Raw genomic sequence first — 55213 nt, forward strand, 5'->3', positions numbered from 1 at the left:
GCGCGAGGCCATCTACGCCGACCGCCGTCACATCCTCCAGGGCGACGACATCGCCGACCGCGTCCAGCACTTCATCGAGGATGCGATCAGCGGCGTCGTCCGCGACCACACCGGCGAGGGTCACAACGAGAGCTGGGATTTCGACGCTCTCTGGACCGAGCTCAAGACGCTCTACCCGGTCAGCGTGACCATCGACGAGGTCGTGTCGGAGGCGGCCGGACGCAAGGGCGGCATCACCGCAGACGGGCTCACCCGCGAGCTGCTGTCGGATGCGAAGATCGCCTACGAGGCGCGCGAGGAGTCCCTCGGCGAGGCCGCGACCCGCGAGCTCGAGCGTCGCGTGGTGCTGCAGGTGCTGGACCGCCGCTGGCGCGACCACCTGTACGAGATGGACTACCTCAAGGACGGCATCGGCCTGCGCGCCATGGCGCAGCGCGACCCGCTGATCGAGTACCAGCGCGAGGGCTACGCCATGTTCCAGTCGATGATGGGGCAGATCAAGGAGGAGTCGGTCGGCTACCTCTACAACCTCGAGGTCGAGGTGCGCCGGGCGGGCGACTCCGAGACCGCCGAGGTCGAGGCCAAGGGCCTCGCGGACGGGGCTGCCGAGCAGCGCCTCGAGTACTCCGCTGCGAACGACGCCGGAGAGGTCGAGGTGCGCAACGACCGAGGACAGGTGCAGCAGGCCGCCACCGATCGTCTGCGTCAGGCCGCGGCCCGGGCGCAGGCTCCGCAGCAGGAGACCCCGGCGCAGGAGGCACCGCGCGGCGCTTTCGGTCAGCGGACGGATGCCGCGGCCGCACAGCCCGCGGGCAACCGCGAGGAGCGGCGCGCGCAGGCCAAGAAGAAGAAGTAGCGCCCGGTCGAGATCGCCGTCGAGAGGAGGGCCAGTCCGTGAGGATTGGCCCTCCTCTCGTCGCTGTAGGCTTGGCCGATGACACCAACGCGCCACTTCGACCAGTCGTCGAAGCTCAAGAACGTCCTGTACGAGATCCGTGGGAACACGCTCGTCGAGGCGGCGCGGCTCGAAGCGGAGGGCCACCGGATCCTCAAGCTCAACACGGGCAACCCTGCGATCTTCGGCTTCGAAGCACCGCATCAGATCGTCCACGACATGCTCGCGGCGCTTCCCACGGCGCACGGCTACAGCGACAGTAAAGGGATCGTGTCCGCACGCCGCGCGGTCGTGAGCCGGTACGAGGAGATCGACGGTTTCCCGCGGTTCGATCCGGAGGACGTGTTCCTCGGCAACGGAGTGTCCGAGCTCATCACGATGACGATGCAGGCCCTCCTCGACGAGGGCGACGAAGTGCTGATCCCGGCGCCCGACTACCCGCTCTGGACGGCGATGACGAGCCTCGCCGGCGGCACGCCGGTGCACTACCTGTGCGACGAGAACGACGGGTGGCAGCCCGACCTCGAGGACATCCGCTCGAAGATCACGCCGCGCACCAAGGCGATGGTGATCATCAACCCGAACAACCCCACCGGCGTCGTCTACTCGCGCGAGATCCTCGAGGGAATGGCGCAGATCGCGCGCGAGAACGAGCTGCTGCTGCTCTCCGACGAGATCTACGACCGCATCCTCTTCGACGACGCGGTGCACATCCCGACCGCGACGGTCGCGCCCGATCTGCTGTGCCTGACGTTCAACGGGCTCTCCAAGACGTACCGGGTCGCCGGGTACCGTTCCGGATGGCTGGTCATCACCGGCCCGCAGGCGCACGCCAAGGGGTTCCTCGAAGGCATCAACCTGCTCGCGTCCACGCGGCTGTGCCCCAACGTGCCCGCCCAGCACGCCCTGCAGGCCGCGCTCAGCGGAGTGCAGTCGATCGATGCGCTGATCGCGCCGACGGGTCGCCTGCACGAGCAGCGCGACATCTCCTGGCAGGGACTCGAAGCCATCCCCGGAGTGTCATGCGTCAAGCCGCAGGGGGCGCTGTACGCGTTCCCCCGCCTCGATCCGAACGTGCACGAGATCCGCGACGACGCGAAGCTCGTCTACGACCTGCTCGTGGCCGAGCACATCCTGCTCGTGCAGGGGACGGGCTTCAACTGGTCCACCCCCGACCACCTGCGCATCGTCACGCTCCCGGAGCCGCGCGTCCTCGCAGAGGCCGTCGAGCGGCTCGGGAACTTCCTCGCGAGCTATCGTCAGTAGGCGGTCCTGCGAGGGGTAGGACCTCCGCGGCCAGGCGTCTGACCGCCGCGGCGAGGGCCGAACGCGGGGCGACGTCGGCGATCGGACGTGCGTGCAGGAGAGCGGTGTCCGCCGCCCGCTGGTCGAAAGGGAGGAACGTGACCTCCGTGATGCCGGCGAAGCGGTCGAGCGTCGTGCGGATCTGCCCGCGGGCATCGATCCCGAGCGGTCCGGGGCGCACTCCGTTGACGACGACATGGATCCTCGCCCTCGTCGCCAGTCGCCTCAGCTCCGCGTGATCGCGCACGAATCGGCTCATGCCGAGCGGGTCGCCCGCGGCGACCGCGACGACCACATCGGCGACGTCGAGCGCTGCGACCGTGGCGGCGTGACGTCGGGGACCCGTGACGTCGAAGGTCGCTTCGTCATCGGCATCGAAGGCCCCTGACACGTCGACCACGCTCTCCTCCGCCCAGACCCGACTCGCCACGAGCGCCGAATGCAGACGACTCGATGTCAGTTCCGCCCACCGCCCGGGCCGACTGATGCCGGCGAGCACGTCGACGGCGCCGCCGCTCGCCGGCAGAGAGGTCGCCAGCCGCGCGAGCTCCGCATCGTCGAGCGCGCCCGCCTCGGCCCGGCGACACGCCGCTGCGATTCCCGGCGACTCGTCTCCGAGGCCGAGCAGGAGCGCGATGGACGGCGCCACCGTGTCCGCATCGATGAGGGTCGTCCTTCGTCCACGGCGGACCATCTCGACGGCCAGTTCGATGGCGATGGTCGTGCGACCCGGCGCCCCCTGCGGACCCCAGACGACCGTGAGTCGATGCGACGTCGCGGCGACTCCGGAGGGCGACGCTACCGACGGCGCGTCGGTCTCGAGAGCGGCGACGACCTCCCAGCCGCTCGCCGTGCTCGGGAGCGCCGCCGCCAGACCGTAGCGGCCCAGGACGCGACCGTCACGGCCGCCGACAGGAAGAATGCGTACTCCGGCCCGATCGCACGTCGCCACGAATCCCGGCGTGAGTACTTCGCGCGCCGCCGGGACGAGCACCGCGCGGCAGCCCGCGGGCAAGGGCAGGGGAGCGTCGGATGCGGCGACGACGGCCGCGACACCCTCGAGCTTCAGTTCGGCGACGAGTTCCGACGCGCGGGGTTCGGGGATCGCGACGACGACGGACATCATCGGGCGGCGCCGATCGGGACGATCGACAGGCCGGCCCCGCGCGCGATGGCCGCGAGGACGGCGGCCACCTCTGAACGGTCGACCACGAGCTCGACGCCCGCCTCGTCTGACGCGAGCACGCTCTGCTCCTCGACGATCGACGCGACGGTCGCCGCGCCGACCAGGATGCTCGGCGCTTCCGCCTCGACGTCCTCCTCCGCCTCGAAGGACTGCCACAGCTCGACCGTGCTGCCCACCGATACCTCGCCGGGCACCGCGGTGCCCGTCCGGATCACGATCGTGGTCGTACGCCTGCTGTCGGCATCCGCGAGGGCCGACGCGGGGACGAGCTCGTCGGCGGTGAGGGTACGGGATGCCACAGAGCCGCCGCCCAGATCCTCCGGCGCGAGGTAGCGATCGCCGAGGGTGCCCAGGTTCACCTCGACCACCTGGAAGTCACCGGATCCGACCGCTTCGCCCTCGACGATCGTGCGCGTCGCTTGAAGGACCGGCCTCGTCGCACCTGCGGAGGAGACCACCATCCAGACACCGCCGATCGATGCGGCGATCATGCCGAGGCCGACGAGGAAGCGGAGGTCGCCCCAGAACGCGCGACGGGGTCGTGAAGGTGATCTCATGCGGGCCATGCTCACAGATCCGTCGGAAGCCGATGAGGAGTTATCCACAGCGACATGGTGTTCGCGGAGCACGCGCGGGGGCGGTGGAGAATGGGGGCATGCCCGACTCGACTTCTGCTTCCGCGCGCTTCCTCGCGCCGGCGCAGGTGGCCGAGCTGCTCTCGATCGAGGTGGACGAGGTGATAGAGCTCGTCTATCAGGGGCGCCTGCGCGGGTCGCGTCTCGGATCTCCGGCGCGCTGGCGCGTCGAGGAGTCGAGTCTGGCCGAGTATCTCGCCGAGCAGTCCGAGGAAGCGCGTCGCATGGCGCTGTGGCGGCAGGCGAACGAGGCGAGCTTCCCCGAGGTATGGGGCATCTCTCGTGCTCACGGCACGTGATCGCCGACGATCTGCACCGAATCCAGCGCCGCGAAGGGAACGACGCGGAACTCGCGCACGGCGGCGATGGTCCGGGCGGTGCCCGAGTCATGCAGAGCGAGATCCATGTGGTCCGCGCTCGCACGATCGATCGTGCCCTGCAGCTCGGAGCCGTCTGAGCGGAAGACGCGGACAGCGATGCGTCGTCGCGCGAGGTCGCGCAGAACGAACCCGAGCGACATGCGCTCACGGAGTGCGGCGGCGCCGGCATCCGCACCGTCGAGACTCGCGAGGAGCAGGCCGTGATCGACGCCGAGCGAGCGGATCGAGGACAACGGGATGATCCTCGTGGTGGGGGACCGCCGTACGCCCTCGGCCTCGACCATCGCGGCGGCGATCCAGTCCGCGCCGAGAGCCTGCATCCGGACGCGCACGCGAGCTCCGGAGGCGACGTCGATCACCGTCGGCGCGCCGACCCCGCACAGGACTCGCAACCGATCCCTGAGGGTGAGGCGTGAGACGCGCAAGCGTTCCGACTCGGCATCCAGTGCGGCCCGCTCGCTCTCCCATTCCGAGGCGAGCTGACCCTCGAGGTCTTCGAACAGCCGATCCCAGTGCACTCGCACTACCGTAGGCGACCCCGCCGGCCCCGTAAGAGTTATCCACATTGTTCGAGCAGGCCCCCGAAAAGCGCTCCGTGCACGTGCTCTACTGACGGCAGTTTCCCGGATGGAGAGTGCTGTCAGATGTCGCTTCACGAGTACTTCGGCCCGCAGCCGACGCCCCGCGCCGAACTGCCCGATCCCCACCCGTTGCTGCGCAGCCTCACCCGCGGCGTGCTCGAGGTGCTCGCCGGAGTGAGGGAGGCGGATCAACTCGCGCGCTGGTTCAGCGAAGAGGCATACCGCAGCCTCGTGACCAGGGCGAACCTCTCGGCTCGCGCCCGCAGCGCACGCGGCGTGCCTCCGGCCCGTCCGACGTTCGAGATCCTCTCCATCCGCACATCCGAGCCTGTCGACGGCATCGTCGAGGCCGTCATCGTCGTCGCAGGACCGGGGCGCACCCGCGCCGTGGCCGCGCGTCTCGAAGGACTGGATCGGCGCTGGCGCACGACCTCTCTGGCCATCCTCTGAGCCGGTGCGCTCTAGGCTGGGAGAGTGTCAACCCTCAGTGATCTCGCCCATGCCCAGGGGCTTCTGACCGACAACGACGTGGAGTGGCTGCATCGCCTCGCCGGCGACGGGCAGTTGCTCGCGGACCTCGCCTCCGCCGACATCGTCGTCTGGGTGCAGACCGATGACGGCTCCTTCATCGCCGTCGCCCATGCACGCCCGAGCGGTGCCGCGACCCTGTTCTACCGAGACATCGTCGGGGAACGTGTGCGCCCGCAGTGGCGGACGCAGGTGCAGGGAGCGTTCGACTCCGCGGAGATCGTCGACTCCTCATCGCCGGACTGGTTCGAGGAGACGCCCACGCGCGTGCGCGCCGTGCCCATCGTCATCGAACGCAAGGATGCCGGACGCGCGGCATCCGTCATCGGCGTCGTCACGCGGCACACGAACCTCGGTGAGGCGCGGACGCCCTCTCGGCAGCAGATCACCTTCGACGAATGCGCCAACGACCTGTTCCGCATGATCGCCGACGGCAGCTTCCCCGACCTCGCTGCGCCCACATCGCCTCGTCGCGGTGCGCCACGGGCGTCGGACGGCCTCATCCGCATCGATGTCGACGGCATCACGACGTTCGCGAGTCCCAACGCCCTCTCGGCCTTCAATCGCATGGGCTTCGACGACGAGCTGGAGGGGGAGTCGCTGGCGGAGGTCACCACTCGCCTCGTCCCGCCCTCTCGACAGGTGGACGAGTCGCTGCCGGTCGTCGTCACCGGGCGGGCGCCGTGGCGCACCGACATCGAGGCGCGCGGGGTCACGGTGTCGCTGCGCGCCATCCCGCTCAAGGACCACGGCACCCGCATCGGTGCGATCGTGCTCTGCCGTGACGTCTCGGAACTCCGCCACCAGGAGCAGGAGCTCATCACGAAGGACGCCACGATCCGCGAGATCCACCACCGGGTCAAGAACAACCTGCAGACGGTCGCGTCCCTGCTGCGCATCCAAGCACGTCGCACACACTCGGACGAGGCGCGGGACGCGCTCACGCAGGCCATGCGCCGTGTCGATGCGATCGCCGTCGTGCACGACACGCTCGCGCAGGGCCTCACGCAGAAGGTCGACTTCGACGAGGTCTTCCATCGTGTGCTCAAGCTCGTCGCCGAGGTCGCATCAGCGCCCAACACCCGGGCGCGCACGCGGTCGACCGGCCGCTTCGGCGTGCTGCCGAGCGAGTACGCGACCCCGCTCGCCCTCGCGCTCACGGAGGTCGTCACCAACGCGGTCGAGCACGGCCTCGCGGGGCAGGAGGGCATCGTCGAGATCGATGCAGCCCGCACGGAGGAGAATCTGCGCGTCACGGTGCGCGACACCGGTCACGGCCTCCCGGAGGGACGCATCGGCCAGGGCCTGGGCACGCAGATCATCCGCACCCTGATCCAGGGTGAGCTGGGAGGCTCGATCGAGTGGCGCGGGAGCGAGGGGGAGGGGACGGAAGTCGTGATCGACATTCCCCTCCGGTGGCTCACCGCCTGACCTCGACCACGAGAACGGCCCGAGACGATGTCTCGGGCCGTTTCTCATCGCGCGGGGCGCGACGCGGGATCAGGAGGCGCGGCGGGCGCGAGCCGCGCGGCGCTTGAGGGCTCGGCGCTCGTCCTCGGAGAGGCCGCCCCAGACGCCGGAGTCCTGGCTGGTCTCGAGGGCGTACTGCAGGCAGATCTCGGTGACCGTGCAGGTGGCGCAGACGGTCTTCGCCTTCTCGATCTGGTCGACGGCCGGGCCGGTGTTGCCGACCGGGAAGAAAAGCTCGGGGTCGACAGTCAGGCAGGCGGCTTTGTCGCGCCAATCCATGGGGGCTCCTCGGTGTGGGACTTGTGAGACGTCGCAGCGCGACGACTCGGATTTCGGGTCGCAGTTCGGGTTCAGCTACCCTGTTGAGATACGGACGGATGCCCGCATTCTGTGATGCGGGCACGAAGCCCGCCCCACGCCGCTGTGGGAGCACATGACGCTGTCTATTCTGTTACATGAAACCGGCGAAATCAAGGGTTTCTTCGCTTCTCATTCGATTCTCAGGAGACATCGTGCGCTCACCAGCCCTGGCTCGGGCCGCCGCCGCCGTCCTCGCTCTAGAGGGCCTGGCGCTGGTCGTCTTCGCGCTCATCGAGCTGGTCGGCCTCGGCGCCGGGGATGCCGCATCGCTGCCGACGGCGCTCGCCCTGATCGTGCTGACCCTTCTCGGCGCGGCCGCTCTCATCGCGTTCGCGGTCGGGGCGAACGCCGGACGCTCCTGGGCGCGCTCGGGCGGGATCGTGTTCCAGGTCTTGGCCGTCGCGCTCGCGCTCGCGTCGCTCGCGATCCAGCCGGTGCAGTGGCTCTTCACGCTCGCGGTCGGGGTGCCAGGGGCGCTCGGCTTCGCGCTGCTCGTCGCGAGCGCCCGCGCCGAGCACGCGCGCCCGACGGAGTGACGCTCAGGCGTCGACGCCGAGCTGCTTGCGCAGTCGAGCCACGTGTCCGGTGGCCTTGACGTTGTACTGGGCGAGTGTGATCGTGCCCTCCTCGTCGAGCACGAAGGTCGAGCGGATGACGCCTTCGACGACCTTGCCGTAGTTCATCTTCTCTCCCCACGCGCCGTAGGCCGTGTGCACGGTGTGGTCGGGGTCGCTGAGCAGCGTGAAGGTGAGGCCGTCGCGCTCGCGGAACGCCCTGAGCTTCGACGGCTCGTCACGCGAGATGCCGACGACGCGGTATCCGGCTCCCTCGAGGGAGGAGATGCTGTCGCGGAAGTCGCACGCCTGCGTGGTGCAGCCCGGGGTCATCGCCGCCGGGTAGAAGTAGAGGACGGTCTTGTGCCCGCGGAGGTCGGCGAGGGAGACCTCGTTCCCGTCCTGGTCGACGAGGGTGAAATCGGGGGCTGCGGATCCGGTGTCGAGGCGCTCAGTCACGCCTTCAGCCTAGCGGCCGGGCGCCTGCTCCGCCTTGTCGGCGAAGGTCTGCAGCAGCCGCTGCAGCGAGTCGAGACGTGCCATGCCGGTCTCGCTCAGCTCACCGCGCTCCGCCGCCTCGATCAGCGCGCAGTCCGGGGCGTCGGGCAGGTGCGTGCAGCCTCGTGGGCACTGTTCGGCGATCGTGGCCAGCTCCGTGAACGCGGCGAGGATGTTGTCGGGGTCGACGTGTCCGAGACCGAAGGAGCGGACGCCGGGGGTGTCGATGACCCAGCCCCGACCGGCAGCGCTCTCGTAGCGCAACGACACCGTCGACGAAGAGGTGTGTCGGCCACGGCCCGTCACCTGGTTCACGTGCCCTGTCGCGCGGAGAGCGCTCGGCACGAGCGCGTTCACGAGCGTCGACTTGCCCACCCCGGAGTGGCCGACGAACACGGTGGAGTGACCTACGAGGGCCTCGCCGATCTCGTCGACCGGCATCTCGTCGCGGGCGCTCGTGAAGACCCGCAGGTCCAGGCCGTCGAAGTGGGAGAGGAAGCCTGACGGATCGGCGAGATCGGTCTTGGTGACGACCAGGAGAGGGCGGATGCCGGCGTCCAGCGCGGCGACGAGGTAGCGGTCGACGAGGCGCTCCCGCGGCTCCGGGTCGGCCGCCGCGACCACGACGAGCATCTGGTCGGCGTTCGCGACGATGACGCGCTCGACCTGGTCGGTGTCGTCGGCGCTCCGCCGCAGCAGCGACGTCCGGTCGACGATGCCCACGATCCGGCCCAGCGTGCCCTCATCCCCGGAGGTGTCGCCGACGACGCGCGCGCGATCGCCGGTCACGATGGGCGTGCGCCGGAGCTCCCGTGCCCTGGCGGCTGTGATGGTCCGCTCCTCGGGTGAGTCCTCGCCGATCATCACGGTGTACCGGCCGCGGTCGACACCCAGCACCCGCCCGATCTGCGCGTCCTCGTGAGCGGGTCGGCGCTTCGTGCGGGGGCGGTTGGCCTTCGGATTGGGGCGCGTGCGGATGTCGCTCTCGTCGTACTCCTCGTACTCGTCGTCGAGGTCGTCGGAGTCGTCGAGCCAGCTCACGCGGCCGCGCCTCGCAGCATCCTGTCCCAGAGGAGGGTGAACTCCGGCAGGGTCTTGGCCGTGGTGCCGATGTCGTCGACCTCGACCCCGGAGACGCGCAGCCCGACGAGGGCTCCGGTCGTCGCCATGCGGTGGTCGTGGTGCGCCATCCACACGCCGCCGTGCAGTTCGCGGGGGATGATCCGCAGGCCGTCGGGGAGCTCCTCCGCCTCGCCGCCGAGTTGGCGCAGGTTGCGGATCAACGCGGCGATGCGGTCTGTCTCGTGCAGGCGGATGTGTCCGATGCCGCGGATCGTCGTCGGACCCGAGGCGAACGCCGCGAGGCCGACGAGGGTCGGCGTCAGCTCGCTCGCGGCGGACAGATCGAGGTCGAGCCCGCGGATCTCGGTTCCGGCCTTGACCGTCAGTGCACCCGCGTGCCGGCTGACGTGCGCGCCCATCGCCTGCAGGATCTCCGGCAGGAGGGCGCCCGGCTGCGTCGAATGCACGGGCCATCCCGTCACGGTGACGGCGCCGCCCGAGACGAGGGCTGCCGCGAGGAAGGGGGCGGCGTTGGAGAGATCGGGCTCGATCGCTATCTCCTTCGCTCGGGGCACGCCGGCCTCGACGAGCCACTCTCCGGTAGCCGGTCGCTCGATGCGGATGCCGCGGCGACTCAGCGCCTCGATCGTCATGTCGATGTGGGGGAGGCTCGGCAGGTGCTCGCCGGTGTGCACGAGGTGCAGGCCGACGTCGAAGCGCGGTGCGGCGAGTAGAAGGCCGGAGACGAACTGACTGGACGCGGAGGCGTCGATCTCGACCCGTCCGCCGCGGATGCGGCCATGACCGCGGATCGTGAAGGGCAGCGCCCAGGTGCCCTCGTCGTCGATGTCGACACCCAGGTCGCGCAGAGCGCTGATGAGACCGCCCATCGGGCGGTGCAGGGCGGTCTCGTGCGCGGTGAGATGCACGTCCCGCTCGGCCAGGCCCGCCAGCGGCGAGATGAAGCGCATGACGGTGCCGGCCTGACCGCAGTCGATCGTGGTGCCGCCGCGCAGCTTCGCCGGCGTCACCACCAGGTCGGGGCCGAACTCGCCGTCTCCGTCGACCTCCTCGATCCCGACGCCCAGGGCCCGCAGCGCGTCGACCATCCGTCGCGAGTCGTCGGAGTGCAGCGGGGCGATGAGGCGACCAGGACCGTCGGCGATCGCGGCGATGATGAGCTCGCGGTTCGTCAACGACTTGGACCCCGGGATCGTGAGCGTGGCGCGCACGGGATCGGCGGTCGTCGGCGCGGCGTAGGAGCCCTGGGCCGGGGAGGGGGAATACCTGTTGGCGCTCATCGGTTCCCACCTTAGTAACAACGAGTCCCCGCCTCACCGATCGGCGCGGACTCGCCCAGGAGGAGAGAGAATGCTCGCCACGCTCGAACGCGGTTCGGTGCGCCTCGGCGGCCTAGACTGGCCGGTGATGGATGACACCGAGACGGTAGACACGGTCGGCGACCCTCGACGCGAGTTCGAGGAGCAGGCGCTGCCCTTCATGGACCAGCTCTACGCGGCGGCCATGCGCATGACGCGCAATCCCGCGGATGCGGCGGACCTCGTGCAGGAGACGTTCGTGAAGGCGTACGGATCCTGGTCGACGTTCGCGCAGGGCACGAATCTCAAGGCCTGGCTGTACCGGATCCTCACGAACACGTACATCAACATCTACCGCAAGAAGCAGCGGGAGCCGTTCCAGGGGACCATCGACGAGCTCGAGGACTGGCAGCTGGGCGGCGCCGAGTCGACGACCGCCTCGCACAGCCGGTCGGCGGAGGCCGAGGCGATCGACCACATGCCCGCATCCGTCGTGAAGGACGCCCTGCAGGCGGTCCCCGAGGACTTCCGCCTGGCGGTGTACCTCGCGGACGTCGAGGGCTTCGCCTACCAGGAGATCGCCGACATCATGAAGACGCCCATCGGCACCGTGATGAGCCGCCTGCATCGGGGCAGGCGCATGCTTCGCGAGTTGCTGGCCGACTATGCCGCGGAGCGGGGAATCTCCGCGGCCGACACGAGGAGCAGGAAATGAGCGACTGCGGCTGCGACAAGGCCCGCCAGGATCTGGAGGAGTACCTCCGCAACGAGGTGTGCAAGACCGAGCACTCGGAGATCCGCGAGCATCTCGAGAACTGCCCGTCCTGCCGGGACGAGGCGCTCGTGGCGAAGACCCTCACCGAGGTCGTCGCCAGGGCGTGCAGGGAGACGGCGCCCGAGGAGCTGCGCGATCAGGTGTTCGCGCGTCTCCGCGAGGTACAGGCCGCTCAGCACTGAGCTCGTCGCGGTCTGGGCACCCGCCGACGTCTGTCGCCGCCCATAGGCTGGGGGCATGACGATCATCGACGCCCGCGACATCCCCGCCGACTCCGCATCCGCCGGACGCCTGTCTGCAGAAGGACTCGAGTACCGCGTGATCGACGTGAGCGATCCGGCGGCGGCCGAGGCGTTCCAGCGCGCCGTGTCGCGCGGATTCCTCGGCCCGGAGTCGACCTCCGAATCGCTCGAGTTCGGACGGTCCACGTTCGAGTCCCGCCGGAACACGGGCGTGTACGACGCCGAGGTGCCGGACGGTCGACCGGTGGCCACGATCGACTCCTGGGTCACGCCCATGACGCTCCCGGGTGGGGGCGAGCTGCCGATGTGGGCGATCAGCGGGGTCACCGTCTCCGGGACCCACCGTCGCCGCGGCATCGCCCGCGCACTCCTCGAGGGCGAGCTCCGCGCCGCTGCCGCAGCCGGGGTGCCGCTCGCGGGACTCACCGTGTCGGAGGCGACGATCTACGGCCGGTACGGTTTCGGTTCCGCCGTCCCTGTCGTGCGCTACGTGATCGACACGCGACGAGCCGGGTGGGCGGTGCCCGCCGCGCCGGGACGTCTGGAGTATGTCGACCGCGAGACCCTCGCGTCCGAGCTGGGTGCGGTCCACGAGCGCGCTCGTACCGGGCGCCCGGGCCAGATCCCCGGGTGGTCCGCTCGGTGGGGCGGGATGGCCGGACTGTCTCCGAGCGATACCGACCGCGACAAGGCGCGGGGCGTGCGCTATCGCGACGAGTCCGGCGAGGTGCGCGGCGTGATCGCCTACACGCTCGAGGAGGGGACGGACGCCGCGTGGCGCCACACGCTGAAGATCCGTCTCCTCGTGGCCGACACGGCCGACGCGACGGCGGCGCTCTGGCGTTTCGCCCTGCAACACGACCTGGTCGACCGGGTCGTGGCGGACCTGCGTCCGGTCGACGACCCTCTGCCGTGGCTCGTGCACGATCAGCGCGGCGTCACGCAGACGCTGCACGACCACGGGTGGTTGCGGATCCTGGATCTCGCCGCCTGTCTGACCGCGCGCCGCTACGCGGCTCCTCTCGACCTCGTGCTCCGCGTGCGCGACCCGCTCGGCTTCGCAGAGGGAGACTGGCGGCTCATCATCGGCGCCGACGGGGTCGCCCAGGTCGAGCCGGCGCACACGGGCGCCCCGGATGTCGAGCTCGACGTCTCGGCGCTCTCCTCGCTCTACGCGGGTGGGGTGCGTGCCTCCGCCCTGCACGGCGCAGGCCGCATCGAGGCGGATGGGGACGCCGTGGCCATGATCGACCGGGCCTTCACCAGCACTCCGGCTCCAGGCCTCGACATCTGGTATTGACACCGTCCCGCATGACGAAGGGCGCCGCGACCTCGGTCGCGGCGCCCTTCGTGCCTGTGGTCTGGCCGGTGTCGGATCAGGCGATCGTCAGCGCGTCGCGCAGCAGCTTCGCCTGCTCGGCGGCGTGCACCTTCGAGGATCCGGTCGCGGGAGACGCCGAGGCCGGACGGGAGACCGGGCGGAAGGTCCGGTCGCCTGGCACATCGGCGAACGCGAGGGCCAGGAACGGCCAGGCGCCCTGGTTCTCCGGCTCCTCCTGCACCCACACCAGCTCGGCGTTCGGGTACGAGTCGGTGACGGCCTTGAGGGCGTCGATCGGGGTCGGGTACAGCTGCTCGAGCCGGACGAGCGCGATCTCGGGATTCGGGTTCTTCTCGAGCTCCGAACGCAGATCCCAGTGCACCTTGCCCGAGTGCACGAGCACGCGCTTGACGGCGTTCCGATCGAGGTCGCGACCGTCGTCGATCACCGGCTCGAAACGCCCCTGCGTGAACGCCTCGACCGGGCTCGTCGCGCCGCGCAGACGCAGCATGGCCTTCGGGGTGAAGACGATGAGCGGCTTGCGAGGACGTGCGTAGGCCTGGCGGCGCAGCAGGTGGAAGTACGACGCGGGCGTCGACGGACGAGCGACGATCATGTTGTCCTGTGCGCAGAGCTGCAGGAAGCGCTCCATCCGCGCGGACGAGTGATCGGGCCCCTGGCCCTCGTAGCCGTGGGGGAGGAGCAGCGTGACGCTGGACTGCTGACCCCACTTCTGCTCCGCCGCGGAGATGTACTCGTCGATGACCGACTGGGCGCCGTTGACGAAGTCGCCGAACTGGGCCTCCCACAGCACCAGCGCCTCGGGTGCCTCGACCGAGTACCCGTACTCGAACCCGAGCGCCGCGTACTCGCTGAGCAGCGAGTCGTAGACGAAGAAGCGGCCCTGCGAGTCGGAGAGGTTCGACAGCGGCAGCCACTCCTGGCCGTTCGCGCGGTCATGCAGGGTCGCGTGCCGCTGCACGAAGGTGCCGCGTCGCGAGTCCTGACCGGCGAGGCGCACGGGCGTGCCCTCGACGAGCAGCGACCCGAACGCCAGCAGCTCGCCGAAGCCCCAGTCGATGTTGCCGTTGCGGCTCATGTCCAGGCGCTTCTCGAGCTGCTGCTGCAGCTTGGGGTGCACCGTGAAGCCCTCGGGCTTGTTGACGAACGCGTCGCCGATGAGCTGGATCACCTCGTTCGAGACGCCGGTCACCTCGGGCGCTCCGACCTGCTCCTCGACCGGCGCCTGCTCCGACACGATCGGGGTCGCGCCGGTCTCGGCGGCGTGGGTCTCGGCGAACGCGATCTCGAGGCGGTTCTGGAAGTCCGCCTTCGCCTGGTCGTACTCCTCCTCGGTGATGTCGCCGCGGCCGACGAGCGATTCGGTGTAGAGCTTGCGCACCGAGCGCTTGGCCTGGATGAGGTCGGTCATGAGCGGCTGGGTCATCGAGGGGTCGTCGCCCTCGTTGTGACCGCGGCGGCGGTAGCAGACGAGGTCGATCACGACGTCGCGGTGGAAGCGCTCGCGGTACTCGAAGGCGAGCTGTGCGACGTGGATGACGGCCTCGGGGTCGTCGCCGTTCACGTGCAGCACGGGGGCCTGGATCGTCTTCGCGACGTCGGTGGCGTAGACCGAGGTGCGCGAGTCGTTCGGGAGCGTCGTGAAACCGACCTGGTTGTTCACGACGACGTGGACGGTGCCTCCGGTGCGGTACCCACGGAGCTGCGACATCTGCAGCGTCTCGACCACGACGCCCTGCCCCGCGAACGCAGCGTCGCCGTGCACGAGGATAGGCAGCCAGGTGAAGGTGCCGATCGGCTTGCGGTCCTGCTTGGCACGCACGATGCCCTCGAGCACGCCGTCGACGGTCTCGAGGTGCGAGGGGTTGGCGGCGAGGTACACGGGGAGCTCGGACCCGTCGTCCGCGACGAAGGTGCCCTCGGTGCCGAGGTGGTACTTGACGTCACCCGACCCGCGCTGGTTGCCGGGGGTCTGGGTCCCCTCGAACTCCTGGAAGACCTGACCGTAGGTCTTCCCGGCGATGTTCGTCAGCACGTTGAGGCGTCCGCGGTGGGCCATGCCGATCGCGGCGCCCTCGAGGCCGGCCGTCGCCGCCCCCTGGAGGATCTCGTCGAGCAGCGGGACCAGCGACTCGCCGCCCTCGAGTGAGAAGCGCTTCTGGCCGACGAACTTCGTCTGCAGGAACGTCTCGAAGGCCTCGGCCTCGTTGAGCTTGCGCAGCACGCGCAGCTGCTCGTCGTGGCCGGGCTTCTGGTACTTGACCTCGACCTTCTCCTGGAACCACCGGCGCTGCTCCGGGTCTTGGATGTGCATGTACTCGATGCCGAGGGTCCGGCAGTACGAGTCGCGGAGGACGCCGAGGATGTCGCGGAGCTTGGCGACGCGGCGTCCGCCGAAGCCTCCGGTGACGAACTCGCGGTCGAGGTCCCAGAACGTGAGTCCGTGGCTCTCGATCTCGAGGTCGGGGTGCGAGCGCTGCACGTACTCGAGCGGGTCGATGTCGGCCATCAGGTGACCGCGCACGCGGTAGGAGTTGATGAGCTCCTGCACGCGCGACTGCTTGTCGACGCGCTCGGCGAGGTCGACGGCGATGTCGGGGTTCCAGCGGATCGGGGAGTACGGGATGCGGAGTGCGGCGAAGATGTCGTCGTAGAAGCCGCGCTGTCCGATGAGGAGCTCGTGCACCTTCTTCAGGAACTCGCCGGAGCCGGCACCCTGGATGACGCGGTGGTCGTACGTGCTGGTGAGGGTGATCGTCTTGCCGATCGCGAGCTCGTTGAGCGTCTTCGGGCTCGCGCCCTGGAACTCCGCCGGGTACTCCAGGGCGCCGGCGCCGATGATGCAGCCCTGGCCCTTCATGAGGCGCGGCACCGAGTGCACGGTGCCGATGCCGCCGGGGTTGGTGAGCGAGACCGTGGTGCCCTGGAAGTCCGCCGCGGTCAGCTTGTTGTTGCGGGCGCGGGTGACGAGGTCCTCGTAGGCGGTGAGGTACTCGGAGAAGGTCATGGTGTCGGCGCGCTTGATGCTCGGGACCATGAGGGCGCGGGTGCCGTCGGGCTTGGGCAGATCGATCGCGATGCCGAGGTTGACGTGCGCGGGCGCGACGACCGAGGGCTTGCCGTCGATCTCCGCGTAGAAGACGTTCTGGCTGCGGAACTCGTCGAGGGTGCGGATGAGCGCCCAGCCGATGAGGTGCGTGAAGCTGATCTTGCCGCCGCGCGTGCGCGCCATGTGGTTGTTGATGACGATCCGGTTGTCGATCATCAGCTTGGCGGGGATGGTGCGGACGCTGGTCGCGGTCGGGACGGTGAGAGACTCGTCCATGTTCGCGGCGAGGGTCTTCGGCAGTCCGCGGAGCGGAGTGACCTTGTCCTCTTCAGTCGCGTCCTCGGCCTCCTTGGCCGCGGGCTTCGGGGCCTGGGCGGGGATCGGCGCGGCCGCGGCGGGCTTCGCGGTCGTCCGTGCGACGGGCTGCGCTCCGATGACGGGGATGGGTGCCGTCACCGGGTGGGTCGTCGGCGCAGCCTCCGGAGTCGCCGACGCCGTGCCGGACCCGGCATCAGAGTGGTACTTCTCCAGGATCGGCCACCACTCCTTGTCGACGGAGTCGCGGTTGACCTTGAACTGCTCGTAGAGCTCTTCCACGAGCCAGGAATTGGCTCCGAACCCCCCGTCGCCGCTGACGCCGGTCACCTGGTTCGACACGCTCGATCGCCCTCTTTCATCGCTGAATTCCACGTGTGCGCGTCAGGACGTCAGGATGCGTCCGGGCCCGCACACTCTCGACCATCAAGCCTAACGTGTTTCCACGGAGGATCGTCCAGGCGACGACCCCGCGTCGGGCCGATCCGGATACCGTGGAGACATGGAGTTCTCCGGTGCATCCCCCTCAGTCGATCTGACCTACTCCGACGTCTTCCTCGTGCCGCGTCGCTCGGCCGTCACGAGCCGCCTCCAGGTCGATCTCGCGCCGCTGGACGGCACGCCGGCGACCCTGCCGCTCGTGGCGTCGAACATGAACTCGGTCACCGGTCCCCGCCTCGCCGCGGTGCTGGCGCGGCGCGGCGGTCTCGGGGTGCTCCCGCAGGACCTGCCCCTGCAGGAGCTCGACGCGGCCATCCGTGACGTCAAGGCGCAGCCGGTGCTGTGGGACACTCCGGTCGTCCTGCCCCCGGAGGCATCCGTCTCCGACGCGCTGCGCCTGTTCCCCGCCGCTCCGGGACACGGGGTCGTGGTCGCCGGAGGCGAGGCGCCGTACGACGCGGACCGGATCCTCGGCATCCTCCCCGCGGCCAGGCTCGCGAGCGCGCTGCCCGATGCGCAGCTCGGAGACCTCGTGCACGCCGGCACGCCGTCGCTCGACGCCGACGACATCGGCTCCGGTCGGCACGCCTTCGACGTCATCACCGAGGCGGGCGTCGAGATGGTCACGGTGACCAGGCACGGACACCTCGTCGGCACGCTGAGCGCCCGCAGCGCGCTGCGCTCGACGCTGTACGGCCCCGCGGTCGATTCGGACGGCCGTCTCGCGGTAGCCGCGGCCGTGGGGATCAACGGCGACGTCGCGGCCAAGGCGCGCGCGCTCGTCGCAGCGGGTGTCGACGTGCTCGTCGTCGACACCGCACACGGCCACCAGGAGGGGATGCTGCACGCGCTGCGTGCCGTGGCGGACCTCGACCTCGGCATCCCGATCGTGGCGGGCAACATCGTCTCCGCCGACGGCGTCCGCGACCTCGTCGACGCGGGCGCCTCGATCCTCAAGGTCGGCGTGGGACCAGGGGCGATGTGCACGACGCGCATGATGACGGCCGTCGGTCGCCCGCAGTTCTCGGCGGTGCTGGAGACCGCAGAGGCCGCTCGCGAGCTCGGCGCGCACGTGTGGGCGGACGGGGGAGTGCGCTACCCCCGCGACGTCGCGCTCGCGCTCGCCGCCGGCGCGGCATCCGTCATGATCGGCTCGTGGTTCGCCGGCACGATCGAGGCGCCGGGCGAACTGCAGTCGGACGCAGAGGGCCGCGTGTTCAAGGAATCGTGGGGCATGGCGTCGACCAAGGCCGTGCAGGCGCGCTTCGGGCGCCTCGACGCCTACGAGCGGGCGCGCAAGGAGCTGTTCGCCGAGGGCATCTCGTCGTCGAAGATCTACCTCGACCCGCTGCGCCCGGGCGTCGAGGATCTGCTCGACATGATCACGTCGGGAGTTCGCTCCTCCTTCACGTACGCGGGCGCGTCATCGGTGCCCGAGTTCCACGAGAGGGCGCTCGTCGGCCTGCAGTCGGCGGCCGGATACGAGGAGGGCAAGGCGCTTCCCGTCAGCTGGTGACAGCCCGTCGCCCCGCCCGATCCCGTATTATTCTGCTCACTATGGACGACCCTCCCAGTTGCAGTACCTCGCCCCACCGCCCGCCTCTCGCCTGTGAGGGGAACCTGTGATGGATTACATCCTGCTGGGCGTGGGGCTCCTGCTCACGATCGGTACCGGACTGTTCGTCGCGAGCGAGTTCGCACTGGTCAATCTCGACCGCGCGGAGCTCGAGGCTCGTCAGGCCCGCGGGGAGACCCGCCTCGCCATGACGATCGGCGCGCTGCGGCACACATCCACGCATCTGTCGGCCGCGCAGCTCGGCATCACCCTGACGACGCTGCTGACCGGTTACACCATGGAACCGGCGCTCTCGAACATGCTGCGGCCGACGCTCCTCGCCTGGAGCTTCCCCGAGGCGACGGTGGCGCCGATCGCCACGGTCGTCGCGATGCTGGTCGCCACCGCGCTGTCGATGATCCTCGGCGAGCTCGTGCCCAAGAACTTCGCCCTCGCGCTGCCGAGGCAGACGGCCAAGCTCGTCGTGCCCTTCCAGGTCGCCTTCACCACGGTCTTCAAGCCGGCGGTCGTCGTGCTCAACGGCTCGGCGAACGGCGTGCTGCGCGGCATGGGCATCGAGCCGAAGGAGGAGCTCTCGGGTGCGCGCACCGCGGAGGAGCTGTCCTCGCTCGTGCGCCGTTCGGCCAGCGCCGGCGTGCTCGAAGCCGACACGGCGACCCTGCTCGACCGCACGCTGACCTTCTCCCGCCTCACCGCGGCCGACGTGATGACGGCGCGACCGAGCATGCACGCGATCGACGCCGCTGACCCCGCTGACGAGGTGCTGCGGATGGCGCGGCGTACCGGGCATAGCCGGTTCCCCGTCTACGGCGAGGACCTCGACGACATCACCGGCGTCGTGCATCTCAAGGCGGCGATCTCGGTGCCCCGCGATCGGCGGGCCGAGGTCCCCGCAGGCGCCCTGGCGACCGAGCCTCTGCGGGTGCCGGAGACGGCGCACGTCGACGGACTCGTCGCCGAGCTCCGGGCCCGCGGCTACCAGCTGGCGGTCGTCGTCGACGAGTACGGCGGGACAGCGGGTCTCGTCACCCTGGAGGATCTCGTCGAGGAGATCGTCGGGGAGGTCTCGGACGAGCACGACCGCACGCGCGCCGGCGTCATCACCGGCCGCGACGGCATCACGTTCCCCGGCGAGCTGCGACCGGACGAGCTCCGGCGGCGCGCCGGCGTCGACGTCCCGGAGGGCGATGTGTACGACACCGTCGGCGGCTACGTGATGAGCGTGCTCGAGCGGGTGCCGGTCGTCGGAGACGAGGTCCCGCTCGACACCGGCACGCTGCACGTCGTGCGGATGGACGGTCGCCGCGTCGACCGCATCCGCTACGTGCCTGGCACGACCGACGGCGAGGGTGAGGTGACTCGATGAGCGACTGGGCAGGACTCGCCTGGCTCGTGGTGCTCCTCGTCGCCAACGCCTTCTTCGTCGGCGCGGAGTTCGCCGTGATCTCCGCCCGGCGCTCGCAGATCGAGCCGCGTGCCGAGCAGGGCTCCCGCTCCGCGAAGACCGCTCTGTACGCCATGGAGCACGCCACGCTCATGCTGGCGACCTCGCAGCTCGGCATCACGATCTGCTCGCTGCTGATCCTGAACGTGTCGGAGCCGGCGATCCACCATCTGCTCGCCGCTCCGCTGCACGCGATCGGATGGTCGGATGCCGTCGTCGACACGGTGTCGTTCGCGATCGCGCTGCTGATCGTCTCCTTCCTGCACGTCGTGTTCGGCGAGATGGTGCCGAAGAACCTCGCGTTCTCGGTTCCCGACCGCGCGGTGCTGCTGCTGGCCCCGCCGCTCGTGTGGGTGTCGAAGGCGTTCATGCCGGTGATCTGGGTGCTCAACGCCGCGGCGAACGGCGTGCTGCGTCTGTTCCGCGTAGAGCCGAAGAACGAGGCCGCGTCGACCTTCACGCTCGACGAGGTCGCGACGATCGTCGACCAGTCCCGACGCGAAGGCGTGCTCATGGACACCGCCGGTGCGGTCGCCGCGGCGGTGGAGTTCACCGACAAGAAGGCCAGGGACGTCGCGGTGCCGCTCGGCGATCTCGTGACGCTGCCGCAGACGACCACGCCGGACGACATCGAGAAGTCCGTCGCCCGCTACGGGTTCTCCCGGTACGTGATCGTCGACGAGGAGGATGCGCCGGTCGGGTACGTGCACCTGAAGGACATCCTGCGCGCGTCGGACGGTCCGGATGCCGAGGCGAAGCTGTTCGAGCCGCTTCCCGCCAAGCGGATCCACCACATGGTCCCCGTGCAGGAGGACACCGATCTCGAGGACGCGCTCGCCGTGATGCGCCGAGCCGGCCGTCACCTCGCGAAGGTGCGCGACGCCCAGGGGCGCACGACGGCCGTGCTCTTCCTCGAGGACATCCTGGAGGAGCTCGTCGGCGAGGTGCAGGACGCCACGCGGCGCGTGCGCGGGCACTGAGATGCACAGACCACGCCCCTCCGGATCGTCCGATCCGGAGGGGCGTGGTCGTGCGGGCGGTGCCTCAGCGCCAGCGCGCCCGCTCGTACTGCGGAGGCCAGGCGACATCGGCGCCGAGCTCATGCGCCGCCCGCAGACCGAAGTGCGGGTCGCGCAGCCACTCGCGTCCGGCGAAGATCGCATCGGCTGAGCCCTCGGCGAGCACCTGCTCGGCCTGCTCCGCCGCGGTGATGAGACCGACCGCCGAGACGGGGATGCGCCCGCCCTGCCGAACGGTCTCGGCGAGCGGCACCTGGTACCCGGGGTGCACGGTGATCTGCTGGTGCGCGACGAGCCCGCCGCTGGACACGTCGATGAGGTCGGCACCGTGCTCGGTCGCCCAGGCCGCGACCGTCGCGGCCTCGTCCGGCGAGAAGCCGCCGTCGGCGTGGTCCGTGGCGGAGATGCGCACGAAGAGCGGCACGCCGTCTCCCACCTCGATGCGCACAGCGTCGAGGATCCGCAGCAGCAGGCGGGCCCGGTTCTCGAGCGATCCACCGTATCCGTCGGTGCGCTGGTTCGAGAGCGGAGAGAGGAACTGGTGCAGGAGGTACCCGTGCGCGCCGTGCAGTTCGAGCACGTCGAAGCCCGCGTCGACCGCGCGACGAGCGGCGGCGACGAAGCCGTCGACGACCGCGTCTATGCCGGTCTCGTCGAGTTCGGTCGGCGCGGCGTAGCCGTCGAAGGCGATCGGCGAGGGTGCGGTCGTGACCCAGCCGCCCTCATCGACCGGCACGGAGCCGCGTTCCGCGGCCCACGGCCACCAGGTCGAGGCCTTGCGACCCGCGTGGGCGAGCTGCACGCCCGCCGCGGCGCCGCGCGTATGGATCGCGTCGACGATCGGCGCCCACGCATCGCGCTGCTCATCGGTCCAGAGTCCGGCATCCCGCGGGGAGATGCGCCCCTCGGGGACGACGGCCGTCGCCTCGGCGATGACGAGTCCCGCACCGCCGGAGGCGAACTGGGCGAGGTGCGAATGGTGCCATTCCTGCACGACGCCGTCGACGGCGCTGTACATGCACATCGGCGAGACCCAGAGGCGATTGCGGACGGTGACGGATCGGAAGACAGCGGGGGAGAAGAGGATGCTCACGCGACAACGCTACGGCGCTCGGGGGCATGCCGGGGTCGCCGCACTAACGTGGAGTCATGTCCGAAGCGCGTGAATGGTCCCGCGGCGACACCGCCCGATTCCTGCGGGTGCCCGGCCCCGACGACGACAAGTACTCGCGCGGCGTCGTCGGTCTGCGCACCGGATCCTCCGCCTATCCCGGCGCCGCAGTGCTGGGTGTCGAGGCAGCGTGGCGTGCGGGAGCCGGTTTCGTCCGCTACATCGGCGAGGGGCGAGCGGCCGATGCCGTCCTTGCCCGCAGACCCGAGACCGTGGTCAGTCCGCACGCGGTCGGCGCGCGAGTGGGAGCCTGGGTGATCGGGTCGGGCACGGATGCCGCGTCCCGCACCGTGGAGGAGGAGCACGAGCTGCGACAGATCCTCGCGGGGGAGGGCGCGGTCGTCGTCGACGCGGGTGCGCTGGATCTCGCGGCCGACGTCGCGACGGCATCCGCGACGCGTGCGCCGATGCTGCTCACGCCGCACGGTCGAGAGTTCGCCCGCCTGCAGGAGCGTCTGGGCGTCGACGAGGATGCCGACCGCGAAAGCGTCGCGACGGCCGTGGCCGAGGCCGTCGGCGCCGTCGTGCTGCTGAAGGGCGCGCGGACGCTCATCGCCCGTCCCGACGGACCCGCCGTCGCCGTCGAGGCGGGTACCGGATGGCTGTCGACGGCAGGTACGGGCGATGTCCTGGGCGGAGTCCTCGGCGCTCTCCTCGCCGCGAATCCGGAGGCCGACATCGCCGACATCGCGGCGGCCGGGGCATGGCTCCACGGCCAGGCCGCGCGGCGGGCCGCAGGAGTCCACGACGGTGCTCCGGGGCATCCCATCGTCGCACTCGACGTCGCGCACGCCCTCCCCGGCGTCATCGCGGAACTCCTGGCATGAGCCGAGGGGGGTCAGCGCACGCCGTGCTGCTCTGGACGGCGTTCCTCGCCGTGCACGTCGTCACCGCAGTGACCGGCTGGCTGTACCCGAGCCAGCCGATGGGCGACATCGTGCTCGTGTACGAGCCGTGGGCCTCGGCGGCGATCTCGGGCGGACCGATCGTCGGGGTCACCGAGACATGGGTCTATCCGCAGCTCGCGCTGCTCCCGATGCTCGCCGCGAAGGCGCTCGCGGCTCCGCTCGTCGGGGCGATGGGGACGTCGGCCGCCTACCTGGTGGCGTGGGCGATTCTCGTCACCGTGCTCGACGCGCTCGCGTTCGCGGTGCTGGTCGGACGGTCGCCCTCGCGCCCTCGCCGTCTCGGGGCGTGGTTCTGGGTCGCGGCGCTCCTGCTGCTCGGCCCGATCGCGCTGTATCGGATCGACGCGATCACGGTGCCGATCGCCGTGATCGGCGGCCTCTGGCTGTCGCGCCGCCCCGCTGTCGCCGCCGCGCTGCTCACGATCGGCGCCTGGATCAAGATCTGGCCCGGTGCGCTCCTCGCAGCGGCGATCGTCGCCGCGACCACCCGCATGCGGATGCTGCTCACCGCGGCAGCCGTCTCCGCAGCGATCGTCGGCGTGCTCCTTCTGCTGGGCGCCGATTCGGAGATCTTCGGCTTCCTCACGGAGCAGACAGGGCGCGGGCTGCAGATCGAGGCGGTGGCCGCGACGCCGTTCCTGTGGCTCGCGGTCGCCGGTGCGGCGCGCATCGAGTACAGCTTCGAGATCCTCACGTTCCAGATCGCCGCCCCGGGTGCGGATGCCGTCGGCGCGGTGCTGACGCCGCTCATGCTCGTGCTCGCAGCGGTCATCCTGCTGGTCGGATCGATCAAGGCGACGCGTGGTGCATCCCTCTCCCGCCTCCTGCCACCCCTGGGCCTGTCGCTCGTGGTGACCCTGATCGCGCTGAACAAGGTCGGCTCGCCGCAGTTCCAGACCTGGCTGATCGCCCCCGTGGTGCTCTGGCTGATCCTCGACCGTGCCAGGGCGACGGCACCCGCCGTGATCGTGCTCGCACTGTGCGCGCTCACCTGCCTCGTGTATCCGCTGAACTACGACGCCCTGTTGCGCGCCGAACTGCTGCCCGTGCTCGTGCTCACCCTGCGCAACGCGCTGCTCATCGTCCTGCTCGCCGTCGGCATCCGCGCCCTCGTGCGGGTACCCGCCCACCGACCGTCCACCACCAGGGAGTGAACCCATGCTGATCGCCTTCTCCGTCGCCCCGAGCGGCGACCCCGCCGACGGATCGACCCGGTCCGATGCGTCGGTGCACGACGCGGTCGCCGCCGCGGTGCGAGTCGTCCGCGACTCCGGGCTGCCCCACCGCACCACGAGCATGTTCACCGAGATAGAGGGTCCGGACTGGGACACCGTCATGGGCGTGGTCAAGCGGGCGACCGAGGCCGTCATGCCGTTCGGGTCTCGGGTCTCACTCGTGCTGAAGGCCGACATCCGACCCGGATACTCGGGCGAGCTCGACGCCAAGCTCGAGCGACTCGAGGCGGCGATCGGCGACGCCGAGGACTGATCGGCGACCCGTCGTCAGTCGTGGAGTCGCGCGCCCTTCGTGATGCGGTCCACGGCGTTGCGCGGACCGCGCAGGGCGATGCCGACCAGATCGAGCTCGTCGGACCCGACCGCGGCCACCGCAGCTCGGTTCGCGGCGTCGTGGCCGGTGTCGAACAGCTGACGGGTGTAGACCGCGACGGCCATATCGTCGCGTGACGAGGCCTTGGCCCTCGCGGCGCTCAGGAGGGCGCTCGACGCCGTCATGACCACCACGGGCTGCCGCAGCATCGGGAGGTACTCGACGCCATCTGCGTCCCGATACGGCTCGCCCGTGAGGTCACGAGCGCTCACGGTGATGCCCGAGGTCAGGAAGGCGGTCACGTTCAGCTCCTGCCATGCGGTGAGCCGGTCGTCGAGCAGCACCACGATCTTGGTGTCGAAGCGGACGGCGGCATCGTGATCGACGGAGGTCGCGGGGGAATCGGTCATGCCTCCAGCATCCCGAGTCCGTCGCCGCGCCGTCTTGTACGTTTGTTGCGTGGCAGACGACGTCCGAGCCTGGCACCCGGCGGTCCCGGGCGTTCGAGAGGTGTATCACGCGACGTTCCAGCACGCCTATCCGATGCACGCGCACGACGGCTGGGCGGTGATGCTCGTCGACGAGGGAGCGGTCTCGTACGGCCTGCACCGCTCGTCGCACATCGCCGCGCCGCACGCCCTGACCCTGCTGCCGCCCGGAATCCCGCACGACGGACGCTCGGCGGTCGCCGGTCGTCCCTATCGGAAACGCGTCGTCTACCTCGACGGCGACTGGCTGCCGACCAGGGCGCAGTCGCTCTCCGTCGCGCAGCCGACTCTCGCCGATCCGGCGGTGATGGCGGCGATCCGCCGCGTCCACGGGGCCCTCGCCGCTCCGGGTGATCTTCTGGCCGCGGAGCACTGGATGCTGTCGGTGCGGGGACTCGTTCTCGCGCAACTGGGTACGCCGAGCACGGAGCGGAACGACTCCCCGCTCGCTCGAAGACTGCGTGCGGAGCTCGACGAACGCTTCGCCGAGTCGTTCACGCTCGCAGAGGTCGCGGCCGCGTTCGGAGTGCACCCGAGTCACCTCATCCGCGTGTTCTCGCAGACATACGGCCTCGCTCCGCACCAGTACGTCGTGAGCCGACGCATCGACCTCGCCCGTCGCCTCCTCGTCGACGGGGTCCCACCAGCGACAGCGGCCGCTCGTTCGGGATTCCACGATCAATCGCACCTGACCCGTCACTTCCGCCGGGTGCTCGGCACCACCCCCGGGGCCTTCGCTCCCTCCCGCAGCCGCTAAGCTGAACCGGTGAATCCCTCGACTGAATCGAGGGGTGCGGCGAAGTGGGCGCTCCTCTCCCTCGCCATCGGCAGCTTCGGCATCGGCATGACCGAGTTCGTCGTCATGGGCCTGCTCCCGAACATCGCCGCCGAACTGCTCCCGACGCTCTGGGCATCGAGCCCCGAAGACGCGCTGAGCCAGGCCGGCTGGCTGATCTCGCTCTACGCGCTGGGCGTGGTTGTGGGCGCTCCGACCATCGCCGGTTTCGTGGCGCGGTTCCCCCGGCACCGCGTCATCATCGCCCTGGCGATAGCACTGACCGTCTTCAACGCGCTCACAGTGGTTCTGCCGACCTTCGAGCTCGTGGGCGTCTCCCGGTTCCTCGCGGGGCTCCCGCACGGCGCGTACTTCGGCATCGGCGCGCTCATCGCCGCGGACGTCATGGGCCCGGGCAACCGGGCCAAGGGCGTGGCGTTCATCCTGACGGGTCTGACCGTGGCGAACGTGGTGGGAGTGCCGCTCGGCACCTTCCTCGGGCAGCAGTGGGGGTGGCGCGCGGCGTTCGGCGTCGTCGCCCTGGTCTTCGCGATCGCGACGGTCTGCATCCTGCTGTTCGTGCCGGAGCACCCCGGGACGCCCGGACGCACCATGCGCCAGGAACTCGGCGTCTTCCGCATCCCGCAGGTGTGGTTCACGCTCGGCATCGGCGCGATCGGCTTCGGCGGGTTCTTCGCCGTGTACAGCTACATCGCCCCGCTCGTGACGGACGTCGCCGGATCGCCGGAGTGGGTGGTGCCGATCGTCCTCGTGCTGATGGGCGTCGGCATGACGGTCGGCAACCTCGTCGGCGGGCACCTCGCCGACATAGATCTGCGACGGACTCTGCTGTGGGGTCTCGCGGTCATGGCGGTCGTGTTCGCGCTGCTCGCGCTGTTCTCGTTCTGGATCGTCTCGCTCGCCGCGCTCGTGCTCGTCGTCGGCCTCGTGTCGGCGGCGCTCAGTCCGACGATCCAGACGCGTCTCATGGACGTCGCGGGCGACAACCAGTCGATCGCCGCCGCGATCAACCATTCCGCGCTGAACATCGGCAACAGCCTCGGCGCCTTCCTCGGCGGCGTCGTGATCGCCGCCGGGTGGGGATTCACCGCCCCATCGTGGACGGGAGCCGTGCTCGCCCTGGCGGGGTTGGTCATCGCCTTCCTCGCCTACCGCGTCGAGGCGCGGCGCCCTGCTCTCGTCTCCTGAGCAGGTGCCCGACCCCTGAGTCGGCGTTCCTTCCCGGTCTGAGACCACGCCCGTAGAGTGACGGGATGACCGATCTCGATGACCTTCCCGTCGCGGGCACGGTCGTGCTGCTGCGACCCGGATCGCCTGCCGACGACAGCCCTGCCGGGCTCGAGGTCCTCCTCATGCGCCGCCCCGGCCGCGGATCGTTCGCCGACGCCTGGGTGTTCCCGGGTGGCAAGGTCGAGGAGCGCGACCGTCGACCCGACGATGACGAGGTCGACCGGGCGCGTCGTGCGGGCATCCGGGAGACGGAGGAGGAGGTCGGCCTCGTGGTCGACGACGCCGTCGTCCTCTCGCGGTGGCAGCCGCCGGCCGAGGCGCCCGTGCGGATCAGGACCTGGTTCTTCCTCGCCGAAGCGCCGGACGGCGAACTGCGGCTCTCCGCCGACGAGGTCGTCGACGCGCGCTGGGTGAGTCCGGCTCAGGCGCTCGCGCGTCACGCCACGGGAGAGTGGACGCTGTTCCCGCCGACGTGGATGACCCTGCATCAGCTGATCGGAGCCGAGTCCGTCGAGGCGGCATTCGCCACGACCGGCGCGGTGCGGGAGTTCTCCACGCGCGTTCTCGCGGGGGAGTGCGGTGCGGTGTTCGCCTGGGACGACCTGCGCCTCGACACGACGACGCTGCCGTGGACGCTCAGCGGAGGCTGATGGCGGCCGCGCGCGTCATGCCGCGAGCAGACGGCGCAGGTGCGCTCCCACGGCCTGCGTCTCGATGAGGAAGCCGTCGTGGCCGAAGTCGCTCACGAGGACGACGGCTTCGTCTCCGTCGAGTGTGTTCGGGATGCCGCGGGCGATCCGGTGCTGTCCGTCGACGGGGAACAGGCGGTCGCTGTCGATGCCGAGCACCAGCGTGCGCGCCGTCACGGCCGCGAGCGCCGCTTCGACGCCGCCGCGATCACGACCGACGTCGTGCGAGTTCATGGCCTCGACGAGCGTGATGTAGCTGTTCGCGTCGAACCGCCGCGTGAACTTGTTGCCGTGGAAGTCGAGATACGACTCGACGGCGAACCGGCCGCCGTGCCCCAGCGGCGAGACGTCGGACTGCCACGAGCGCTGGAACCGCTGGTTCAGCTCGATCGGGCTCCGGTAGTTCAGCAGCGCCATGCGTCGGGCGAGCGCGAGCCCCCGGTGGGGTCCGTCGCCGTCGGAGAGGTCGTAGTACTCACCGCCCAGGTAACGCGGGTCCATCCGGATCGTCTCCAGCTGGACCGTGTTCAGCGCGATCTGGTCGGCCGTGGTGACCGGGGGCGACGACAGTACGGCGAGTCGCTCCACGCGCTCGGGGTGGGTGGCGGCCCACTCCAGCGCGTGCATACCGCCCATGGAGCCGCCGATCACCGCCGCCCACGCGTCGATGCCCAGCGCGTCTGCGAGGCGCACCTGAGCGGCGACCTGGTCGCGGATCGTCAGGTACGGGAAGCGCGACGCCCACTCGATGCCGCGCGGACCGATGCTCGCGGGGCCGGTGGATCCCTGGCATCCGCCCAGCATGTTGGGGGCGATCACGAACCAGCGGTCGGTGTCGAGCGCTGCTCCGGGGCCGACGACGTCTTCCCACCACCCCGCGGTCGGGTGGCCGGCGCCGGCTTCGCCACGCACGTGGCTGTCGCCCGTCAGCGCATGCAGGACGAGGATCGCGTTGTCGCGGGCGGCGTTGAGCTCCCCCCACGACTCGAAGGCGAGACGGATGCCGGGCAGTTCGGCCCCGCTCTCGGTGCGGAACGCGCCGAAGGAGGCGAAGCGACGACCGCCGAGGGGGTCGCCGTCGCGCCAGGCGCCGGTCGCGGGCGGTCGCGCGCGGAGCAGCCGGACGTCGGCCTCCGTCACGGGTGCCGAGGGCACCGTGTCTTCAGAGGTCGTCTGCCAGTCCATGTCTCCATTCTCCCGTGACGGGTGCGGCGGCGACGGAACGTTACGTCGCCCGGGAGCGTCGTCGGTCGGACCGCGCTCGAAGGGCGCCCGTCGTCAGAGGCCGAACGTCGTGACGGTGGCGAGATGGTCGCTCTCGCCCGCCCGCATCGTGCCCGACGACACGACGTCGAGGCCGCGTGCGAACACCTGGTCGATGCGGGTGAGGGGCAGCGCGGCCGGCCAGGTGAAACCGAGGGTGCCGTCGGTCGGCCGGACCCAGTCGAGCTCTCCGCGCAGGTCGCCCAGGGCGGGATCCGCGGACGCGGCGTTGAAGTCGCCGACCGCGACGACGGAGGATGCGCTGTCTTCGGCGACCGCGTCGGCGAGATTCGCGAGCATGGTGTCGCGGCCCTGCTGCTGACCTGGGCGGACAGAGTCGGCGTGCAGCACGTACACCGCGACCTCGGCATCCGGCGTCTGCACCGTCACGCGCAGGGCGCGCTTCCAGTCGAGGCCGAGGCTGAGCGCGTCAGCGCTCGTCAGCGGGTAGCGGCTCCACACGCCGACGGTGCCGACGGCGTAGGAGTGCGGATACCGCTCGTCGAGTGCGGAGCGGGCTGATGCGAGGCTGTCGCCGTCGAGCTCCGTGAGAGCGATGACGTCGGGGGAGGAGACGGCGATCTGCTCGGCCGATGTGGCGGCGCCGCCGGAGTGAGCCCGGACGTTCTGGCTCACCACGGTGAAGGTGGGGCCGTCGACCGATGCGGCGAACCCCGGGGCCGATGGCGCGAGCGTGAGCAGCCAGACGAGCACGGGGACGAGCAGGAGCAGCAGCGTCCGGCGGGCGCGCACGAACGCGAGCACGACGAGTGACGCGAGCACGATTCCCAGCCACGGGAGGACGACGGATGCCGCGGTGCCGACGACGCCCGGAATCCACACCGCGACGGTCGCGAGCAGCGCCGCCGCCGCCGTGACGGCGATCACCCGGGCGGCTGTCCGCCGCCGAGAACGGGCGGCGGTCGGCGATGCGACGTCGGTCATGGTGCTCCTCCGGGCGGGGACCTCCATTCTCGACGTTCACGGCTGTGTGGCCGCCGAACGCAGAAGTGCCCCGGGAGAGGCCCGGGGCACTTCTGCGGAGGTCGCGAGGTCAGGCGCGAGCCGCCTCCGACACGCGGCGGGCCGCAGCCAGGGCCTGGTCGAGGTCGGCCTTGAGGTCGTCGATGTTCTCGATGCCGACCGACAGGCGCACCAGGCCCGGCGTGACGCCGGCGGTGAGCTGCTGCTCGGGCGTCAGCTGCGCGTGCGTGGTCGACGCCGGGTGGATGACGAGCGAGCGCACGTCGCCGATGTTGGCGAGGTGGCTGAACAGCGACAGGCTGTTCACGAACTCGCGACCGGCCTCGACACCGCCCTTGAGCTCGAACGACAGGACTGCTCCGACGCCCTTCGGCGCGTACCGGTTCGCCGCCGCGTACCAGGGCGACGAGGGCAGGCCGGAGTAGTTGACGCTCGCGACATCGTCGCGGCCGTCGAGCCACTCGGCGATCTCCTGAGCGTTCTGCACGTGGCGCTCGATGCGCAGCGAGAGCGTCTCGATGCCCTGGATGAGGTTCCAGGCGCTCTGCGGGGCGATCGACGAGCCGAGGTCGCGCAGCAGCTGCACGCGGGCCTTGATGATGTATGCGAGCGGGTCGCCGACCGCGGTGGTGTAGCTCGCACCGTGGTACGAGGGGTCCGGCTCGGTGAGGCCGGGGAACTTCTCGACGTTCTTCGACCACTCGAACGTGCCGCCGTCGATGATGACGCCGCCGATGGTGGTGCCGTGTCCGCCGAGGAACTTCGTGACCGAGTGCACGACGATGTCGGCGCCGTGCTCGAAGGGACGGATCAGGTACGGGGTGGCGATCGTGTTGTCGACGATCAGGGGCACGCCCGCCTCATGGGCCACGTCGGCGACCGTGCGGATGTCGAGGATGTTGATCTGCGGGTTGCCGATCGTCTCGGCGAAGAACAGCTTCGTGTTCGGCCGGACCGCGCGACGCCACTCCTCGGGGTCGTCCTGGTTCTCGACGAAGGTGACCTCGATGCCGAGCTTCGCGAGCGTGTACTTGAAGAGGTTGTACGTGCCGCCGTAGATCGAGCTGGAGGACACGATGTGGTCGCCGGCCTGGGCGATGTTCAGCACCGCGAACGTCGAGGCCGCCTGGCCGCTGGAGAGCACGAGGGCGCCGGTGCCCCCTTCGAGGGCCGCGAGGCGCTGCTCGAGGACATCCTGGGTCGGGTTCTGGATGCGGGTGTAGATGTTGCCGAACTCCGCGAGGGCGAAGAGGTTCGCCGCGTGGTCCGCGCTGTCGAACACGTACGAGGTCGTCTGGTAGATCGGCGTCGCACGGGCCTTGGTGACCGGGTCGGGCGCTGCGCCGGAGTGGATCTGCTTGGTCTCGAAACGCCAGGTCTCGGGTGCGGACATGTGTTCCCCCTGGAACGGTCGGAAGGTCGGTGCGGCTGATGCCTTGCAGCGACAGTACGGAAGATCGTTGCTTGTCAACAACGACCGGGAAATGTGACGTAACAGTGTGCGCCCGCGTTTTCCTGCGGAACATCGTACGGTGGATGGCATGGCGAACAGGCGTGCAGTGGTGACAGGGGCGAGCTCGGGAATCGGGGAGGCCACGGTGCGCGCGCTGCGGTCGCGCGGGTGGGATGTCGTCGGCGTGGCCCGCCGCGAGAATCGGCTCGCGACCCTCGTCGCCGAGACGGGTGCCTCCGCGATCGCGTGCGACCTGACGGACGGAGATGCCGTCGCCGCCCTGGTGGAGGAGCTCGACGCGACGGGACCGGTGCACGCGCTGGTTCAGGTCGCGGGCGGGGCGCGCGGCACCGACCGCGTCGAGGACGGATCCATCGCCGACTGGCAGTGGATGTTCGATGCGAACGTGCTGTCGAGCCAGCGGCTTGTCGCCGGTCTGCTGCCGCTCCTGCGCCGAGCGGCGGCTGTCGACGGACACGCCGACACGCTCTTCGTGACCTCGACCGCCGCACAGGTGGCGTATCCGGGCGGTGCGGGCTACAACGCCGCCAAGGCCGCGGAGGCGATGCTCGTGCACGCGCTGCGCCTCGAGCTCAACGGTGAGCCGATCCGCGTCTCCGAGGTCGCGCCCGGCCTCGTGCACACGGAGGAGTTCACGCTCAATCGCCTCGGCGGCGACAAGGCGGCCGCGGAGGCCGTGTATTCGGGCGTCGAGCAGCCGCTCCTCGCCGAAGACGTCGCCGACGTGATCGCCTACGCCCTCGACGCGCCCGGTCACGTCAACCTCGACCTCGTCACGATGCGGCCGGTCGCACAGTCGGCCAACCACCTGCTGGCCCGCGGGCCGCTCCGCGTGCGCGCGGTCGACGAGTCGTGACCGCCCGCAGCCTCGCCGAGCTCGCAGCCGACGGCGCGATCGATCCGGGCTGGGCGGAGGCCCTCGCGCCCGAGCAGGACACCATCGCCGCGCTGGGGCAGCGGCTGCGCGCCGAGCAGGCCGAGGGGCGCGGCTACCTCCCTGCGGGCGGTGACGTGCTGCGCGCATTCCAGCGCCCGCTCAGCGACGTGAAGGTGCTGATCACCGGGCAGGACCCGTACCCGACCCCCGGGCATCCGATCGGGCTCTCGTTCGCAGTCGAGCGGCACGTGCGCCCGCTGCCGCGGAGCCTCGGCAACATCTACCGGGAGCGCGAGAGCGACCTCGGCATTCCGCCCGCGCCGCACGGCGACCTCACGGCCTGGAGCGACCAGGGGGTGCTGCTGCTCAACAGGGTGCTCACGGTGCGTCCCGGCGAGGCGGCCTCGCACCGCGGCTGGGGCTGGGAGAAGGTCACCGAGCTCGCGATCCGCGCCCTCGTCGCGCGCGACCGGCCGCTCGTCGCGATCCTCTGGGGGAAGGATGCCGCGAACCTGCAGCCGCTCCTCGGGGACACCCCCGTCATCGCCTCCGCGCACCCGTCGCCGTTGTCGGCGAGCCGCGGCTTCTTCGGCTCCCGGCCGTTCTCCCGCGCGAATGCGCTGCTCGAAGAGCTCGGCGCCGATCCGATCGACTGGCGCGTCGAGGGGGAGCGGCCCCTAAGCTGATCGCATGCAGTTCGAGCCGGGGGACCGCCGCCGTGTCCTGCCGCGCCATCTGCGCCCGCAGCAGACGCCGGACGTCTTCTCGTACAGCATCCGTCCCGCTCGCCCGGCCGATCTGGGCCACGTGCGCGAGATCTACAACCACTTCGTGAGCAACTCCGTCGTGACGCTCGACGAGCGCCGCAGCAGCATCCCGTACTGGCGCGAGAAGTTCGCGCTCCTCGGCAAGCTCGGCCTGCCGTTCCTCGTCGCGGTGTCGCCCTCGGGCGTCGTGCTCGGATACGCGCTCGCCCAGCCGTGGGCGGGGAAGAACGCCTACCGGTACACGGTCGAGGACTCGATCTACCTCGGTCCGGGCGCGGGCGGCAAAGGGCTGGGGAAGGCGCTGCTGCAGGCTCTCATCGACGCGTGCGAGCAGCTGGGCATCCGCGAGATGGTGGCGGTCATCAGCGACAGCAAGGCTGAGGCGTCGATCCGACTGCACGAGCGGCTCGGGTTCGTCGAGGCCGGGCGCATGGGTCGCGTCGGGCACAAGTTCGGCCGAGACCTCGGCACGGTCTACATGCGGCGGGCACTGAAGCCGACGAAGCGCCGGCGGCTCTTCGGGGGAGCCGCCCGCTGACGCAGCGGCATGCCGCTTTCAGGGCTCGGCGTGCGGGATGACCGGGATCGCCGCCAGCAATGCGCGGGTGTAGTCCTGGGCGGGCCGCAGCAGCACATCGGCCGTCGAACCCCTCTCGACGACGTGTCCGTCCTTCATGACCACGACGGTGTCGCAGAGGTTCTGCACCACCCCGATGTCGTGGGAGACGAGCAGCAGCGTGAGGTCGGTCGTGCGCCGCAGCTCGATCAGCAGGTCCAGGATCTGCGCCCGCACCGTGACGTCCAGGGCCGAGAGCGGCTCGTCGCCGACGAGGATCCGCGGACGGTGCACGACCGCGCGAGCGAGCGCGATGCGCTGACGCTGACCGCCCGAGAACTCGTGCGGGTACCGCTCCGCCATCTCGGGCTCCAGGCCCACCTGCACGAGGACCTCCCGCACCCGCGCTGCGTGGTCGCCGTCGATCCCCAGGGCCCACAGCGGCTCGCGGATGATCTGCCCCGCCGTCATCCGGGGATCGAGCGAGGCGTAGGGATCCTGGAACACCAGGCCGGTCTCGCGGCGCAGCCAATGGAGCGAGCGAGCGGATGCCGTGGCGTCGACGCGCCTGCCTCCGACATCGACCGTGCCGGTCGTCGGCGTGTCCAGGCCGAGCAGCAGCCGCACGAGCGTCGATTTGCCCGAGCCCGATTCACCGATGATGCCGACCGACGACCCGGCGGCGACATCGAGGTCGGTGGGGGCCAGCGCCGTCTGCCGTCGTGCGCGCTCGAACGCGGCACGCCGGGGGACCACGAAGTCGCGGCTCAGACCGCGGGCCTCGATCAGGCTCATGGGCTTCCTCCCTCCGGGCGCCACAGGGTCGCGGTCGCATCTCGCAGCAGCCCCTGCGTGATCGGCGAGGTCGGCGCGGTGAGCAGCGTGGCGACGGGCGCCTGCTCGACGACGCGTCCGTGCTCCAGCACGACGCCGTGCGTGGCCACTTGAGCGAGCACGGCGAGATCGTGGGTGATGAACACGAGCGACATGCCCTGGTCCGCGACGAGCGACAGCAGCAGCGACAGGATCTCGGCTTGGATGGTCACGTCGAGCGCCGTCGTCGGCTCGTCCGCGATGAGCAGACGCGGCCGGCAGGCGAGCGCCATCGCGATCGCGACGCGCTGCCGCTGGCCGCCGGACAGCTGGTGCGGGTAGCGGTCGATGATCGACGCGGGGTCGGGCAGACGCACCCGTGCCGCCTCCTGCACCGCGCGCTCCCGCGCCTGCCTGCGACCGATGCCCTCGTGGATGCGGATCGACTCGGCGATCTGCCTGCCCACGGTCCGGATCGGGTTCAGCGCGGTGCGGGGCTCCTGGAACACGATGCCGATCTCATCGCCGCGCAGTCGGGCGAGCTCGCGATCCGGCATCCCGATCAGCTCCGTGCCGTTCCACCGGACGCTGCCGCTCGCGGTCGCGCCGTCGGGGAGCAGCCCGAGCACGGCGAGGGCGGTGAGGGACTTGCCCGAACCGGACTCGCCGATCAGACCGACTCGCGCGCCGTCAGGAACCGAGAACGACACGCCGTCGACCACACGGCGCCCGTCGATCTCGACGACGAGACCGTCGACCTCGAGGCTCATGCGACCACCGCCGGAGTGTGCGTCTCGGCGGCTCGATGCCGCAGGGTCGGGTCGGTGGCCTCGCGCAGCCCGTCGCCGAGGAGGTTGAGCGCGAGCACCGTGATCGTGATCGCGAGTCCGGGCCAGATCACCGAGAGGGGGTGCACTCCGATGTAGCGCTGCAGATCGGAGAGCAGCAGACCCCAGCTGGGCTCGACGACCGAGGCTCCGAAGCCCAGGTACGACAGGCCCGCCTCGGCCAGCACCGCGACGGCCATCGACCACGACAGCTGGACGATGAACACCGGGGCGACGTTCGGCAGCAGGTGGCGCACGAGGCTCTGGCCCGCGGTGAGGCCGGCGGCTCGCGCCGCGAGGATGAAGTCGCTCTGCTGCACGCGGCGCAGCTCGGGCCGCGTGACACGGGCGATGTTGACGCCGAAGCCGATGCCCACCGACCAGATGACGACCCACAGGGAGCCGCCCCAGACCGAGGAGATCATCATGGCGATGAGCAGCACGGGGAAGGCGATGAGGATGTCGACGAGCACGGCGACGGTCTCTCTCAGCCAGCGCGAGGTGAGGGCGCCGAGCGCCGCGAGGGCGATGCCGACCACGGTGGCCACCAGCCCCGCGCCGACGCTTACGAAGACCGTGGTGCGGGCTCCGGCCATGAGCAGGCTGAGGATGTCGCGACCGGTGTCGTCGGTGCCGAGCAGATGCGGCCAGCTCGGCGTCGCCCAACGCGACCGCAGATCGGAGTCCTGGGGGTCGAACGGCGTCCAGAAGAGCGAGACGAGGGCGGTCGCGGCGATGAGGGCGACCACGATCACCCCGAAGCGTCCCGTGCCGCTGCGCCAGAGCCGGGCGAACCAGTCCGACATCAGGCCTCCCTCTGCCGCGGGTCGATGGCGCGGTGGACGAGGTCGACCACGAATCCGACGACGAGCACGAATCCGGTGAGGACCAGCAGCTCGCTCTGCACCTTGATGAGGTCGCGCGTGCCGACGTCGGTGACGAGCATGCGACCGATGCCCGGGAGGGTGAACAGCTGCTCGATCACGACCGAGCCCACGATGATCCCGGCCACCTGCAGGCCGAGCACTGTCACGATCGACAGTCCGACGGCCGGGATGCCGTGCGAGACGAGCGCCCGCGTCCGGGTGAGGCCCTTCGCGGCCGCCGTGCGCACGAAGTCCTGGCCGGCGGCCTGGAGCGTGGCGCTGCGGACGAACCGCATGAGCATCGCGCCCTCCACGATGCCGATCGTCAGCGCCGGGAGCAGCAGCGACTCGAGCGCCTTGCCCGGGGTGCTCCAGCCGGTGCGCGGGAAGCCCTGCGGCGGGAGCCAGCCGAGCCACACCGAGAAGACGACGATCAGCATCATGCCCGCCCACACGACGGGTACGGCAGCCAGGGCCTGGGCCCCGACGCTGAGGGCGGTCCCGGCGCGTCGACCGCGCTGCAGAGCCGCGAGGATGCCGAAGGGCACAGCGATCAGCACGGCGATGAGCAGCGACAGGATGCCGAGCGGCACCGTCACCTGAGCCTTCTGCGCGAGCTCTTCGCCGACCGACGCGCCCGAGAGCAGGGACGTCCCGAGGTCGCCGCGGAAGAGACCGCCGATCCAGTCCGCGTACTGCGCCGGGAGCGGACGGTTGAGCCCGAGCGACTCGCGCAGCGCCTCGACCTCGGCCGGTGAGGCCTGGGTTCCGGCGATCAGCTGCGCGACGTCGCCGGGGAACACGCGGAGCGTGAGGAAGATGATGACGCTCGACACGAGGAGCCCTGCGACGAGCAGGGCTCCTCGGACGAGCGCGTAGCGGATCACGGAGTGCGCGTCGCCGTCACTTCTCGGCGGCGACGGTGACGCCGGCGAGATCGATGCGCGAGTTGATGGAGTCCTGCGGGAACCCCTTCACGAGCGGGCTGACCGCCGTGATCGTGGCGCCGTTGTAGAGCCAGTCCGCCGCGTGGTCCTCCGACACGATGCGCGCCGCCTCGGCGAGCAGCTTCGCCGACTCGTCGGGGTCGACCTCGGCGAGGGCCTTCGCGTACAGGTCCTGCACGTCGGCGTTGTCGTACCCGAAGTAGTACTCGGGGTCGGCGAAGTTGCCGAAGTCGCGCGGCTCGACGTGCAGCACGAAACTGAGGTCGTAGTCGTGGTTCGTGTACACGTCCTCCAGCCAGGTCGGGAACTCGACCGAGTCGACCTTCAGTGTGACGCCGACCTTCTGGAAGTCGGAGATCAGCACCTTGGGCACGGTCGTGCCGTAGAAGCTCGGAATCGTGAGGGTGAGCTCCAGGTCCTCCTGGCCTGCCTCCTTCAGCAGCTCCTTCGCCTTCTCGGGGTCGTAGGAGATGACGTCGGAGAGGTCTTCGTAGCCTGGGTCGAGCTCGGGGATCGGACCGTACAGGGTGGAGCCGGCGCCCACCGCCTCGACGAGACCCTCGTGGTCGATCGCCAACCGGAGCGCCTCGCGCACGCGGACGTCGTCGAGCGGCGCCTTGGCGTTGTTGAACGCCAGCGTCGCCTTGTCGGTCGTGCGACCGGTGGTGAGGGTGAAGTCGCCCGAGTCCTCGAGCTGAGGCGCGAGGTTCGGATCGACGGCGGTGAGCACCTGCACGCCGCCGTCGAGGGCGGTGTTCACACCGGCCGTGAAGTCGGGGATGTACTGGAATTCGACCTCGGCCACACCCGCAGGCTCGCCCCAGTACGCGTCGTTGCGCGCGAACGTGATGGTGCTGCCCTTGTTCCACCGCGAGAGCGTGAACGGACCGGTGCCGTTCTCTGCGGTCTTGAGGTCGGTCGTGTCTCCCGTCTGGAACACGAGGCCGGCCGGGCCGGTCAGCGAGAACAGGAAGTTCTGGTTCGGCTCGGCGAGGACGATCTGCACGGTGGTCGGATCGGGTGCCGTGATCGACGCCACGGCGGCGAACTCGGCATTCCCCTGCAGGGTCGTGTCGGTGCGCACCGCCTCGTAGGAGGAGACGACGTCGGCCGACGTGAGCGCCGTGCCGCTGTGGAAGGTGATGCCCTCGTTCAGCGTGAACGTGTAGGTCAGGCCGTCGTCGGACACCTCGTAGTCGGAGGCGAGGCGGGGAACGATCTGGTTCTCCTCGTCGCGGCTCACGAGGCCCTCGTAGATGTTGTCGATGAGGATCTGCTCGATCGCCGCTCCGCTCGTGCGGCGGATGTCGAGGTTGGTGGGCTCGAGGACGAGCCCGACCTGCAGCGTCGCGTCGGGATCGGGGTCGCCGACCGGCGCCGTGCTCTCCGGTTCGGGAGAGCCGGTGCAGGCGCTCAGGATGACGGCGCTCGCCGCGATCGCGGAGATCAGCGCGAGTCGCCTGGTACGTCGGAACATGGGTGGGATTCCTCTCGGTGCGGCAATTGCTGTGTGCCGATGGATCGAGCCTAGGGACGAGTCGGAGGGGTCGGGGTCGGTTCGGGAACGGAACGTCACAATTCGGAAGGGAGACGCTCGGCGATCAGCGCTGCGAGCTCGCGGGGCGCGGTCTCCTGGACGTTGTGCGTGGCGTCGAGCGCGATCACGGTCGCGCCGGGGAGACGGCGGGCGAAGTCGTCGGCGTCCGCCGCGGTGACGAATCCACGCTCCGCCCTCACGAGCGTGACGGGAGCGTCGGTGTGCGCGAGGTCGTCCCACCCCGCGGCGCTGAGGACGGACGGCGCCGACGCCTCGCCGGGGTCGTGGGCGGCGAGGGCCTGTGCGGCGAGGTGGGCGAAGTGGTGCTTCCACTCGACACGGCCGTCGTCGCGGACGCGCGTGTTGAGGAACACGCCGCGCTCTGTGTCGGGGCGACTGCCGCCGAAGCCGAACGCGATGGCCCTGTCGACGAGTTCGTCGCGGGTCGCGAAATCCGTGGGGCCGGCGTAGAACTCCCGCAGAGCTGCGGGCCCGGCCGAGGTGTCGATGCCCGGGGTGATGTCGACGACGACCAGTGCGGCGACGAGGTCGGGGCGGGCGGCAGCGAGAGCGGCCCCCGTGAGACCGCCGAGCGACTGTCCGACGACGAGCTGCGGTCGGTCGGTCCAGGCGTCGAGGGCGGACGCGATGTCGACGGCGAGTGTTCGCGGGGTGTAGTCGAGGTCGTCCCGCCAGGCGGAGTCGCCGTGGCCCGCGAGGTCGATCACGAGCGCGGGCTCTCCGAGGGCGAGAACCGTGGTGTCCCACGTGTGGGCGTTGAGCCCTGCGCCGTGCAGGAAGGTGATGCGCGGCGGCTCGACCCCGTAGCGGAGTCCGCTCACCCGGCGCCCGCCGGGGAGGGGGAGCACGAGTCGCTCGACCTCGGGCACCGGAACGCCCAGGGACTCGGCCTGTGCGGGAAGATAGCTGAACTCGCTGATGTCGGTCGCCACGACGTCATTCTGCTCTGTCCGGTAGGCGCCGCGGAAATGCGAGATCAAATCGCACAGCTATTCACGTGGACGGGTTCGCGAAATATTGGCTTTAGAGGCGCTCAACTTGTCGGTATGCATTCCGAGCGTCGTCTCGCTTCCAGCTACCTCCGCGCCGCTGCGGAATATCATGAAGGTATGACCGAGACGCGGGTGCACCTCTCCAAGACCGAGCCGACTGCATACCAGGCTCTGGACGCCTTCGCGAAGACCGTCGGTCAGATCTGTGCAGCGAACGGCATCGACGACCGCCTCAAGGAGATCGTCATGATCCACTGCTCGCAGCTCAACGGCTGCGCGTACTGCACCCGCGTCCATGTCGACCGCGCCACGGCCGCCGGAGTCGACGCCGACACCATGATGCAGATCGCGACCTGGCGCGAGAGCGACGTCTTCACCGATCGCGAGCAGGCGGCTCTGGAGCTCGCCGAGGCGTTCACCTTCATCTCCGAGGACGGCATCTCCGACGACGTCTACAACCGCGTCGGGGCGATCTTCACCGAGAAGGAGTATGCGGCGCTGAGCTGGGCGTGCATCTCGATCAACGCCTTCAACCGCGTCGTGATCGCCGGGCGCTATCCGGTGCCACCGCGCACGCCTCAGGCGCAGGCATGACGATCCTCGACATCGACGGCGTCACCAACGTCCGCGACGTCGGAGGGATGCCGGCCGAGGGCGGACGCATCCGCTCCGGCATCCTGTTGCGCTCCGGCCAGCTGTCAGGCGCGACGACCTCGGGAGCCGACGCGCTACGGCACCGTGTCAGCCGTATCGTGGACCTCCGCGACGGCGAGGAGGTCGCCGCCGAGCCCAGCGGGATCGAAGGACCGGAGACGACCCATCTGCCTCTGTTCCTCGGCTCGGTGCGGTCGTTCTTCGAGAGCGACACGAGCCTGGACGACCTCTACCTGCACCTGCTCGAGGAGAGCGGCGATCGTCTGGTCGCCGCCATCCGCGTCATCGCCGAGGGGGAGCCGACGCTCGTGCACTGCACCGTCGGGAAGGACCGGACGGGGGTCACGGTCGCCCTCGCCCTCTCCGCGGTCGGCGCCGATCGAGAAGCGGTGATCGACGATTACGCTCTGACCGAATCGCAGCTGCCGCCCGAGCGGTCCCGACGCATCGCGGCCTACCTGCGCACTCAGCACCCGGAGGCCGTGCACGCTGTCGCCCTCGCGACCCAGTCGCCCGCCGAGGTCATGCGCACGCTCCTCACGGTGGTCGACGAACGCTGGGGATCGGCGGCCGGCTACCTGCGGGCGAACGGGATGACGGATGCCGAGCTCGCGGCCCTTCGATCGACTCTCGTCGAACCGGTGGGGGAACCGGTGGGCGAAGTAGGTTAGGCAAGCCTTCACTTGGTGTACGATCGAAGCATCATGAGTGCTTCCCTCGACACCCGCAGCACGCGCGCCGAACGTCGCGCCGCTCGCCGTCGCGCGCACCACCTCGTGACGGCCGACGAGAACTCCCTCGCCGAGCTGGAGGCCTTCCTCGCGACTCTGCCGCTGTGCGCCTCCGGCCGCATCTTCATCGAGGTCGCTGAGGCGTCGGACATCGGCGCGATCGACGCCCCCGGGCGCATGACCGTCACTTGGCTCGCCCGTGACCGGCGCTCGGGTGCTCCCGGCACCGGTCGCTCCTGCGCACCCGGCCAGGCTCTCGCGCGCGCGACCTGCGCCTGGGCCGACGAGATGCTGTGCGACGACGAGGACGAGACGAACATCACCCTGCTCGGCGGCTACCTCGGAACCGCCGACATCGTCGAGCACCTCACGGGCACGCTCGAGGTCGACGCGCACCGAATCCACGCCCCCGAGCGATTCGGTCTGCTGCCCTCCGACCGCTGACCCATTCCCGTTTCCAGGACGCATGATCCGTCAGTGCGTGCGCCTGACGTAGTTGCCGTCTTCCAGACCGGCCTCGATCTCGAAGCGATTGCGCAGCGGGTCGCGGCCGGCGACCAGGTACAGCACGGGCATGAGGAATCCGTAGCGAAGCCACTGCGCCTTGTGCACGGCCTCGTGCCGCAGCATCGCCTCGCTCGGCCGCGAGTCGCCGGTGAGAAAGCATCCGCCCACGCACACGCCGCCGCGGTTGTACGTCCACCGCGGCATCCCGCGGAACACCCAGAGGCCTGCACGGCGCTCCACCGGACCGGTGCTCCACAGCGACCCCCAGACCCATCCGACCGCGGTGCCCCACCAGTAGCCGAGCCTGCTGAGCGGAGAACGCAGCAGGAAGGAGGGGATACGACGATCGAGGCGTCGCCCTCGCTCCAGCGCCTGCTCGGCGGCCGGCCGCCACTCGGAGGTCATGCGACCGCTCCGACGAGTCGCAGCAGCGCGCCGAGGTCGTCGACAGCGTCGGCGGGCGAGCGCGGAGCGAAACCGGCGATCGTGGCGCCCGCCAGCGGGACCCGCTCGCGCAGCGCGCGGATCGATGCGCTCAGAGTGCCCGGCGCGACACCGAAGGGCGCCGCGTCGGTGACGCCCGACATCTCGGAGGGGTCGAGCACGTCGACGTCGATGTGCACCCAGACACGCGAGGCGCCCGTCGCAGCGACGGCGTCCGCGAGCGCGTGCGGCTGATCGAGGTCGGCCACCGAGAGCCTTCGCAGACCGTCGAGCACGGGAATCTCACCGTCGTCGAGGTTGCGCATCCCGACCGCGACGACACGGTCGCGCGGTACGCCGGGGGAGAGTGCGAGCTGCGGTTCGCCCTCGCCGAGGACGGCGCGGAGCGCCATGCCCGAGAACGCCCCGGAGGGGGAGGTCTCGGGGGAGTGGAGGTCGCCGTGCGCATCGCACCACACGACGGCGATGTCGTCGGTCCCGCCGGGCAGCGCGTCGAGCGCGGCCACCGTGACGCTGCAGTCGCCGCCGATCACGACCGTGTCGGCGGTCATGCTCTCGGCGACGAGCTCGCGAGTGCGGCGCAGCGCGCTGAGACGCCGGACACCGGTGCCGAGCGCCTCGCCGGCCTCGACCGGCACATCGAGCACCGTCGTCGCTGCCCGTGGGAGGTCGCCGGCGATGGCGGACGCGCCGTCGACGAGCAGCATCGCGCGAGCCGCCGGTGACCCCTGCCACTGCGGCACCACGAGGAAACGCACCATGATTCCCTCCCGGGGAAGTGCGGATGCCCCGGACGCGGTCGTCCGGGGCATCCGCGGAGTGGGTCAGGAGCCTTCGATGGCCTGGCGCGACGCGGTGGAGCCGCCGGCCTTCAGCTCGGCGAGGCGGGCCTCGACCTCGGTGAGCTCACCGAGGTCTTCCAGGCTCTCGAACTGAGCGTCGAGGCTCGAGGCGGCGAGCTCGGCCTTGCCCTGAGCGAGCGCCTCCTGGCGGCGCACCTTGTCTTCGAAGCGGCCCAGCTCGCTGGTCGGGTCGAGGACGTTGATCGACGACACGGCGTCCTGCACCTTGGTCTGCGCCTCGGCGACCTTGGCGCGGGCGAGCAGCTCGCTGCGCTTGTTCTTCAGGTCGACGAGCTTCTCCTTCATGCCGTTGAGGCCCGACTTGAGCTTGTCGACGATCTCGGTCTGCGCGGCGATCTGCGGCTCGGCGCCGGTCGCCTCGCGCTCCGCGCTGATCTGGCGCTGCAGCGCGATCTTCGCGAGGCTGTCGAACTTGTCGGCGTCGGCGGCGTTACCGCTCGCGCGCATCTCGTCGGCCTTGCGGCTGGCGGCGAGAGCCTTGTTGCCCCACTCGGTCGCGGCCTGTACGTCTTCCTCGTGGTCGCGCTCGAGGAGGCGCAGGTTGCCGATGGTCTCGGCGATGGCCGACTCCGCGTCCGCGATGCTGTTGGTGTAGTCGCGGACGAGCTGATCGATCATCTTCTGCGGGTCCTCGGCGGAGTCGAGAAGCGAGTTGATGTTCGCCCGGACGAGGGTCGAGATACGTCCGAAGATGGACTGCTTGGTCATGCGTGTTCCTTTCAGAGGGTCGTAGTCGAGGTCTGGGTGTCTGGGTGTCTGCGGTTCAGAAGCGTCGACCTCCCGAACGGCCGCTGCGGCCACTCGATCGGCCGCCCCCGCCGAAGCCGGAGCTGCGGAAGCCGCCGCTGCCGCTGGACCGCCAGCTGCTGCGGCGCGAAGAGCCTCCGCCACCGCCGCCTCCTCCGGACAGCAGACCGCCGATGATGCCGCCGAGGATGTCGCCGCCGAGGCCGGAACCACCGCCCCTGCTGACTGCGCCTCCGCCGAAGATGCTCCCGCCCCAGTCGTCGCTCTCGTAGCGACTCGGGTTCATCGCCGCCACGTCCGCCTGCGCGGACGCCGTCGCCTGCCGTGCGAGATCGAGGGCGCGGCCCGCCTGCGAGAGCGCGGCGTCGGGGTCGGACGAGCGGAGGTCGAGCGCCTGGGTCAGCGTCGACTCGGCCTGCGAGAGACGCGTGCGCGCCGTCGACCCGACTGTGCCTCGGCGGGTCTCGATGTACTCGCGCGCGGCGCGGATCTCGGACTCGGCCTGCGCCAGGGTCTGCTCCATCATCTGCTGCGTGCGTCGGGCGCGCTCGACGGCCTGCGTGCCCTGCGCGATGGCGGCGTCGATCTGTGTGTTGGCCGCGGTGAGCGCTTCGAGCATCCGCTGCGGGTTGCGCCCAGCGCCGGTGCTGCTGGCCTGCGCCTGCTGCAGCTGCTGCGCCGTCGCGGCGGCGACGCCCGCGATCGTCCCGGTGGAGTCGGGCAGCTGCCGGGCGGCGGCGATGTCGGCCTGCAGTTCGGCCATCAGGGCCTGCGCCTGCGCCTCGATGCGTCCGAGGTCGGCGCCCAGGTCGGTGATGGCCTTGACGAGCTGCGCGGCCTGCGCGACCGACTGCTCAGCGGTGCGGATCGCGAACGCGGCCTCTCCGGTGCGGCCGTCGGCGATCGCCTGCGCGGCACCGGCGATCGAGCGGTCCGCGAGCGCCGCGCGCTCGGCGGCCTGCGCCGGGTTGTCGGTCACGGTGCCGAGCGCCTGCTGGTCGTAGGTCGCGGCGAGGTTCGCCAGCGCGGCTCCGGCCCCGGCCAGGACCGGGTCGATGGCCGCCCGCTCGCCCCGCACGCGCTCGAGCTCCCGCGGCGCGTTCTGCTCCAGCTCTCGGAGTGCGTCGAAAGCCTCGGCGTTGTCTTCGAGCACGTCGTCGATCTCGTCGCACAGCTGGATGATGCGGATGTGCCAGGCGCGACGGTCGTGGATCGTGTCCTCGATCTCGTCGTCGAGCTTCTGCTTCAGATCGAACGCCTCGGACATCTTCGCCTTCGCCGTCTCGACCGCGCCGCTGAACTCGGCCGTGGCGGCCTCGCCGAACTGCGCCACGGCGAAGCCGAGCTCCTCGCGGCTCGACGTGATCGCATCGTCGGCCCGTACGAGGGCGGCGCCGGCCTGCGTCTGCACCTGCTCGTCCGTCAGGGTCGAGAAGGGGTCGTTCGGGTCGGGTTTCTCGGGCATCGCGCCCCGGGCCCGGATCGCCGCGTTGCGGCGCGCTCGGCGCACGAGAGCGATCACGAGCCAGACGAGAAGGCCGAGTACGACGATGCCGACCACGATGAGCGTGGCACGCAGGGCACCCGCCCCGCCGTCGCCCTGGATCTCGTCGGCGGCGGTCATGATGGCGCCGCTCCAGTCCTCATCGCGCATCTGCGGGAGGATCTCGTCTTCGATCGCGTCGAGCTTGCCGCCGCTCAACGGTCCGTCCGACGCGGCGGAGATGTAGTAGTTCCGACCTTCGACCGCGACCGCGAGCAGGTACTGGTCGGATCCGAGCCCGTTGTCGTCTGCGACCGTGTCGGCCCACTGGATGCTGTCGGAGGGAGCGGTGAAGTCGTCGACGAACACGACGAAGAGCTCGACCGACGAGGCCTCGCTGAGCTGCTCGAGGCGGTCCTCGACGGCCTGCTTCTCGCTCTGGTCGAGCACGCCGGCGTCGTCGGTGACGAATCCGGGGTCGAGCGTGACGGGATCGGTCGCAAGAGCGGCGGGGGCGGAGAGCACGACGAGGGCGGACGTCACTGCGGCGGCAGCCAGCGCGAGAAACCGTGTCTTCATCGTCTTCCCTCCGACCGGCAGCCGAGCCCCATGGCACGAGTCTATGCACTGAGTCCGACACGCGACACCATCCGGGAGCGGATGGGCGTTCGCCGTCAGCGGAGACACATACGCTGGGAGGCATGGACGACAGGTACGGATCCGACGTGCTCGCGGCGGGGTGGAGAGAGCGGGGCAAGAAGCCCGTTCCGGACGTGGCCGCAGAGATCGACCTCGTCGTCGAGGTCGCCTCAGACGGCTATGTCGGCGCGGTCACGCGCGTGCAGGCGGGCAACGTCGAGCTCGAGGACCGTGTCGGGCGCAGACGCCTCTTCCCGCTCGGCGGCGGATTCCTCATCGACGGCGCGGCCGTGCGGCTGACGCCGCCTGCGGCGAAGCAGCAGGGCGCGAAGCGCACGGCATCCGGCTCCTTCGCGGTCGCCGACCAGCGCGCGCGGATCGCCCTTCCGAGCCGCATCCTCGTCGAGGGCCGCCACGATGCAGAGCTCGTCGAGAAGGTGTGGGGCGCCGACCTGCGGGTCGAGGGCGTCGTGGTCGAGTACCTGCAGGGCGTCGACCTCCTCGACGACCTGCTCGCAGAGGAGCCGCCGAGCGCCACGCGTCGCTACGGCGTGCTCGTCGATCACCTGGTCACCGGATCCAAGGAGTCGAGGATCGCCGATGCCGTCGCGCGGGGTCCGCACGGACGCCATGTGAAGATCGTCGGCCACCCGTTCGTCGACGTCTGGCAGTGCGTCACCCCGCGGGCGCTGGGAATCCGGGCGTGGCCGGAGATCCCGCGCGGAACCGACTGGAAGACGGGCATCTGCCGCGCCTTCGGGTGGCCGCACGAGACCCAGGCCGACACGGCGCGCGCATGGCAGCACATCCTGTCGAAGGTGCACAGCTACCGCGACCTCGAGCCTGCGCTGCTCGGTCGCGTCGAGGAGCTCATCGATTTCGTGACGGCACCGGCGGGCTGAGCGCGGTCGGTCGCGCCGGAAGCCGCCGACTACCCTGGAGACATGCCCGAACCCCGCACCTTCCGTGACGAACCGGTGTCGTTCGTGCGCCGCAGCGGCCGGATGTCCGACGCCCAGGAGCGCGCCTTCGAGGAGCTCGGCCCGCACTACCTGCTCGACGTCCCCCGGGACGTCGCGTGGACCTCGGTGCACCCCGAGGCACGACTCGACCCCGCGGTCGAGTACGGCCGAGACGCCGACCTGTACGTCGAGATCGGGTCCGGACAGGGGCACGCGATCGTCGCGGCCGCCGCTTCCCGTCCGGAGGACGACTTCCTCGCGGTCGAGGTGTTCCGTGCCGGCCTCGCGCGCACGATGCTCGACGCCGATCGCGAGGGCGCCAGGAACCTGCGCGTGGTCGAGGCCAACGCTCCGGAAGTCCTCGCGTCGTACCTCCCCGAGGGGGCCGCCGCCGAGGTATGGGTGTTCTTCTCCGACCCCTGGCACAAGAAGAAGCACACCAAGCGCCGCCTCATCCGACCGGGATTCGGGGCCACGGCCGCGCGCGCTCTGCGCGACGGCGGTCTGCTGCGACTCGCCACCGACTGGGAGGACTATGCCCTGCAGATGCGAGAGGTCCTCGACGCCGAGCCCGACTTCGAGCGCGCGTTCGAGGGGGAGTGGGCGGAGCGCTTCGAGGGTCGCGTCATGACCGCCTTCGAGCGGAAGGGGATCGCGAAGGGCCGCGACATCCGCGACCTCGTGTACCGCCGGAAGCCCCGCGGCGCGTGACGGAGATGAGGAGCGACGCGGCGGTGTGGCCGGGCATCGCCCCTGCGGTGTCGGTCTGCCTCGCGGCGCCCGCGTTCTTCGTGCTCGAGACGCCGTGGCTCGGCTGGGTGCTCCTCGCCCTCGGCATCCTGTCGGCGTGGCTCGTGGAGCGGAGTCGGCTCCGCGTACCCGACCGGGTCGTCAGCGTGGGTTCGCGTCGGGAATCCGCCCGCGTCATCGGCGTGCGCCGTGAGCCGTCGCTCACGCGCGACCTCTCGCTGATCGCGCTCGGGATGCTGATCGTCAGCGTCATCCCGCTCGCCGCCGAGCTCGACAACCTCGCGATGCTGCGCTTCACCCTCGCGCTGGGTGGAGCAGTGGCCGTGCCGTACCTCGTCTCGCGCTTCGTGTTCCGCGATCGCGCGATCAGCTTCCCCTGGCGCTCGAGCAGGCGCTGGGGCAGGCTGCAGTGGGGCTGGCTCGTCGCCGTGCTCGTGCTCGGCTGGCTCATCCTGCCCTTCTACTTCATCACGAGCGGCGTCTATCAGAACTGGCCCGTCGTCGACACCCCCGACCTCATCGCCCGGCTCTTCGTCGGCGTCGGAGCCGTCGGCATCTGGGACGAGCTGTTCTTCATCTGCACCGTTTTCGCGCTGCTGCGCCGACACTTCCCCGATGCGCTCGCGAACGTGCTGCAGGCGATCGTGTTCGTTTCGTTCCTGTGGGAGCTCGGGTATCGGGCCTGGGGGCCGGTGCTCACGATTCCGTTCGCCCTTCTGCAGGGCTTCATCTTCCTGCGCACGCACTCGCTCGCCTACGTGGTCACGGTGCACCTGCTGTTCGACGCGGTCGTCTTCGGGGTGCTCGTGCACGCGCACAATCCCGGCCTGCTGCCGATCTTCCTCGTCTGACAGGCGGCCGCTCGATACGATCGAGTCATGCTCATCGTCGGTCTCGTCCTGGCAGCCGCTGCCGCCGCCTTCCACGTCTTCATCTTCGCGCTCGAGTCGCTGAAGTGGACCGAGCCCGAGACCCGCAAGATCTTCGGCGTGCCGAGCGAGGCGGACGCCGTCACGATGAAGCAGCTCGCCTTCAACCAGGGCTTCTACAACCTCTTCCTCGCCCTGACGACGCTGCTCGGCATCGGTCTCGTGATCGTCGGCGCGCCGACGGTCGGACTGACGCTCGTGTTCGCAGGGACGGGCATGATGCTCGCCGCGGCGCTCGTCCTCGTGCTCTCCGACCGCACCAAGGCCCGCGCGGCGGCCATGCAGGGCACCCTGCCGCTGCTCGCGGTGATCGCGACGGCCATCGCCGTCGCGATCGGCTGACGCCCGGACCGAAGCCGTGTAAGGGGGATGACATCCCCGCCGGGTCCGGCCACACTCGTCCCATGGCCGACTGGGTGCTGCACGTGGACATGGACCAGTTCATCGCCGCCGTCGAGGTGCTGCGGCGTCCTGAGCTCGCGGGGGTGCCCGTGATCGTCGGCGGACGCGGCGATCCGACCGAGAGAGCCGTGGTGTCGACGGCGTCGTACGAGGCACGCGCCTTCGGCATCGGGTCCGGGATGCCGTTGAAGATCGCCGCGCGCAGGGCGCCGGACGATGCGGTGTTCCTGCCCGTCGACCACGAGGCCTACGAGTCGGCCTCGGCGCAGGTGATGGAGACGCTTCGCGGGCTGCCGGGTGTCGTGCTGGAGGTCCTCGGCTGGGACGAGTGCTTCCTCGGCGTCGCGACGGACGACCCGGAGCGGGTCGCGCGGGAGGCGCAGGCGGCGGTTCTCGAGGCCACGGGGCTGCACTGCTCGGTCGGCATCGGCGACAACAAGGTGCGCGCGAAGATCGCCACCGAGTTCGGCAAACCCCGCGGAATGTTCCGCCTCACGGAGGACAACTGGTTCGCCGTGATGGGGGAGCGCGGGACCCGCGAGCTGTGGGGTGTCGGGCCCAAGGTGCAGAAGCGCCTCGCCGCACTCGGCATCGAGACCGTGCGCGAGCTCGCCGACGCCGACGAGTCCGAGCTCGTCGCGGAGTTCGGACCGCGGATGGGCGTCTGGTATCACGGGCTCGGCTCGGGGATCGGACCGGCCGTGGTCGACGACACCCCGTGGGTGGCGCGCAGCCACAGCCGAGAGACCACGTTCCAGCAGAATCTCACGACGGCGGCCGAGGTCGAGACCGCGCTCGCCGAACTCGCCGGCCAGGCCTTCGACGACTGCGCCGCCGAGCGACGGCCCGTGATCAGGGTGCATCTGAAGGTCCGTTACGCGCCGTTCGAGACCAAGACCTTCGGCCGCAAATTGCCCGAGCCCACGACGCGGCGGCAGGACGTGATCGACGCCGCGCTCGCGCTGGGCGCCACCGTGGACGCCGGTCGCGAGGTGCGTCTGCTCGGCGTCCGGGCGGAGATGGCGATGCCCGAGGGCGGGGACGGCGTCGAGCGCACACCCGTCCGCGGTCGCATCTGAGGACATCGCCGCCCCGGAGGCGGACTCGGCGTCACTCCCGGATCACGGCGGCGATCGCGCTCACCTCGATGACCGCGCCGGGGACGGCGAGCCCCGCGACGAGAGCCGCGCTGACGAGCGGCGGCGCCCCGTCGCGCGCGAGCGTCGCGGCGACGGCCCCGTAGGCGGCGCGCAGGTCGGCATCCTGATGGATGTAGATCGTCCAGCTGATCACGTCGTCGAGCGAGGCGCCCTGCGAGGCGAGAGCCGTTCGGGCATTCTCGACGGCGCGGAGCGCCTGTTCTCCGGCATCGTGGGATACGACCGCGCCGGTCTCGTCGACGCCGTTCTGACCGCCGACGTAGATCGTGGTCGCGCCCGCCGGCACGACCGCGACATGACTGAAGGCGGGGCTGACGACGAGCCCCGCCGGTTGCGTGAGTGTGATCTCCATGACCCGAGTGTGCCCCGGGGGTCGGACATCGCGGTGACCGGATGCGGGGGCGGACCCACCCATGGCGGATCCGCCCCCGTCCGATCAGCCGACCTTCTTCACCGTGTAGGCGAAGACGTCGGTGCGCAGCACCTCACCCGAGGTCTTCACGATCTCGATGGTGTGCTCCTTGTCCTTCAGGTCCGACGCCGTGAACAGCTCCTGCGTCGTGAGACGTGTGGCGCTGTGCGTGTCGACCGTCTCGACCTTGGAGCCGTCGAGGTACACGTCGACCGTGCCCTGATCCGGACCCTTCGGTGCGATCCACGACACCGCCGTGCCGCGGAAGGTGAAGGACACCCTGTCGCCGTCGGTCGTCGTGGAGTGCACGTCGTCGAGGTGGTCGCCGGCGAAGGCGAAGTCGAGCACGGCCTCTCCGACCGGGAGGGTGGCGAGGTACGCCGAGGCAAGCGTCACCGTGCTCCCGTCGACCGTGTAGTCGACGTCGCGCTCGAGCGCCTCGCCGCCGACGCTGATCGAGCTCAGAGCGCTCGGGTCGCGCAGCAGATCGACCGACACGTCGGCCGGTGCCGCCTTGTTGAAGGCGCCCGACGTCGTGCTCAGCTGGCTGTCGAGCGTGACGACGAGCTTGTCGAGGAGCATGAACGAACCGGACTTCTTCACGACGCGCAGCGTGTGGCTTCCGCTCGGCAGGTCGGACACGCTGTACACGACCTGCTGCGACAGCCGACCGTCGGCCGGATCCAGATACGTGCTCACGGTGTCGACGAGCTGCCCGTCGAGGTATACCTCGACGTCGCCCTGCGACTCGTGCTTCTCGGTGACGTACTGGATGCCGGTGCCCTGGAACGTGTACTGGAACGCGGCGCCGTTCGCCTCGGCGTAGTGGACGTCGTCCCCGTGGTCGCCGAGACCGCGGTTGTTGCTGTCGCCCCACGATCCGCTGTAGGCGATACGCGAGTCGTCGTCGTTGAGCGTCACCGTGACCCCGGTCGCGGGCGGGTTCGGTGTTCCGGCTCCCGGGGTGTCGGTCACGGCGACCGTGAACGGCTGCGAGGTCGCCGGCACCTCGGCGCCGCCGTTGCGCGTCCAGTCGCCCGCGTAGGCCACCCGCAGCGCGTCGTCGTTGACCGTCAGCACGGACTGCTTGGCCGGGGTGACCTTGAGCAGTCGAGCACCGTGGATCGGCACGCTCTCGGCCGTGAAGCTGCCGTCGGCGGTGCCGAGGTTCTTCTTCGACCACAGGTCGCGGACCTTCGCCGAACCGTCGAGGCCGATGTCGGCGAAGTCGACGGTGATGTCGGCATCCGCTCGTCCGAGGTTGTAGAGCGCCACGGTGTACGTGCCGTCCGGGTTCAGCGCGTACCAGACCTGGTGCTTCGTCGCGGTGGAGACGGGACGCGCTGGCACGCCGGCCTGGTTGACGGCGATGACCTCGGGGTTCGTCACCAGTTCGAGGCCGTACTCGTCGAGGTTCGTCAGATCGTTTCCGAGGTAGAACGGTGCGGCCGCGGTGGCCCACAGCGTCGCCGCCGTACGACGCTCGTCCTTGGTCAGTCCGTCCATCTTCCCGTTGCCCACGTTGAGCGAGTCGAGGTCGTTCCAGCCGGCGGGCCCGCCGTGCCGCCACCAGTCGGACAGCCGCGGGAAGAGCCGCGCCACGTTCTCCCACGTGGTCAGCGCCTCGTCGCCGCAGTAGCACTCGACGTCCCAGTCGACGCGCCACCCGTCGGCGTACTGCTTCCAGTAGTCGGCGTAGTCGATGTCGACGGCCCACGAGAGCTCGAACCAGATGTCGTTGCGCGCGAGGGCCTGCGACCAGGCCGCGACCTCCTCGCGGGCGTCCATCGACAGGTCGCTCACTCCGGAGCCGGGGGTCACACTGTCGAACTTGATGAAGTCGACGCCCCATTCGCCGAGCAGGTCGGCGATCGAGTCGATGTACTTCGTGGTGCACGGATTGTCGAAGTCGAGGCGGTAGCCGAAGCCCCAGTAGTCGCCCTGCTGGAGGGGCTGCTTGAGCAGATTCTCGGTCGTGCAGCCGGGGGCGTTGTAGATCGGGAGCGCCTTCTGCGCGGTCTCGAGGCTCATCCCGGGGATCAGGTACAGGCCCACCTTCTGCCCGTTGTCATGGATGTGGTCGATCACGGCGTCCAGGCCGTCGGGGTAGAGCGTCGTGCTGGGGATCGGACGGCCGTACTCGTCCTGCCCGCCGTTCCATCCGGCGTCGATGTTGATGTACTCGTAGCCGAACTTCTGGAGTTTGTCGTGCATGGCGTCGGACTGCGCCATGATCTGGTCGGCCGTGATCCACTGGCCGCCCTCGTAGACCTGCATGCTGTAACTGCTCCAGCCCATGTAGGGCCCGGACGCCGAGAGCGGCGACACCCCGACGCCCTGACGCGGTGCGGCCTGCCCTGCGCTCCTGCCGGCGGATCCGTCGGCAGGCGGGGTCTCGCTCGGCGCCGTCTCGCTCGGCGCCGTCTCTCCGGGAGCCGGAGCGGCGGTGGGCGCGGGTGTGCCGTCGTCCTCTGCGGGCGGGGTCGTCGGGTCGGGCGTGGTCGGCGGCGCCGCGGTCTCCGTGGGCTCGGGCGACGGTGTCGTCGCCTCGGCCCAGGAGGCGCCGGGCGCGAGGCCGACGGCCAGCGCGGTCACGGCGATCGCCGCCGTGAGCGCGGCCGTTCGCCGGCGCGGTCGATGGGTCTTCATGGTGTTCCTCTCGTTCGACTGCTCTGTCGGGGATGGGGAAGGGAAGCGGAGGTCAGACCTCGATGCGACGGATTTCGATCAGCATCGACTGCTGCGGGTTCAGGGTCGGCAGGGGGATGCCTGCCACAGCGAGCACGCTGCCGGGAAGGCGCACGGGATGCGTCACGGCGTCGGCGACCCAGGCGGGGTCGTCGCCCTGATGGCGGCTGGCGGCGCCGAGGTCTTCGCGGATCCGGACGGTGTAGTGCGCATCGCGATCGAGACCCGGCAGACGCACCCGTCCCGACTGGCCGGCGGGAGACGTGGCGAACCTGCTCCAGGTGAAGAGCGCCGACGCGCCGTCCTGCGCCACGAACCCGGTGAGGGCCGTGGCATCGTCGGTCAGGTCGGCGTTCACGACCCGGCCCGTGTGCAGCAGCGAACGGAACTCGCGGTACATCTCGGCCCAGCGGGTGATGACGGCGAGCTCCGCCGCGTCGACGGCGGTGAGGTCCTGCTCGATGCCCGCGTGCGCGGTGAGCGCCGTGGTGAGCCGGAACGCGAGGTCGGTGGTCCGCGCGGTCGTGTGGGACCGCGCGGCACCGAGGTGCGAGCCGAGCAGCTCCGGCGGCACGATCAGGCGCGTCCAGCGCTCGATGTGCCCGCGCTCGACGGGGTCGTTGCAGTCGGAGGCCCAGACGCGGTCGGTGCGGTCGAGGATGCCGAGGTCGATGCGCCCGCCTCCTCCGGAGCAGGTCTCGATCTCCAGGGTCGGATGCCGTCGGCGCAGCTCGTCCAGCAGGCGGTAGAGGGCGACGGTCTGGCGACGGACGCTCGGACGGTCGCCGGCGTCGCCACGACTCACCGCTTCGAGCAGATCGCGGTTGTGGTCCCACTTCAGGTAGTCGATCGCGTGCTCGCGGACCAGGGCGTCGATGCGCTCGAGCAGGTACTCGAAGGCCTCGGGTCGGGCGATGTCGAGCACGTACTGCGAGCGGGATGCCGGGCCGAGGCCCTCCGCCGGACCCAGCACCCAGTCGGGATGGGAGCGGGCGAGGTCGGAGTCGAGGTTGATCATCTCGGGTTCGAACCACAGCCCGAACTGCATGCCGTGTGCGCGCACGAGGTCGACCAGCGGGCCGAGTCCCCGAGGCCAGACGCCCTCGTCGACGTACCAGTCGCCGAGTCCCGCGTCCGCCTCACGTCGCCCCCGGAACCAGCCGTCATCGAGCACGATCCGCTCGACGCCGACCTCGGACGCTCGTTCGACGAGGGCGGTGAGGCGATCGAGGTCGTGGTCGAAGTAGACGGCCTCCCACGTGTTGAGCACGAGGGGCCGGGGTGAGCGCGGGTGCGCGGCGCGCGAGCGGAGGCGGCGATGCAGGCGGTCGGCGAGCCCGTCGAGGCCGGCGTGGGACCAGAGGAAGAGAGCGGTCGGCGCGTCGTAGCGGTCGCCGTCTTCGAGGATCACCTCCCCGGAGTGCAGCTCCTCACCCGCGCCGATGACGGCGGAGAACGCGCCGGCGCCCTCGGTCAGTCGCTCGGCGAGGTAGCGCTGCTCGCCCGACCACGCGAGATGCACGGCCCATGCCTCGCCGTGCCCGAAACCGAAGCCCGGCGTGCCGGCGGCGAGGAGGAACGGGGAGTCGTGGCCCGGCTTGCCTCGATGAGCGGAACGGAGGTGGGTTCCGAACGCGAACGGCATCCGCTGCGGGGAGCGCTCACGGCACCACTTGCCCGTGAAGTCGAGGATCTCGGCCGCCCGCTCGGGGAGCGGCAGCAGCGCGACGACGCCGTCGAGCGTGTACGGCGCGTCCGCGATGCGCGGACTGAGCCCGGCATCCCGCACGATCGTGGTGTCCACCGCGAGGACGCCGTACTCGTCGAGGTGGTAGCGGAGAGTCGTGCGCAGGCCGGTCACCGAGTCCTCGAACTCGAGGGCGATCCGACCTCCGCGCATCGGGTCGCTCGTCTCGATCTCGTGGGCGACGAGGCGCGGACGCGGGGTGGTCGCGCGACCCTGCGCGTTGCCGGCGATGGCGGGTGTGCCCGACCAGCCCTCGAACTCGGTCGGGAGGGCGGAGAAGGTGCGCGGGACGTCGGGGGAGTTGTTGAGCTGAGCCGGCCCGGCGGTCAGTTCGAGCGCGGATGCCGTCGCCTGATCGATCTCGC

55 protein-coding genes (2 of these 55 only partly in view) are annotated in these 55213 nt (G+C 70.4%); 29 read left to right on the forward strand and 26 right to left on the reverse strand.

Translation table 11 applies throughout. The features are described from left to right. Positions 1-856 carry the end of a preprotein translocase subunit SecA gene (secA, locus tag RAC81_RS00485; RefSeq protein ID WP_375080478.1) on the forward strand. 1955 nt of this gene lie to the left of the window's left edge, so the window shows 856 of its 2811 coding nt (coding positions 1956-2811); its start codon lies beyond the left edge, outside the window; the stop codon is at positions 854-856. Between the two features lie 78 nt (positions 857-934). Further along, positions 935-2161 carry a pyridoxal phosphate-dependent aminotransferase gene (locus tag RAC81_RS00490; RefSeq protein ID WP_375080479.1) on the forward strand — a complete coding sequence of 409 codons (1227 nt, stop codon included), beginning with the start codon at positions 935-937 and terminating at the stop codon, positions 2159-2161. On the opposite strand, the gene RAC81_RS00495 is transcribed toward RAC81_RS00490, so the two are convergent. Further along, the gene (locus tag RAC81_RS00495; RefSeq protein ID WP_375080480.1) at positions 2085-3326 is read right to left on the reverse strand and encodes a CpaE family protein; all 1242 of its coding nucleotides are present in this window, start codon (positions 3324-3326) and stop codon (positions 2085-2087) included. The two genes, RAC81_RS00490 and RAC81_RS00495, sit on opposite strands and share 77 nt — an antisense overlap. Next, on the reverse strand, positions 3323-3943 hold the full coding sequence (locus RAC81_RS00500; RefSeq protein WP_375080481.1) for an SAF domain-containing protein: 621 nt from the start codon (positions 3941-3943) through the stop codon (positions 3323-3325). Before RAC81_RS00500 ends, RAC81_RS00495 begins: the two co-directional genes overlap by 4 nt. 98 nt (positions 3944-4041) lie before the next feature. Between RAC81_RS00500 and RAC81_RS00505 the strand changes: the two genes are divergently transcribed. After that, positions 4042-4320, forward strand: coding sequence for a helix-turn-helix domain-containing protein (locus RAC81_RS00505; RefSeq protein WP_375080482.1), 279 nt, complete (start codon positions 4042-4044; stop codon positions 4318-4320). On the opposite strand, the gene RAC81_RS00510 is transcribed toward RAC81_RS00505, so the two are convergent. Continuing rightward, positions 4308-4919 carry a hypothetical protein gene (locus RAC81_RS00510; protein ID WP_375080483.1) on the reverse strand — a complete coding sequence of 204 codons (612 nt, stop codon included), beginning with the start codon at positions 4917-4919 and terminating at the stop codon, positions 4308-4310. The genes RAC81_RS00505 and RAC81_RS00510 overlap by 13 nt on opposite strands. Before the next feature lie 126 nt (positions 4920-5045). Here RAC81_RS00510 and RAC81_RS00515 point away from each other — a divergent pair, with 126 nt between their 5' ends. Both RAC81_RS00515 and RAC81_RS00520 read left to right on the forward strand, forming a co-directional pair. Then, positions 5046-5432, forward strand: coding sequence for an Rv3235 family protein (locus tag RAC81_RS00515; RefSeq protein ID WP_375080484.1), 387 nt, complete (start codon positions 5046-5048; stop codon positions 5430-5432). 24 nt (positions 5433-5456) lie between these two features. Then, entirely contained in the window at positions 5457-6941 is a 1485-nt protein-coding gene (locus RAC81_RS00520) for a PAS domain-containing sensor histidine kinase (RefSeq protein ID WP_251585664.1), read from the forward strand. A gap of 69 nt (positions 6942-7010) precedes the next feature. Here RAC81_RS00520 and RAC81_RS00525 read toward each other — a convergent pair whose 3' ends face one another. Continuing rightward, positions 7011-7259 (reverse strand): WhiB family transcriptional regulator, encoded by a 249-nt coding sequence (locus RAC81_RS00525; RefSeq protein WP_017203224.1) that lies wholly within the window; start codon positions 7257-7259, stop codon positions 7011-7013. A 233-nt stretch (positions 7260-7492) separates the two neighbouring features. Here RAC81_RS00525 and RAC81_RS00530 point away from each other — a divergent pair, with 233 nt between their 5' ends. Further along, on the forward strand, positions 7493-7876 hold the full coding sequence (locus RAC81_RS00530) for a hypothetical protein (protein WP_375080485.1): 384 nt from the start codon (positions 7493-7495) through the stop codon (positions 7874-7876). A 3-nt stretch (positions 7877-7879) separates the two neighbouring features. Here the strand turns inward: RAC81_RS00530 and bcp are convergent, their stop codons facing one another. Genes bcp through aroA form a run of 3 tightly spaced genes read right to left on the reverse strand, consistent with a single transcriptional unit; the run spans position 7880 to position 10755 of the window. Further along, positions 7880-8353: a thioredoxin-dependent thiol peroxidase gene (bcp, locus tag RAC81_RS00535; RefSeq protein WP_375080486.1), complete on the reverse strand. Its 474-nt coding sequence runs from the start codon at positions 8351-8353 to the stop codon at positions 7880-7882. Positions 8354-8362: 9 nt separating this feature from the next. Further along, positions 8363-9433: a ribosome small subunit-dependent GTPase A gene (rsgA, locus tag RAC81_RS00540; protein ID WP_375080487.1), complete on the reverse strand. Its 1071-nt coding sequence runs from the start codon at positions 9431-9433 to the stop codon at positions 8363-8365. Beyond that, positions 9430-10755 carry a 3-phosphoshikimate 1-carboxyvinyltransferase gene (gene aroA, locus RAC81_RS00545; RefSeq protein ID WP_375080488.1) on the reverse strand — a complete coding sequence of 442 codons (1326 nt, stop codon included), beginning with the start codon at positions 10753-10755 and terminating at the stop codon, positions 9430-9432. The genes rsgA and aroA overlap by 4 nt, the downstream gene beginning before the upstream one ends. 70 nt (positions 10756-10825) lie before the next feature. Here aroA and RAC81_RS00550 point away from each other — a divergent pair, with 70 nt between their 5' ends. Genes RAC81_RS00550 through RAC81_RS00560 form a run of 3 tightly spaced genes read left to right on the forward strand, consistent with a single transcriptional unit; the run spans position 10826 to position 13090 of the window. After that, a complete protein-coding gene (locus tag RAC81_RS00550; protein ID WP_096714736.1) occupies positions 10826-11488 on the forward strand; it encodes a sigma-70 family RNA polymerase sigma factor in 663 nt (220 codons plus the stop codon). Then, entirely contained in the window at positions 11485-11730 is a 246-nt protein-coding gene (locus RAC81_RS00555) for a zf-HC2 domain-containing protein (RefSeq protein WP_096714735.1), read from the forward strand. The genes RAC81_RS00550 and RAC81_RS00555 overlap by 4 nt, the downstream gene beginning before the upstream one ends. 55 nt (positions 11731-11785) lie before the next feature. Next, positions 11786-13090, forward strand: a complete 1305-nt coding sequence (locus RAC81_RS00560) for a GNAT family N-acetyltransferase (RefSeq protein ID WP_375080489.1) — start codon at positions 11786-11788, stop codon at positions 13088-13090. Positions 13091-13166: 76 nt separating this feature from the next. On the opposite strand, the gene RAC81_RS00565 is transcribed toward RAC81_RS00560, so the two are convergent. Further along, entirely contained in the window at positions 13167-16838 is a 3672-nt protein-coding gene (locus RAC81_RS00565) for a multifunctional oxoglutarate decarboxylase/oxoglutarate dehydrogenase thiamine pyrophosphate-binding subunit/dihydrolipoyllysine-residue succinyltransferase subunit (protein WP_375080490.1), read from the reverse strand. A 160-nt stretch (positions 16839-16998) separates the two neighbouring features. Here RAC81_RS00565 and RAC81_RS00570 point away from each other — a divergent pair, with 160 nt between their 5' ends. The 3 genes from RAC81_RS00570 to RAC81_RS00580 all read left to right on the forward strand — a co-directional run bounded on the left by RAC81_RS00570 (position 16999) and on the right by RAC81_RS00580 (position 20937). Then, positions 16999-18453 carry a GuaB1 family IMP dehydrogenase-related protein gene (locus RAC81_RS00570; protein WP_375080492.1) on the forward strand — a complete coding sequence of 485 codons (1455 nt, stop codon included), beginning with the start codon at positions 16999-17001 and terminating at the stop codon, positions 18451-18453. A gap of 109 nt (positions 18454-18562) precedes the next feature. Then, complete coding sequence (locus RAC81_RS00575; RefSeq protein ID WP_375080493.1) at positions 18563-19879, forward strand: hemolysin family protein; 1317 nt, start codon at positions 18563-18565, stop codon at positions 19877-19879. Continuing rightward, complete coding sequence (locus tag RAC81_RS00580) at positions 19876-20937, forward strand: hemolysin family protein (RefSeq protein WP_375080494.1); 1062 nt, start codon at positions 19876-19878, stop codon at positions 20935-20937. The genes RAC81_RS00575 and RAC81_RS00580 overlap by 4 nt, the downstream gene beginning before the upstream one ends. Before the next feature lie 64 nt (positions 20938-21001). Here the strand turns inward: RAC81_RS00580 and RAC81_RS00585 are convergent, their stop codons facing one another. Next, positions 21002-22069 carry an NADH:flavin oxidoreductase/NADH oxidase gene (locus tag RAC81_RS00585; RefSeq protein WP_375080495.1) on the reverse strand — a complete coding sequence of 356 codons (1068 nt, stop codon included), beginning with the start codon at positions 22067-22069 and terminating at the stop codon, positions 21002-21004. A 56-nt stretch (positions 22070-22125) separates the two neighbouring features. On the opposite strand from RAC81_RS00585, the gene RAC81_RS00590 reads away from it, so the two are divergent. Genes RAC81_RS00590 through RAC81_RS00600 form a run of 3 tightly spaced genes read left to right on the forward strand, consistent with a single transcriptional unit; the run spans position 22126 to position 24543 of the window. Further along, positions 22126-22974, forward strand: coding sequence for an NAD(P)H-hydrate dehydratase (locus RAC81_RS00590; protein WP_375080496.1), 849 nt, complete (start codon positions 22126-22128; stop codon positions 22972-22974). Then, on the forward strand, positions 22971-24209 hold the full coding sequence (locus RAC81_RS00595; RefSeq protein ID WP_375080497.1) for a hypothetical protein: 1239 nt from the start codon (positions 22971-22973) through the stop codon (positions 24207-24209). The genes RAC81_RS00590 and RAC81_RS00595 overlap by 4 nt, the downstream gene beginning before the upstream one ends. Positions 24210-24213: 4 nt before the next feature. Next, positions 24214-24543: an MTH1187 family thiamine-binding protein gene (locus tag RAC81_RS00600; RefSeq protein WP_375080498.1), complete on the forward strand. Its 330-nt coding sequence runs from the start codon at positions 24214-24216 to the stop codon at positions 24541-24543. Between the two features lie 14 nt (positions 24544-24557). Here RAC81_RS00600 and RAC81_RS00605 read toward each other — a convergent pair whose 3' ends face one another. Then, positions 24558-25013 (reverse strand): DUF2000 family protein, encoded by a 456-nt coding sequence (locus tag RAC81_RS00605; protein WP_375080500.1) that lies wholly within the window; start codon positions 25011-25013, stop codon positions 24558-24560. Between the two features lie 49 nt (positions 25014-25062). Between RAC81_RS00605 and RAC81_RS00610 the strand changes: the two genes are divergently transcribed. The 3 genes from RAC81_RS00610 to RAC81_RS00620 all read left to right on the forward strand — a co-directional run bounded on the left by RAC81_RS00610 (position 25063) and on the right by RAC81_RS00620 (position 27767). Continuing rightward, on the forward strand, positions 25063-25848 hold the full coding sequence (locus RAC81_RS00610; protein WP_375080501.1) for an AraC family transcriptional regulator: 786 nt from the start codon (positions 25063-25065) through the stop codon (positions 25846-25848). Between the two features lie 9 nt (positions 25849-25857). Continuing rightward, on the forward strand, positions 25858-27075 hold the full coding sequence (locus RAC81_RS00615) for an MFS transporter (protein ID WP_375080502.1): 1218 nt from the start codon (positions 25858-25860) through the stop codon (positions 27073-27075). A gap of 65 nt (positions 27076-27140) precedes the next feature. Further along, positions 27141-27767 carry an NUDIX domain-containing protein gene (locus tag RAC81_RS00620; protein ID WP_375080504.1) on the forward strand — a complete coding sequence of 209 codons (627 nt, stop codon included), beginning with the start codon at positions 27141-27143 and terminating at the stop codon, positions 27765-27767. A 15-nt stretch (positions 27768-27782) separates the two neighbouring features. Here RAC81_RS00620 and RAC81_RS00625 read toward each other — a convergent pair whose 3' ends face one another. The 3 genes from RAC81_RS00625 to RAC81_RS00635 form a co-directional block, all read right to left on the reverse strand. Beyond that, positions 27783-28991, reverse strand: a complete 1209-nt coding sequence (locus RAC81_RS00625; RefSeq protein ID WP_375080506.1) for a homoserine O-acetyltransferase — start codon at positions 28989-28991, stop codon at positions 27783-27785. Positions 28992-29084: 93 nt separating this feature from the next. After that, a complete protein-coding gene (locus tag RAC81_RS00630) occupies positions 29085-30014 on the reverse strand; it encodes an endonuclease/exonuclease/phosphatase family protein (protein WP_375080507.1) in 930 nt (309 codons plus the stop codon). A gap of 109 nt (positions 30015-30123) precedes the next feature. Then, positions 30124-31446, reverse strand: coding sequence for a bifunctional o-acetylhomoserine/o-acetylserine sulfhydrylase (locus tag RAC81_RS00635; RefSeq protein ID WP_251585644.1), 1323 nt, complete (start codon positions 31444-31446; stop codon positions 30124-30126). Positions 31447-31594: 148 nt separating this feature from the next. On the opposite strand from RAC81_RS00635, the gene RAC81_RS00640 reads away from it, so the two are divergent. The 3 genes from RAC81_RS00640 to RAC81_RS00650 are packed head-to-tail and all read left to right on the forward strand — an operon-like array spanning position 31595 to position 33709. Continuing rightward, positions 31595-32383, forward strand: coding sequence for an SDR family oxidoreductase (locus RAC81_RS00640; protein ID WP_375080508.1), 789 nt, complete (start codon positions 31595-31597; stop codon positions 32381-32383). Next, positions 32380-33090 carry a uracil-DNA glycosylase gene (locus RAC81_RS00645; protein ID WP_375080509.1) on the forward strand — a complete coding sequence of 237 codons (711 nt, stop codon included), beginning with the start codon at positions 32380-32382 and terminating at the stop codon, positions 33088-33090. The genes RAC81_RS00640 and RAC81_RS00645 overlap by 4 nt, the downstream gene beginning before the upstream one ends. A gap of 4 nt (positions 33091-33094) precedes the next feature. Next, positions 33095-33709, forward strand: coding sequence for a GNAT family N-acetyltransferase (locus RAC81_RS00650; RefSeq protein ID WP_375080510.1), 615 nt, complete (start codon positions 33095-33097; stop codon positions 33707-33709). An 18-nt stretch (positions 33710-33727) separates the two neighbouring features. Here the strand turns inward: RAC81_RS00650 and RAC81_RS00655 are convergent, their stop codons facing one another. From RAC81_RS00655 to RAC81_RS00680, 6 genes are all read right to left on the reverse strand, one after another. After that, the gene (locus RAC81_RS00655) at positions 33728-34522 is read right to left on the reverse strand and encodes an ABC transporter ATP-binding protein (RefSeq protein ID WP_375080512.1); all 795 of its coding nucleotides are present in this window, start codon (positions 34520-34522) and stop codon (positions 33728-33730) included. Then, on the reverse strand, positions 34519-35310 hold the full coding sequence (locus RAC81_RS00660; protein WP_375080513.1) for an ABC transporter ATP-binding protein: 792 nt from the start codon (positions 35308-35310) through the stop codon (positions 34519-34521). The genes RAC81_RS00655 and RAC81_RS00660 overlap by 4 nt, the downstream gene beginning before the upstream one ends. After that, positions 35307-36173: an ABC transporter permease gene (locus RAC81_RS00665; RefSeq protein ID WP_375080514.1), complete on the reverse strand. Its 867-nt coding sequence runs from the start codon at positions 36171-36173 to the stop codon at positions 35307-35309. The genes RAC81_RS00660 and RAC81_RS00665 overlap by 4 nt, the downstream gene beginning before the upstream one ends. Then, the gene (locus RAC81_RS00670; protein WP_375080515.1) at positions 36173-37120 is read right to left on the reverse strand and encodes an ABC transporter permease; all 948 of its coding nucleotides are present in this window, start codon (positions 37118-37120) and stop codon (positions 36173-36175) included. Before RAC81_RS00670 ends, RAC81_RS00665 begins: the two co-directional genes overlap by 1 nt. A 16-nt stretch (positions 37121-37136) precedes the next feature. Further along, positions 37137-38657, reverse strand: coding sequence for an ABC transporter substrate-binding protein (locus tag RAC81_RS00675; RefSeq protein WP_375080516.1), 1521 nt, complete (start codon positions 38655-38657; stop codon positions 37137-37139). A 95-nt stretch (positions 38658-38752) separates the two neighbouring features. Continuing rightward, positions 38753-39670, reverse strand: coding sequence for an alpha/beta fold hydrolase (locus tag RAC81_RS00680; RefSeq protein WP_375080517.1), 918 nt, complete (start codon positions 39668-39670; stop codon positions 38753-38755). A 177-nt stretch (positions 39671-39847) separates the two neighbouring features. Between RAC81_RS00680 and RAC81_RS00685 the strand changes: the two genes are divergently transcribed. The 3 genes from RAC81_RS00685 to RAC81_RS00695 are packed head-to-tail and all read left to right on the forward strand — an operon-like array spanning position 39848 to position 41559. After that, positions 39848-40324 carry a carboxymuconolactone decarboxylase family protein gene (locus tag RAC81_RS00685; RefSeq protein ID WP_375080518.1) on the forward strand — a complete coding sequence of 159 codons (477 nt, stop codon included), beginning with the start codon at positions 39848-39850 and terminating at the stop codon, positions 40322-40324. Beyond that, entirely contained in the window at positions 40321-41055 is a 735-nt protein-coding gene (locus RAC81_RS00690; protein ID WP_375080519.1) for a tyrosine-protein phosphatase, read from the forward strand. The genes RAC81_RS00685 and RAC81_RS00690 overlap by 4 nt, the downstream gene beginning before the upstream one ends. A gap of 33 nt (positions 41056-41088) precedes the next feature. Then, entirely contained in the window at positions 41089-41559 is a 471-nt protein-coding gene (locus RAC81_RS00695; protein ID WP_375080520.1) for an SIP domain-containing protein, read from the forward strand. Positions 41560-41589: 30 nt separating this feature from the next. On the opposite strand, the gene RAC81_RS00700 is transcribed toward RAC81_RS00695, so the two are convergent. The 4 genes from RAC81_RS00700 to RAC81_RS00715 form a co-directional block, all read right to left on the reverse strand. Further along, positions 41590-42027: a Fe-S oxidoreductase gene (locus RAC81_RS00700; protein WP_375080522.1), complete on the reverse strand. Its 438-nt coding sequence runs from the start codon at positions 42025-42027 to the stop codon at positions 41590-41592. Further along, entirely contained in the window at positions 42024-42827 is an 804-nt protein-coding gene (locus tag RAC81_RS00705; RefSeq protein ID WP_375080523.1) for an arginase family protein, read from the reverse strand. The genes RAC81_RS00700 and RAC81_RS00705 overlap by 4 nt, the downstream gene beginning before the upstream one ends. A 63-nt stretch (positions 42828-42890) precedes the next feature. After that, positions 42891-43637 carry a PspA/IM30 family protein gene (locus RAC81_RS00710; protein ID WP_096714705.1) on the reverse strand — a complete coding sequence of 249 codons (747 nt, stop codon included), beginning with the start codon at positions 43635-43637 and terminating at the stop codon, positions 42891-42893. Positions 43638-43692: 55 nt separating this feature from the next. Then, entirely contained in the window at positions 43693-45738 is a 2046-nt protein-coding gene (locus RAC81_RS00715) for a TPM domain-containing protein (protein WP_375080524.1), read from the reverse strand. Positions 45739-45860: 122 nt separating this feature from the next. Here RAC81_RS00715 and RAC81_RS00720 point away from each other — a divergent pair, with 122 nt between their 5' ends. From RAC81_RS00720 to RAC81_RS00740, 5 genes are all read left to right on the forward strand, one after another. After that, complete coding sequence (locus RAC81_RS00720) at positions 45861-46700, forward strand: DUF3097 domain-containing protein (protein ID WP_375080525.1); 840 nt, start codon at positions 45861-45863, stop codon at positions 46698-46700. A gap of 42 nt (positions 46701-46742) precedes the next feature. Continuing rightward, the gene (gene trmB / locus RAC81_RS00725) at positions 46743-47471 is read left to right on the forward strand and encodes a tRNA (guanosine(46)-N7)-methyltransferase TrmB (protein WP_375080527.1); all 729 of its coding nucleotides are present in this window, start codon (positions 46743-46745) and stop codon (positions 47469-47471) included. 5 nt (positions 47472-47476) lie between these two features. Continuing rightward, positions 47477-48361 (forward strand): CPBP family intramembrane glutamic endopeptidase, encoded by an 885-nt coding sequence (locus tag RAC81_RS00730; RefSeq protein WP_375080982.1) that lies wholly within the window; start codon positions 47477-47479, stop codon positions 48359-48361. Positions 48362-48388: 27 nt separating this feature from the next. After that, positions 48389-48781 carry a DUF1304 domain-containing protein gene (locus RAC81_RS00735; protein WP_375080528.1) on the forward strand — a complete coding sequence of 131 codons (393 nt, stop codon included), beginning with the start codon at positions 48389-48391 and terminating at the stop codon, positions 48779-48781. Between the two features lie 62 nt (positions 48782-48843). After that, positions 48844-49920, forward strand: a complete 1077-nt coding sequence (locus RAC81_RS00740; RefSeq protein WP_375080529.1) for a DNA polymerase IV — start codon at positions 48844-48846, stop codon at positions 49918-49920. A 31-nt stretch (positions 49921-49951) separates the two neighbouring features. Here the strand turns inward: RAC81_RS00740 and RAC81_RS00745 are convergent, their stop codons facing one another. The 3 genes from RAC81_RS00745 to RAC81_RS00755 form a co-directional block, all read right to left on the reverse strand. Beyond that, positions 49952-50353 (reverse strand): RidA family protein, encoded by a 402-nt coding sequence (locus RAC81_RS00745; RefSeq protein WP_375080530.1) that lies wholly within the window; start codon positions 50351-50353, stop codon positions 49952-49954. Positions 50354-50437: 84 nt separating this feature from the next. After that, on the reverse strand, positions 50438-53062 hold the full coding sequence (locus tag RAC81_RS00750; RefSeq protein ID WP_375080531.1) for a X2-like carbohydrate binding domain-containing protein: 2625 nt from the start codon (positions 53060-53062) through the stop codon (positions 50438-50440). A 52-nt stretch (positions 53063-53114) separates the two neighbouring features. After that, on the reverse strand, positions 53115-55213 hold the 3' portion of the coding sequence (locus RAC81_RS00755; protein WP_375080532.1) for an alpha-galactosidase. 109 nt of this gene lie beyond the right edge of the window; only the last 2099 of its 2208 coding nucleotides appear in the window; its start codon lies beyond the right edge, outside the window; its stop codon occupies positions 53115-53117.

Source organism: Microbacterium sp. CR_7 (assembly GCF_041954755.1).
GTDB lineage: Bacteria > Actinomycetota > Actinomycetes > Actinomycetales > Microbacteriaceae > Microbacterium.

Coding starts and splice junctions, on each gene's coding strand:
- RAC81_RS00735 (WP_375080528.1), top strand. CDS start 48,389: ATGCTCATCGTCGGTCTCGTCCTGGCAGCCGCTGCCGCCGCCTTCCAC.
- RAC81_RS00745 (WP_375080530.1), bottom strand. CDS start 50,353: ATGGAGATCACACTCACGCAACCGGCGGGGCTCGTCGTCAGCCCCGCC.
- RAC81_RS00595 (WP_375080497.1), top strand. CDS start 22,971: ATGAGCCGAGGGGGGTCAGCGCACGCCGTGCTGCTCTGGACGGCGTTC.
- RAC81_RS00620 (WP_375080504.1), top strand. CDS start 27,141: ATGACCGATCTCGATGACCTTCCCGTCGCGGGCACGGTCGTGCTGCTG.
- RAC81_RS00750 (WP_375080531.1), bottom strand. CDS start 53,062: ATGAAGACCCATCGACCGCGCCGGCGAACGGCCGCGCTCACGGCGGCG.
- RAC81_RS00625 (WP_375080506.1), bottom strand. CDS start 28,991: ATGGACTGGCAGACGACCTCTGAAGACACGGTGCCCTCGGCACCCGTG.
- RAC81_RS00650 (WP_375080510.1), top strand. CDS start 33,095: ATGCAGTTCGAGCCGGGGGACCGCCGCCGTGTCCTGCCGCGCCATCTG.
- RAC81_RS00580 (WP_375080494.1), top strand. CDS start 19,876: ATGAGCGACTGGGCAGGACTCGCCTGGCTCGTGGTGCTCCTCGTCGCC.
- RAC81_RS00500 (WP_375080481.1), bottom strand. CDS start 3,943: ATGAGATCACCTTCACGACCCCGTCGCGCGTTCTGGGGCGACCTCCGC.
- RAC81_RS00495 (WP_375080480.1), bottom strand. CDS start 3,326: ATGATGTCCGTCGTCGTCGCGATCCCCGAACCCCGCGCGTCGGAACTC.
- RAC81_RS00705 (WP_375080523.1), bottom strand. CDS start 42,827: ATGGTGCGTTTCCTCGTGGTGCCGCAGTGGCAGGGGTCACCGGCGGCT.
- RAC81_RS00605 (WP_375080500.1), bottom strand. CDS start 25,013: ATGACCGATTCCCCCGCGACCTCCGTCGATCACGATGCCGCCGTCCGC.
- RAC81_RS00630 (WP_375080507.1), bottom strand. CDS start 30,014: ATGACCGACGTCGCATCGCCGACCGCCGCCCGTTCTCGGCGGCGGACA.
- RAC81_RS00685 (WP_375080518.1), top strand. CDS start 39,848: ATGACCGAGACGCGGGTGCACCTCTCCAAGACCGAGCCGACTGCATAC.
- RAC81_RS00660 (WP_375080513.1), bottom strand. CDS start 35,310: ATGAGCCTCGAGGTCGACGGTCTCGTCGTCGAGATCGACGGGCGCCGT.
- RAC81_RS00695 (WP_375080520.1), top strand. CDS start 41,089: ATGAGTGCTTCCCTCGACACCCGCAGCACGCGCGCCGAACGTCGCGCC.
- RAC81_RS00600 (WP_375080498.1), top strand. CDS start 24,214: ATGCTGATCGCCTTCTCCGTCGCCCCGAGCGGCGACCCCGCCGACGGA.
- RAC81_RS00635 (WP_251585644.1), bottom strand. CDS start 31,446: ATGTCCGCACCCGAGACCTGGCGTTTCGAGACCAAGCAGATCCACTCC.
- trmB (WP_375080527.1), top strand. CDS start 46,743: ATGCCCGAACCCCGCACCTTCCGTGACGAACCGGTGTCGTTCGTGCGC.
- RAC81_RS00575 (WP_375080493.1), top strand. CDS start 18,563: ATGGATTACATCCTGCTGGGCGTGGGGCTCCTGCTCACGATCGGTACC.
- RAC81_RS00555 (WP_096714735.1), top strand. CDS start 11,485: ATGAGCGACTGCGGCTGCGACAAGGCCCGCCAGGATCTGGAGGAGTAC.
- RAC81_RS00490 (WP_375080479.1), top strand. CDS start 935: ATGACACCAACGCGCCACTTCGACCAGTCGTCGAAGCTCAAGAACGTC.
- RAC81_RS00655 (WP_375080512.1), bottom strand. CDS start 34,522: ATGAGCCTGATCGAGGCCCGCGGTCTGAGCCGCGACTTCGTGGTCCCC.
- RAC81_RS00690 (WP_375080519.1), top strand. CDS start 40,321: ATGACGATCCTCGACATCGACGGCGTCACCAACGTCCGCGACGTCGGA.
- RAC81_RS00665 (WP_375080514.1), bottom strand. CDS start 36,173: ATGTCGGACTGGTTCGCCCGGCTCTGGCGCAGCGGCACGGGACGCTTC.
- aroA (WP_375080488.1), bottom strand. CDS start 10,755: ATGAGCGCCAACAGGTATTCCCCCTCCCCGGCCCAGGGCTCCTACGCC.
- RAC81_RS00515 (WP_375080484.1), top strand. CDS start 5,046: ATGTCGCTTCACGAGTACTTCGGCCCGCAGCCGACGCCCCGCGCCGAA.
- RAC81_RS00570 (WP_375080492.1), top strand. CDS start 16,999: ATGGAGTTCTCCGGTGCATCCCCCTCAGTCGATCTGACCTACTCCGAC.
- RAC81_RS00550 (WP_096714736.1), top strand. CDS start 10,826: ATGCTCGCCACGCTCGAACGCGGTTCGGTGCGCCTCGGCGGCCTAGAC.
- RAC81_RS00560 (WP_375080489.1), top strand. CDS start 11,786: ATGACGATCATCGACGCCCGCGACATCCCCGCCGACTCCGCATCCGCC.
- RAC81_RS00640 (WP_375080508.1), top strand. CDS start 31,595: ATGGCGAACAGGCGTGCAGTGGTGACAGGGGCGAGCTCGGGAATCGGG.
- RAC81_RS00730 (WP_375080982.1), top strand. CDS start 47,477: ATGAGGAGCGACGCGGCGGTGTGGCCGGGCATCGCCCCTGCGGTGTCG.
- RAC81_RS00700 (WP_375080522.1), bottom strand. CDS start 42,027: ATGACCTCCGAGTGGCGGCCGGCCGCCGAGCAGGCGCTGGAGCGAGGG.
- RAC81_RS00590 (WP_375080496.1), top strand. CDS start 22,126: ATGTCCGAAGCGCGTGAATGGTCCCGCGGCGACACCGCCCGATTCCTG.
- RAC81_RS00525 (WP_017203224.1), bottom strand. CDS start 7,259: ATGGATTGGCGCGACAAAGCCGCCTGCCTGACTGTCGACCCCGAGCTT.
- RAC81_RS00675 (WP_375080516.1), bottom strand. CDS start 38,657: ATGTTCCGACGTACCAGGCGACTCGCGCTGATCTCCGCGATCGCGGCG.
- RAC81_RS00740 (WP_375080529.1), top strand. CDS start 48,844: ATGGCCGACTGGGTGCTGCACGTGGACATGGACCAGTTCATCGCCGCC.
- RAC81_RS00715 (WP_375080524.1), bottom strand. CDS start 45,738: ATGAAGACACGGTTTCTCGCGCTGGCTGCCGCCGCAGTGACGTCCGCC.
- RAC81_RS00710 (WP_096714705.1), bottom strand. CDS start 43,637: ATGACCAAGCAGTCCATCTTCGGACGTATCTCGACCCTCGTCCGGGCG.
- RAC81_RS00720 (WP_375080525.1), top strand. CDS start 45,861: ATGGACGACAGGTACGGATCCGACGTGCTCGCGGCGGGGTGGAGAGAG.
- RAC81_RS00505 (WP_375080482.1), top strand. CDS start 4,042: ATGCCCGACTCGACTTCTGCTTCCGCGCGCTTCCTCGCGCCGGCGCAG.